The 51,999-nt window shown below is 60.0% G+C and carries 43 protein-coding genes and 2 pseudogenes; 20 read left to right on the forward strand and 25 right to left on the reverse strand.

All coding sequences use genetic code 11. From position 1 onward, the window contains the following. Nucleotides 1-62: 62 nt before the first annotated feature. From AC5ZG1_RS37225 to AC5ZG1_RS37240, 4 genes are all read right to left on the reverse strand, one after another. The gene (locus AC5ZG1_RS37225) at nt 63-551 is read right to left on the reverse strand and encodes a hypothetical protein (protein WP_455998977.1); all 489 of its coding nucleotides are present in this window, start codon (nt 549-551) and stop codon (nt 63-65) included. Between the two features lie 368 nt (nt 552-919). Further along, the gene (locus tag AC5ZG1_RS37230; protein WP_496135866.1) at nt 920-2,623 is read right to left on the reverse strand and encodes an amidohydrolase; all 1,704 of its coding nucleotides are present in this window, start codon (nt 2,621-2,623) and stop codon (nt 920-922) included. Between the two features lie 553 nt (nt 2,624-3,176). Next, entirely contained in the window at nt 3,177-3,983 is an 807-nt protein-coding gene (locus AC5ZG1_RS37235; RefSeq protein ID WP_496135867.1) for a hypothetical protein, read from the reverse strand. Nucleotides 3,984-4,020: 37 nt separating this feature from the next. Next, nucleotides 4,021-5,481: a flavin-containing monooxygenase gene (locus tag AC5ZG1_RS37240; protein WP_496135868.1), complete on the reverse strand. Its 1,461-nt coding sequence runs from the start codon at nt 5,479-5,481 to the stop codon at nt 4,021-4,023. 366 nt (nt 5,482-5,847) lie between these two features. On the opposite strand from AC5ZG1_RS37240, the gene AC5ZG1_RS37245 reads away from it, so the two are divergent. Further along, on the forward strand, nt 5,848-6,258 hold the full coding sequence (locus AC5ZG1_RS37245) for an AAA family ATPase (protein WP_496135869.1): 411 nt from the start codon (nt 5,848-5,850) through the stop codon (nt 6,256-6,258). A 173-nt stretch (nt 6,259-6,431) separates the two neighbouring features. Here the strand turns inward: AC5ZG1_RS37245 and AC5ZG1_RS37250 are convergent, their stop codons facing one another. The 8 genes from AC5ZG1_RS37250 to AC5ZG1_RS37285 all read right to left on the reverse strand — a co-directional run bounded on the left by AC5ZG1_RS37250 (nt 6,432) and on the right by AC5ZG1_RS37285 (nt 15,332). Further along, nucleotides 6,432-6,635, reverse strand: coding sequence for a hypothetical protein (locus AC5ZG1_RS37250; protein ID WP_496135870.1), 204 nt, complete (start codon nt 6,633-6,635; stop codon nt 6,432-6,434). Between the two features lie 52 nt (nt 6,636-6,687). Continuing rightward, nucleotides 6,688-6,864: a hypothetical protein gene (locus AC5ZG1_RS37255; protein WP_496135871.1), complete on the reverse strand. Its 177-nt coding sequence runs from the start codon at nt 6,862-6,864 to the stop codon at nt 6,688-6,690. Between the two features lie 517 nt (nt 6,865-7,381). After that, entirely contained in the window at nt 7,382-7,681 is a 300-nt protein-coding gene (locus tag AC5ZG1_RS37260) for a hypothetical protein (protein ID WP_496135872.1), read from the reverse strand. An 11-nt stretch (nt 7,682-7,692) separates the two neighbouring features. After that, nucleotides 7,693-8,169: a winged helix-turn-helix domain-containing protein gene (locus AC5ZG1_RS37265; RefSeq protein ID WP_496135873.1), complete on the reverse strand. Its 477-nt coding sequence runs from the start codon at nt 8,167-8,169 to the stop codon at nt 7,693-7,695. Nucleotides 8,170-8,182: 13 nt separating this feature from the next. After that, nucleotides 8,183-9,004 (reverse strand): alpha/beta fold hydrolase, encoded by an 822-nt coding sequence (locus tag AC5ZG1_RS37270; protein WP_496135874.1) that lies wholly within the window; start codon nt 9,002-9,004, stop codon nt 8,183-8,185. 1,086 nt (nt 9,005-10,090) lie between these two features. After that, complete coding sequence (locus AC5ZG1_RS37275; RefSeq protein ID WP_496135875.1) at nt 10,091-13,621, reverse strand: ATP-binding protein; 3,531 nt, start codon at nt 13,619-13,621, stop codon at nt 10,091-10,093. 413 nt (nt 13,622-14,034) lie between these two features. Beyond that, nucleotides 14,035-14,997 (reverse strand): integrase core domain-containing protein, encoded by a 963-nt coding sequence (locus AC5ZG1_RS37280; protein ID WP_496135876.1) that lies wholly within the window; start codon nt 14,995-14,997, stop codon nt 14,035-14,037. Nucleotides 14,998-15,152: 155 nt separating this feature from the next. Continuing rightward, entirely contained in the window at nt 15,153-15,332 is a 180-nt protein-coding gene (locus AC5ZG1_RS37285) for a hypothetical protein (RefSeq protein WP_464349967.1), read from the reverse strand. Between the two features lie 43 nt (nt 15,333-15,375). On the opposite strand from AC5ZG1_RS37285, the pseudogene AC5ZG1_RS37290 reads away from it, so the two are divergent. Further along, nucleotides 15,376-15,510 (forward strand): annotated as a pseudogene (locus AC5ZG1_RS37290) (PRC-barrel domain-containing protein); the annotation flags it as partial. A 226-nt stretch (nt 15,511-15,736) separates the two neighbouring features. Here AC5ZG1_RS37290 and AC5ZG1_RS37295 read toward each other — a convergent pair. The 3 genes from AC5ZG1_RS37295 to AC5ZG1_RS37305 form a co-directional block, all read right to left on the reverse strand. After that, the gene (locus tag AC5ZG1_RS37295; protein ID WP_456646031.1) at nt 15,737-15,925 is read right to left on the reverse strand and encodes a DUF3606 domain-containing protein; all 189 of its coding nucleotides are present in this window, start codon (nt 15,923-15,925) and stop codon (nt 15,737-15,739) included. Nucleotides 15,926-16,101: 176 nt separating this feature from the next. After that, nucleotides 16,102-16,455, reverse strand: coding sequence for an endoribonuclease MazF (gene mazF, locus AC5ZG1_RS37300; protein WP_456646032.1), 354 nt, complete (start codon nt 16,453-16,455; stop codon nt 16,102-16,104). Continuing rightward, nucleotides 16,436-16,690, reverse strand: a complete 255-nt coding sequence (locus AC5ZG1_RS37305; RefSeq protein WP_456646033.1) for an AbrB/MazE/SpoVT family DNA-binding domain-containing protein — start codon at nt 16,688-16,690, stop codon at nt 16,436-16,438. The genes mazF and AC5ZG1_RS37305 overlap by 20 nt, the downstream gene beginning before the upstream one ends. A gap of 520 nt (nt 16,691-17,210) precedes the next feature. Between AC5ZG1_RS37305 and AC5ZG1_RS37310 the strand changes: the two genes are divergently transcribed. Next, nucleotides 17,211-17,393, forward strand: coding sequence for a hypothetical protein (locus tag AC5ZG1_RS37310; protein WP_496135889.1), 183 nt, complete (start codon nt 17,211-17,213; stop codon nt 17,391-17,393). Nucleotides 17,394-17,791: 398 nt separating this feature from the next. Here the strand turns inward: AC5ZG1_RS37310 and AC5ZG1_RS37315 are convergent, their stop codons facing one another. The 3 genes from AC5ZG1_RS37315 to AC5ZG1_RS37325 form a co-directional block, all read right to left on the reverse strand. Next, the gene (locus AC5ZG1_RS37315) at nt 17,792-18,373 is read right to left on the reverse strand and encodes a hypothetical protein (protein WP_496135877.1); all 582 of its coding nucleotides are present in this window, start codon (nt 18,371-18,373) and stop codon (nt 17,792-17,794) included. A gap of 165 nt (nt 18,374-18,538) precedes the next feature. Next, the gene (locus tag AC5ZG1_RS37320; RefSeq protein ID WP_456646036.1) at nt 18,539-18,931 is read right to left on the reverse strand and encodes a response regulator transcription factor; all 393 of its coding nucleotides are present in this window, start codon (nt 18,929-18,931) and stop codon (nt 18,539-18,541) included. 125 nt (nt 18,932-19,056) lie between these two features. Further along, nucleotides 19,057-19,671, reverse strand: a complete 615-nt coding sequence (locus tag AC5ZG1_RS37325) for a response regulator transcription factor (RefSeq protein WP_456646037.1) — start codon at nt 19,669-19,671, stop codon at nt 19,057-19,059. A gap of 561 nt (nt 19,672-20,232) precedes the next feature. On the opposite strand from AC5ZG1_RS37325, the gene AC5ZG1_RS37330 reads away from it, so the two are divergent. Continuing rightward, nucleotides 20,233-22,383 carry a PAS domain S-box protein gene (locus AC5ZG1_RS37330; RefSeq protein ID WP_496135878.1) on the forward strand — a complete coding sequence of 717 codons (2,151 nt, stop codon included), beginning with the start codon at nt 20,233-20,235 and terminating at the stop codon, nt 22,381-22,383. 51 nt (nt 22,384-22,434) lie between these two features. On the opposite strand, the gene AC5ZG1_RS37335 is transcribed toward AC5ZG1_RS37330, so the two are convergent. The 4 genes from AC5ZG1_RS37335 to AC5ZG1_RS37350 form a co-directional block, all read right to left on the reverse strand. Continuing rightward, nucleotides 22,435-23,493, reverse strand: coding sequence for a helix-turn-helix domain-containing protein (locus AC5ZG1_RS37335; protein WP_496135879.1), 1,059 nt, complete (start codon nt 23,491-23,493; stop codon nt 22,435-22,437). Between the two features lie 338 nt (nt 23,494-23,831). Next, nucleotides 23,832-25,340, reverse strand: coding sequence for a PAS domain-containing sensor histidine kinase (locus tag AC5ZG1_RS37340; protein WP_456646040.1), 1,509 nt, complete (start codon nt 25,338-25,340; stop codon nt 23,832-23,834). A 41-nt stretch (nt 25,341-25,381) separates the two neighbouring features. Continuing rightward, nucleotides 25,382-27,571, reverse strand: a complete 2,190-nt coding sequence (locus AC5ZG1_RS37345; RefSeq protein ID WP_496135880.1) for a xanthine dehydrogenase family protein molybdopterin-binding subunit — start codon at nt 27,569-27,571, stop codon at nt 25,382-25,384. A 9-nt stretch (nt 27,572-27,580) separates the two neighbouring features. After that, nucleotides 27,581-28,039, reverse strand: a complete 459-nt coding sequence (locus tag AC5ZG1_RS37350; protein ID WP_456646042.1) for a (2Fe-2S)-binding protein — start codon at nt 28,037-28,039, stop codon at nt 27,581-27,583. Nucleotides 28,040-28,411: 372 nt separating this feature from the next. On the opposite strand from AC5ZG1_RS37350, the gene AC5ZG1_RS37355 reads away from it, so the two are divergent. From AC5ZG1_RS37355 to AC5ZG1_RS37365, 3 genes are all read left to right on the forward strand, one after another. Beyond that, nucleotides 28,412-29,881 (forward strand): multicopper oxidase family protein, encoded by a 1,470-nt coding sequence (locus AC5ZG1_RS37355; protein WP_496135881.1) that lies wholly within the window; start codon nt 28,412-28,414, stop codon nt 29,879-29,881. A gap of 170 nt (nt 29,882-30,051) precedes the next feature. Next, nucleotides 30,052-30,447, forward strand: a complete 396-nt coding sequence (locus tag AC5ZG1_RS37360; RefSeq protein WP_456646044.1) for a c-type cytochrome — start codon at nt 30,052-30,054, stop codon at nt 30,445-30,447. 9 nt (nt 30,448-30,456) lie between these two features. Then, the gene (locus AC5ZG1_RS37365) at nt 30,457-30,945 is read left to right on the forward strand and encodes a GlcG/HbpS family heme-binding protein (RefSeq protein ID WP_496135882.1); all 489 of its coding nucleotides are present in this window, start codon (nt 30,457-30,459) and stop codon (nt 30,943-30,945) included. Between the two features lie 153 nt (nt 30,946-31,098). Here AC5ZG1_RS37365 and AC5ZG1_RS37370 read toward each other — a convergent pair whose 3' ends face one another. Beyond that, entirely contained in the window at nt 31,099-32,685 is a 1,587-nt protein-coding gene (locus tag AC5ZG1_RS37370; RefSeq protein WP_496135883.1) for a cytochrome-c peroxidase, read from the reverse strand. A gap of 219 nt (nt 32,686-32,904) precedes the next feature. On the opposite strand from AC5ZG1_RS37370, the gene AC5ZG1_RS37375 reads away from it, so the two are divergent. From AC5ZG1_RS37375 to AC5ZG1_RS37410, 8 genes and pseudogenes are all read left to right on the forward strand, one after another. Then, a complete protein-coding gene (locus tag AC5ZG1_RS37375; protein ID WP_496135884.1) occupies nt 32,905-33,357 on the forward strand; it encodes a (2Fe-2S)-binding protein in 453 nt (150 codons plus the stop codon). Then, nucleotides 33,357-35,612 carry a xanthine dehydrogenase family protein molybdopterin-binding subunit gene (locus AC5ZG1_RS37380; RefSeq protein WP_456646048.1) on the forward strand — a complete coding sequence of 752 codons (2,256 nt, stop codon included), beginning with the start codon at nt 33,357-33,359 and terminating at the stop codon, nt 35,610-35,612. Before AC5ZG1_RS37375 ends, AC5ZG1_RS37380 begins: the two co-directional genes overlap by 1 nt. A gap of 54 nt (nt 35,613-35,666) precedes the next feature. Beyond that, nucleotides 35,667-36,728, forward strand: coding sequence for an aldo/keto reductase (locus AC5ZG1_RS37385; RefSeq protein ID WP_456646049.1), 1,062 nt, complete (start codon nt 35,667-35,669; stop codon nt 36,726-36,728). A 57-nt stretch (nt 36,729-36,785) separates the two neighbouring features. After that, nucleotides 36,786-38,287, forward strand: a pseudogene (gene poxB, locus AC5ZG1_RS37390) (ubiquinone-dependent pyruvate dehydrogenase); the annotation flags it as partial. 283 nt (nt 38,288-38,570) lie between these two features. Beyond that, nucleotides 38,571-39,128 carry an NADPH-dependent FMN reductase gene (locus AC5ZG1_RS37395; RefSeq protein ID WP_456646050.1) on the forward strand — a complete coding sequence of 186 codons (558 nt, stop codon included), beginning with the start codon at nt 38,571-38,573 and terminating at the stop codon, nt 39,126-39,128. 30 nt (nt 39,129-39,158) lie between these two features. Continuing rightward, a complete protein-coding gene (locus AC5ZG1_RS37400) occupies nt 39,159-40,037 on the forward strand; it encodes an NAD(P)-dependent oxidoreductase (protein WP_496135885.1) in 879 nt (292 codons plus the stop codon). Nucleotides 40,038-40,332: 295 nt separating this feature from the next. Then, nucleotides 40,333-40,797 carry a DUF2231 domain-containing protein gene (locus tag AC5ZG1_RS37405; RefSeq protein WP_496135886.1) on the forward strand — a complete coding sequence of 155 codons (465 nt, stop codon included), beginning with the start codon at nt 40,333-40,335 and terminating at the stop codon, nt 40,795-40,797. Next, nucleotides 40,797-42,149, forward strand: a complete 1,353-nt coding sequence (locus AC5ZG1_RS37410) for a PQQ-dependent sugar dehydrogenase (protein WP_496135890.1) — start codon at nt 40,797-40,799, stop codon at nt 42,147-42,149. Before AC5ZG1_RS37405 ends, AC5ZG1_RS37410 begins: the two co-directional genes overlap by 1 nt. A 178-nt stretch (nt 42,150-42,327) precedes the next feature. Here AC5ZG1_RS37410 and AC5ZG1_RS37415 read toward each other — a convergent pair whose 3' ends face one another. Together AC5ZG1_RS37415 and AC5ZG1_RS37420 are read right to left on the reverse strand one after the other, a co-directional pair. Then, entirely contained in the window at nt 42,328-42,708 is a 381-nt protein-coding gene (locus AC5ZG1_RS37415; RefSeq protein WP_496135887.1) for a hypothetical protein, read from the reverse strand. 717 nt (nt 42,709-43,425) lie between these two features. After that, entirely contained in the window at nt 43,426-43,614 is a 189-nt protein-coding gene (locus AC5ZG1_RS37420; RefSeq protein ID WP_456646054.1) for a hypothetical protein, read from the reverse strand. Nucleotides 43,615-43,938: 324 nt separating this feature from the next. On the opposite strand from AC5ZG1_RS37420, the gene AC5ZG1_RS37425 reads away from it, so the two are divergent. From AC5ZG1_RS37425 to AC5ZG1_RS37445, 5 genes are all read left to right on the forward strand, one after another. After that, nucleotides 43,939-45,117, forward strand: coding sequence for an efflux RND transporter periplasmic adaptor subunit (locus AC5ZG1_RS37425; RefSeq protein ID WP_456646055.1), 1,179 nt, complete (start codon nt 43,939-43,941; stop codon nt 45,115-45,117). Further along, nucleotides 45,114-48,224, forward strand: coding sequence for an efflux RND transporter permease subunit (locus AC5ZG1_RS37430; protein ID WP_456646056.1), 3,111 nt, complete (start codon nt 45,114-45,116; stop codon nt 48,222-48,224). Before AC5ZG1_RS37425 ends, AC5ZG1_RS37430 begins: the two co-directional genes overlap by 4 nt. Before the next feature lie 72 nt (nt 48,225-48,296). Beyond that, complete coding sequence (rpoH, locus tag AC5ZG1_RS37435) at nt 48,297-49,217, forward strand: RNA polymerase sigma factor RpoH (RefSeq protein WP_496135891.1); 921 nt, start codon at nt 48,297-48,299, stop codon at nt 49,215-49,217. Between the two features lie 807 nt (nt 49,218-50,024). Then, nucleotides 50,025-51,503, forward strand: coding sequence for a catalase (locus AC5ZG1_RS37440; RefSeq protein ID WP_456646057.1), 1,479 nt, complete (start codon nt 50,025-50,027; stop codon nt 51,501-51,503). A 122-nt stretch (nt 51,504-51,625) separates the two neighbouring features. Next, on the forward strand, nt 51,626-51,999 hold a 374-nt coding region (locus AC5ZG1_RS37445), incomplete at its 3' end, for an aquaporin (RefSeq protein WP_496135888.1).

The following is a 51,999-nucleotide window of genomic DNA, read 5'->3' on the forward strand; positions in this document are numbered from 1 at the left end:
AGACCGCGGCTAAATTGGCTGCCGAGATGCGGGCTGGCGCGCCCTCGATGTTCTTCCGGCGTCTATGAGCCGGAGCGCGTCGCCGCGGCCCGCGAGGGCGACGCCCTGCAATGGCCGGGCAACCAACTCGCCCTTATTCGCGCCGGTGCCGAAGCCGACCATTGAAACCGGTGTTGAGCGCCACCCGCGCCGAGCAGCGCCACCCGGCGCCCCTTCATCGAGCGGCCGAGATTACGTGTGATATCGTTGGTAAGGCCGACGCCGTCGAAGTTTTCTCCAGTCACCCGATCCACCTCGAACTTCATCGCGTTTACCGCACCAGCGAGCCGGGCGCGCTCCTTAAGATCGGTGCAATACGCGAACGCATCCAGCTTGAACGGCGCGGTGATGTTGAGGCCTAAGCCGCCTTCGCGCCGAAACTTGTCCACCACTTCGTTGAAGTCGCCGATAGGAGCCTCAATCGCGACGTAATCGATATTCTGCCCGGTCTCTTTGGCGAAGCTGAAATGGATCAGCGGCGATTTGGTGTGGTCGATCGGATTGCCGACCACGGCATATTTGTCAGACATAAGTCGCTCCCTCACCTCTTTTTTTCGATGTTCGGGCTTTTCGATTGAGATGCGCCCTGCCTAAATCTTCTCCAATGCTACCCCTTCAAGCACCACTTCGCTTCCGGGTCAAAAGCGCCGCTTGGAAGCGCGACCAGTCACTTCCGGTCTACCCCGATAAGCAGACCATTTCAGAACCCACGCGGACGTCGCATTAGGGCCACAAAGCAGACCTCGTGCGGGCAAGCAAGACGATGTCAATGGTCAGCCCGAGCGCATTGACGGTCTTGAGATTGATGGTCAACGCGAACGCCGTCGCTTGATCGACCGGGAGTGTGCCCGCATCCGCTCGATGTCTTGCCGTTACCGGCTCAGCGCTCAAAGACGACCTTGCCGCCGATAAGCGTCATGTCGGCCTTGATGTCCTTGATCTGTGCTTCCGGTACGGCCATGTAGTTGGCGGAAAGCACCACGAGGTCGGCAAGTTTTCCGGGCTCGATCGTCCCCTTCCGCGCTTCTTCGAAGGTGTAGTGCGAGGCCGCACTGGTGTAGAGGCGCAGGGCCTGTTCGCGACTAATGGCTTCCGAAGCGCCGTAGACGCTTCCATTCGGATCCTTCCTGGTCACCATGATGTACATGTTGAGGAAAGGGTTGATCGGATTGACGGGGAAGTCCGTTCCGGCGCCGAGACTGTCGATACCCATTTTCGCAATCAACGTCCTGGTTGGGATGGCGCGGTCAGCGGTCGCGCGCCCCAGAAACCGCTCGACGGTCGCGGCCTTGTCCCACATGAAGACATTCTGGAAATCGATGCGGACCCCGAGCCTGTGTGCACGCTCCATCTGCTCTGGCCTGATCAGACTGGCATGGATGAGGACGAAACGACGATCCCGAATGGATTTTTCCTTGTCGGCTGACTCAAGCGCGTCGAGCACCTGGTCGATACCGAGATCGCCGACGACGTGCACACCGACACGCCAGCCGTAGCGATTGCAGATCGAGACGAGTTGCTTCAGCCGTTCAGGTGTCTGCTGCGCGATGCCGTGGTAGTTGTCATGTGAATCGGGATAGACGTCGCGCATTAGCGCTGTCTTCAGCGTCATACCACCATCGTAGAAGATCTTGATCCCGGCGAATTTAAGCCAATCGTCGCCAAAGCCTGAAGAAGCCCCGTTACCTGATATGATCGCTTCCCACGCGGTCAGATCGGCAGGCGGCTCTGGCCGGAACATCACGCCAACGCGCAAAGTCGCTTGTCCGGACGCGGCGATCTTCTGCAGCGTGCGGACATCGCGGGCTTCCGTTGCGCCTTCCACCGCGCTCGTGATTCCGAAGCTGTTCAGCACGCCTTCGGCAATTGTGAACTGCCGCATTTCATCGTCTTCCGTCCACGGCGGCACGGCTTTCTCGACCCGATCGATCGCCGTCTCTACTAGGACGCCGGTCAATTCACCGGCAGCGTCGCGTTCGAAGGATCCGCCGCTCGGATCCAGGGCGGTCTTGTCCACGCCTACCTTTTGCAGAGCCATGGTGTTCGCCATCGAGAAATGCCCGACGGTGCGCAGGTAGACCGGATTGTTTGGAGCGACGCTATCGATCTCCTGCTTGGTCAGATAGCGCTTCTCGGCGAGTTGCGACGGCGGATGCCATGGGCCACCCACGATCCACTCGCCCGGCTTCTTCCTGGCCGCGAATGCCCCGATCGCCTCGAGCGCTTCCGCCACCGTCTTCGCTCGGCTCATGTTGACGACATAGTCGGCAAGACCAGCCGCCTTGAAGTGAGCGTGCGTATCGATTAATCCGGGAATTACAGTCTTGCCGGACACATCGAGCACGCGGGTCCGAGCGCTGGCAAGCGACTTAATCGATGCGCTGCTTCCGGTCGCGAGAATCTTTCCGTTACTGACGGCGACCGCCTCAGTCACGGTCGATCGTTCGTCCAGCGTCAGGACCTTTCCGTTGACGAGGACGAGGTCAGGCGCGTTGAAGTCTCCCTGCTGGGCCGCCGCAGGTGCAGCGCCAGCGAACCACATGCCCGCCCCAAAAACCGCAAGCGCCGTGAACTTGCAGATCATCGCAATCCCCCCATAATTATTGTTCAATAGGCGAACATTTGTTCTCTTTTGGAAGAGTAACTCCGATCTCGAAGCGGTTCAACGCTTCTTGGACAAGGTCCGCAAGCTGACTTATTTGGACGACGCGCTATCCCAGTTCGGCTAACGGCCGGACCATACATTGAGTCAAGAGCGCCGCTTGGAAGCGCGACCAGTCACTTCCGGTCTACCCCGATAAGCAGACCATTTCAGAATCCACGCGGACTTCGCATTAGGGCCAATAGGCGACATTGCGCGTGCGCTCCTCCGGACGTTCAGGTGCGAAGGTCAAAGTGAACCCGACTTTTCTTGTTGGCGAACACTACGGCCGCCGGTCGACGTCGCACTTGGCGCACGGGCGGGTGAGTAGCATTTACGACCAATCACGCCTCAGACTCTACATTCACCAAATGAACGTCTGAACTAAGAGGCAGAGCGGACCCACTCTGCCCCTCTTCCTGACGGGAGCTTCGGGCGCAACGTCGACGTTCTGGTCTCGCTGATCAACGTCGGCTTTAAATGACGTTAGCTATGGCTACAAACCTCGAAACACCTCGTCAGGCAGGCGTCCCAAGTTTTCGAACTCGACCAATCGATTATCTACAAAGGTGAAGCCGGTGAACGATCCCTTTGCGCGCGTCTCGAAGATGACTCGCGACGCAGACTGGCCGTTAAAGACATAATCAACATGCAGCTTCGTTTCGCCATAAAGCGCCTGGACATCGGCAATCGCCATGCCCGCCCGTGGCTCCTCGGCCCAATCACGTGGCTGAGGCATCGCAGGTAAGCGAACCTGAAAGATGTCTTGCGGAATGCGTCGTCCGAGCGTCTTGGCGATAACCCGGTCGGCGGCGAAGAATACGCTCACTTCCGGTTCGCCAAGAGTATCGTACGCCCATTGATCCAGCTTGATGCCAAAAAAGGTGTAATGGCAGATGCGGCTAGGTTCGCCGAGTGAGCGTCGGACGGAGCCGCTCGCCATGCCCGGCCATGCCTTGCGGCTGATCGCGGGAAGGTCGTCCTTTTCGACTCGAAAGACGTCCAGCTTGACGTGTGAGACTTTCCCGTCCGAAAGCGTGACCGTGCTGGAAATCGCTCCGAAGAACTCAAGCTTTCGGTTGTTGATCCCGCCGGCATCGTAACCTGCAACTCGGGCTGGTTCGCCCATGATGCGGATCACGTCCTGCTCCGTCATGCCAAGATGAAGTTGACCGGCGGGGACGGTCATGAACTCGACATGCGGTGGTTCTGGCGCGCCGGATTGGGCGGCCGCAGCCACCAGAGCTATTGAAATATCGAAAAACACGGCCATCGCGGCTGTAATGAAAAGCTTCAATTGCATCATGCACTCCGTTGGCAAATGAGGGGTGGGAAAATCACTATCTCGACGAACTCGTCACTTCGCTCGGCTCGGCCTCTGCTTCGACCGCGTAAGGGCCGGTAGAAGAAGCGGCGATGGAGGCGGCATGCACCGCAAAGCCTCCGATCACGAATGCGAAGACCGATGACCAGAACGCGCTGATCAGCCGACGTCTTGTTCTTTTCAGCGTTGGAAGCGAATTCACGCAGGGCGGCGCGCATTGCGCCAACGCCGTTGCGTCTGTGGTCGTATTCACTCTGGTCGCGATCTGCTCGGCGATGTAGGCGGCGTCCTCGCCCACACCGTAGATCAGGCCCGACTTCGCGGTGTGAAGCCACGGAAGGCCGACAAAGAACAATCCCGGATAGGCCGTGACACCACGCGTCTGACGAGGATACCCGTCGCCGTCGGTGACCGGCAGTTTGATCATCGAGAAGTCGAAGCCATAACCTGTCGCCCAGATCACGTTGGTAATGCCGGCAACCCTCAGATCGAGTTCGGATAGCAACGGCTGCTCGAATCCGTCGCGCAGAACCGGCAGTTCTTCTTCCGGCACCACCATTCCCGTCCTGGCGACGTAGTCATCCACGGCGGTCACAAAATCCGCTTCGGCCCGGTCGGCTGAGGCCAGATTGTCGTGCAGGTCCGGCGCGAGCTTGATGACGCCATCGTCGACGCTGCGGAGGCGGCCGAGCAGCACGACGCCATCACGTGCAAATTGATGCAGATTGAGCGTATGGCCGCCCTTGGTCACCGATATGTGCGGCTTGCCGCCGAATTTGGCCTCTTGCGACGGCAGTTCGCTTACCTTGCGATCGTAGTGGCCGAGCCGAGCGAACCACCAGTTTGCATCTTTCCCGCGGTAACGCCGCGGCGTCCGGCCGGCGCGGCCGACCGCGAGGTAGACCTTCCGCCCCGATTCATAGAGCTCTTCGGCGATCTGGGCACCCGATTGTGCGCTTCCAACCACCAGCACAGCGCCGGATATGAGCTGGTCTGGATTGCGGTAGGCGTCGGAATGAAGCTGCCTGATGCGGGATGGAAAATCGCGGCTTGGAGCGGGGATCTTCGGCGTTTGATAGAGGCCCATGGCCACGATGACATTGCGCGCCCGGATCGGCTCGCGATCCTGGACCCGAACGAGATATTCACCGCTTTCTCGGTCGCGTTCGATCCGCTTGACGCGCATGCCATAGTGCACGGGCAGGCGTCGCGCGAACTCTTCAAAATACGCCACGACTTCATTGCGGGACATGAATCCATCGGGATCGTCTTCCGCGTATTGCACGCCGGGCAAACGCGACTGCCAGCGCGGTGTATTCAGCGTAAACGAATCCCAGCGATGGCTGCGCCATGCGTTGCCCGGCCGATCGGCCTGTTCGAGGACGACATGGTCCTGGGATCGTCTGTTCAGATAGTAGCTGACGGCTAGACCCGCCTGTCCTCCGCCCACGACGACGGTGTTCACTGCTGTGGTCATCAACTTTCTCCTGGTCTCGCGGGAACGGCTTGCCCGCTGAATTGCTCTTCGCGACGCGGAGGTGTTGTCGACAACCGGCTGCAATAAGACGGCGGCCGTGCTGACGTTCAGCATGAACTCGTAGGCTGCGCGCTGCTTCGTCCCCACGGGCCAGCGCTTTTCATAAGCGACCATTTCGGCGTCGGTCCAGGCGCGCGGATTTCTTTCGATTTGCTGCGCTTGATCCCGTCGGACGGATCAAGTGCGAGCCCCTTCAGATCGTCGTTCGTGGCGGATTAGGATGCGAAACCTCTTCAGCGTGTCGAGTTTCGCGCCGGGCTTAGTCGCCAGCGGCATCCGTTCTTTCGTCAGCCCAGCTACCGCACGATGTCCGGCTCGCGCGTGGGAGCCGACGACCTCCGCCCCGAGCCAAGCCGTGGGCGCATTTATGCAACCGTTCATGTCGTCCAATCGGCGAAAGCCCATTTGGCTTGTATCAGGGCTGTAAAACAGGATTCCTCGTTCTCCGATGCCGACGATGAGCTACATCGGCATGGAGCGCTGGTGACGGGCACTCCGAGTGAAGGGGAGAAGACAGCAATTGCCCTTTGCTATTTCCTATCGACGCTCGAAGCGGACGATCGAAAGGTCAAGGACCTTATCGTCGTTATCGACGACCCAGTATCGAGTCTCGATACAAAGGCAAAACGCTTTGCGATCGCCACAGTGGCTTGGACCGAGACCGTCTCAACGCGCTGGAGCGGCTCTCGCAGGTCGAGTCGCATTCTGACAATCTAGACGATTTGATCGCGCAATCGTCCCTGACGGTGGAGGAGAGTCGGGATGCAAATGCAGCGCTGATTCACCTCATGGAAGTCGTGGATGCCGCCCACCTTACCGACCTCCGAAAATACTGCAAACCCTAGGCGCCGTAGTACCGCAAGGGAGACGAGGCCGCGCATGTACCCGGCCTAGCCCAACAAACCATCGAACTTTGCCACCGCCCGGTTATTGCCAAGCTGGACCATGCGCAATGCGAGCGCGCGCAACTGGCCGAGCCGTGGGACGCCGGTGCACAGGCAACTGGCGCATTTCTGAGTTCTCCCAGTTCGATCAAAGCGGCACATACGTTTGATCTGTTCGGCCGGGCTGATCTTGCGCAGCTTGGCCAGCATTTCGATCTGCTCGGCTCGTGCTCATCGAAGGTGACGACGATCTTGCGGCCCATCATGGCCTCCCTCGAAACTCCGGTGGATAGGTGACGCCTTGGCCGGACTTCAATTCAAAATTGGTGAAGTCGCCGCCGTCGGTGATGATGACGCGCTTCACGATTCCGGTCTTCGCCGCGACGCCGGTGTAAGTGCCGCGCCGCGTGAACACCCGAAGACAGGCATAGACAGACATGGATGCGAGCGGACCGCGATCGCCTGATCGCCGACATGAAATTTTCCAGCCTTGTGTCTGGCGGGCGCGTGCCGACAGCCTTGCGCGCAAAAGTCCACGCCCGAGGAAACAGCCCTCGGTTGATCACAAGCCGATCCGTTCGCGGATGCGGTTGACCTGCCTCGCGTACCATCGGCCACCGTGGAGCGTTGTCGCGATTAGTCACGACGAACAAAGTCGCGTCGATTTTTTGTCGTCGAACTCATTCGGTCTTAACGACCTACGTCTAATCATCGATCATGCGAGACAATGTATACAAATTTCGATCAAATGGGGCGAGCCGAAACGGCGTGAGCGTTTCGGGCGCGTTGAATCCCACCAGGCGAACGTGGCCGAAGCTTTACTTCAGCGCAAACTGAATTTTTCAACACAATCCATCTGAAAGTGGACGTGAGGGGGCTTTAGCGAACCGGGTCGCCTACGGACTAAAAGGCGACATCCGGCCACTCGGAGCTATCAGCTCAAGGAATCAGAAGCTTCATCCGCTGGCACCTTCATTCATAAGCGCTCGAAGTCGAACGACAAGCTCAGCTGCTCGCTGACTGTCGGTAGCGATCTTGTCGAGCGCCTGCCGGACTCCTTCGAGATCCCGCGGTTCAGCGCGCAGCCAGTTTAACCCGGCCTGCGCATTCAAGACCACCGCCGTGATCGCATCGATGATCGCGGGGGCTTGCGCATTATAGCTGCGCGCGAATTCCGCCAAGGTCTGCGACGGCACTTGGTTTCTCAAACCGCTTTCACTTTTCTCCGGCCAGACAAACCGTTGATCCAGTGGCATGACAGATCTCCTCAACCATAAAAGTGAGGAGACGCCGCGCGATTAACCGGCGCAACGAAGCAGTAGCCTCGCCCGTGGACGTTGGTCACATAGCGCTCACCCCCCTGACCATCACCTAGGGCACGCCGCAGCTGAGAGATATTGAACCGGAGGCTGCCCTGCTCGACCGTTAGACCGGGCCAGACTTTGGCCATGAGCTCCCCCTTGCTCACGACTTCGCCAGCGCGACTGAGCAAAACACAAAGAAGATCAAAAGCACGACTACCAAGGGGCATTGGTGAGCCATCACGTTCCACTAGGCGAGCGTGCGGAATAATGCGGAAGGGCCCGAAGGAAAATGCTCGCGGGACGACTTCTGCTTGAAGTAGTGGGCGTCGTCCGTTGCCGCTCGCCGCGAGCATATTGATCGAGGGGTTGCTGATCGAAACGCTCCCAGCGGCCGAGCTAGACCGATCGATCGAAAGCTGGTGGATCGGGCACTCGCGCATGGTGACCTCCCTATCACGCTTTGATGAAGGTAAGTAAGCAATCGTTTATCTGCTGCTTGTGCGTCGTGCACATACCGTGCGGCGCGGCGGGGATTAACTCGAGCGTCGCCTTCTTGATAATCTTAGCCGATAGCATCGCCGAACCACCGACCGGCACAATCTGATCGTCGTCTCCGTGGAGGATCAGAGTGGGCACATCGATCTTCTTCAGATCTTCAGTCATGTCAGTCTCGGAAAACGCCTTGATTCCAAAATAGCTTGCCGGCATCCCCGTCATCATCGCCTGCAACCAAAACGACTCCCGCACGCCTTCCGAAATCTTTGCACCCGGATGGTTGTAGCTATAGAATGGGATGCTGAGATCCCTCCATAGCTGAGACCGGTCAGCGCGAACGCGGGCACGAAGCTGATCAAATACTTCGATTGGTGTACCACCGGGATTGTTCGCGGATTTCAACACAACGGGTGGTACTGCGCCAACCAGCGCGGCTTTGGCAACGCGCTTCGTCCCATAGCGTCCGATGTAGCGTGCGATCTCGCCCCCGCCCGCGGAATGCCCAACGAGGATGGCGTCCGTCAGGTCGAGCTGCGTCAGCAGTTCTGCCAGATCGTCGGCATAATGATCCATATCGTTGCCGTTCCAGGGTTGACTGGAACGTCCATGGCCGCGGCGATCGTGCGCGATGCAGCGGAAACCCCGTTGCGCAAGGAAAAGCATCTGGTCTTCGAAAGCGTCTGAACTGAGCGGCCAACCATGACTAAACACGATGGCTCGACCGGTGCCCCAATCCTTGTAGTAAATCTCGGCGCCATCTCGGGTAGTGAATCTGCACATTTACTGTGCCCTTTCCTAACCGCTTCTTCCGCTCGCTTTCATTTTTGCCGCGAGCCAAGACCGGCTTGGTGGAGTCAGGTTAGAGACCGGAATGTTGGCGGCTTGACTAAAGATCGCACGGGCACGGCGATCCCCGCTTTAAGGTCGCCTTATCATTTTCTTAACATGGGCTTCATTCCCGCGTCTCGCAGCATAGAATGTTTGAGTCACGCCCAAGGTTGCCGAGCGGTCGACTTTTGTCGCCGACTGGCGCGCCACAAATCGAGATCGCGTTTGACGTTGGTAAGGCGGCACCTGATCGATATGTGCAACAAATCTCGAATCTGCAGCTGCGCCACGGCTGGCCACTGCCGAGTGGGCCATGCAGCTGCCCATCAGGTCATTTACGCTACTCGCAATCAGCTCTAGCAGCCGCGCGGGCCAATGCTTTGGCCGCATCAACCCGCGACGCTTTCTCAGCTCGCTGCTGGTAATCGTCGGCAAGAGCCTCAAGCTGAGCCGCAATGGTTCGGTCGGTCATGCTTTGGGCGGTGCGGAGCAAAGTCCGTGCTGTCTCTAAATATTCCTTGCCTCGTTGCGAGATCCGGAACGTCATAATGCCCTCGCGCGGTTCTCTGCTAGTTGGTCGAAGGCGATTTGGAGCCAACCCATCCAGTTGCAGTCACTTTCGCGGCGAGCTCTGAAGCGATAGACACATTTCTTGGAACAAAGGGGGGTTCGCCACGAGTAGTACCGGACAAGACCAAACTTGCCATCGCAGACGGCGCATCGCGTGGCTCTGCTATGTCTACGACTTTCGGAGCAGTTGGGCATTGCGGTCTCCTCTTGGTTTTATCGAAGCTGTTCGTCGATCATCCTTTTTTCACTCTTGCACTTTGGTCAGCCCGAGAGCCCAAGACCGTGGCTAAGTGAGGTGGCGCGCGCGATCCTGTAATTCCGGGTAGGGCCGCAATGGTGGCGACCGGACTAAAGATCGCACGGTGACGGCGATCTCGCTTTAAGGTCGGCTTATCATTCTCTTAAGATGGGCTTTATTCGCGCTTCGCGGCACGTCGGCCGGCCACCCAGCAGACTAGACTGCTCGAGTCATTCCCCGAGCTCGCCGAGCAAAGCCTTGGCGTCGTTCAGATCGGCTGTATCGAAACCTTCGCTGAACCACTCGTAGACTGGCAAGAGAAGGGTACGAGCCGCGCGAGTCCTATCCCGATTGCGAAGAAGCCTCGCCATGCTGGTCGCGGCACGCAGTTCCAGAGATTTCGCCTGCTGCATGCGCGCAACCGTTAACGCCCGGTTAAAGTAGGTCGCCGCCTTTTCCGGATCACTATGTGGCGATCGCAGCGCTGTTTTGCCGGCCAACCGATTGGTCTCGGCCTCAAACCAGGTTTCCTTGCTCGTTCCGATTATAGCCATTGCTTCGTCAGTGCAGCGCCAAGCCTCTTCAAACCGGCCAAGTTCCGCGTACGCGCTGGCCAAATACGACAAGTAAGAAGGCATCCAAATTGTTGCCCCGGTCGATCGAAATGCACTTACTGCAGAGCCAATGATGTCGATCGCGTCCGAGGCATTGCCTGTCGCCGCTGATACGCAACCGCCGAGTACGGTTGCCGTCGTTTTCCAGAATAAGGCTCCCTTCTCTTCAGCGAGCGCGACAGCTTCACCTAGTTGCGCGCTCGCTGGGGCATAGTTTCCGCAGAGCAGGTGGCTAAAACTTGTGAGGCTCAGTGCATAGATCAATGTGGCAGCGTGCCCCATCGCGCGCGCGTCGGAAAGCGCTTCGTTTGCGTCTGCGATCGCGGCGTCGGGATAGCCAAGCAGCCATAACGCTATCGCTCGATAGGATAAAGCTGCTACTCGACTGTCTTGACCAAAACGTGTGGCAAGCGGGGGATGCGCAACGGGATCATAGACTGCAATCGCGCGATCGAGATGTGCACGGCCTTGCCCCAAGTCTCCAGTGCACAGCAGGCAAACACCGGTCGTGCGATGCGCGATCGTGAGTGACGCCGTTTGCCCCTGCTTCTCGGCCAGCGCAAGCAACTGCGCGACAGCTTCGCGCAGAGCGTCGCCGTTAAACGTTACGAAGCTCGGGACCATGGCGGCATACATGATCGAAAAGAGTACCAGAGGATCTTGGGCAGGTTCGCCGTGCGCCTCAGCTTGTCCGATGAGCAAGTGAGCCCGCTCCACGGCTGCCTTGGTTTCCGCCGAAGCAAATCCATTGACATGGACAAGGGCATTTATTAGCGCGACTTGTAGCCTGATTTCCTCCCGCCGCAACATCGGTGTAGCAGGCAAGACCGTAATCTGGGTGAGCGCACGCCTGAGTTGGCCCGCAGCTTCAATGAGAGCCGATCGCTCTAGCGAGCGCTGCCCCGCCTTGCCCCATTGGCGGACGGCCTTTTCGATAAGCCCCGCCTCCGCGTAGTGACGAGCCAGCACCTCTGGCCGGTTTTCGGCAATTTCCGCGAATTGGCTCTCGAAGGCTTCGGCGATGCGAGCATGAAGCGCCCGCCGCGGCTCGCGCAACAGCGTTCCATAGGCCACATCCCGCACCAGCGCATGCTTGAAAAAATAGGTCGCGTGTGGCGGAACTCCCTGGCGAAACAACAATCCGGCTTGAATAAGGCGATCAAGTGAGCCACTCAGCACGGCCTCTGGTTCCTGGAGCACCGCGGCCAACAAAGCATGTGAAAACTCGCGCCCGATTGCTGCGCCAGTTTGCGCTGTCAGCATCGCCGGACCTAGCCGGTCGAGCCGCGCCATCAGGGACGCATGCAAGCTTGCGGGAACCGCCAGCCCCGGCGTAGGGACCGTAGCAATTGTTTGCTCTCGCGCTTTCTCATCGTCCGCCTCGAGCACAGCCTTCGTCATCTCCTCAACGAAGAGTGGGATGCCATCGGTACGCTCAATGATTTCCTCCCGATTGCCTGCCGTCAGCAACTTGTTACCAACAACACGGTCTATCATGGCCTCGACGTCATGCGGCGCCAACCGATTGATCGTGATAAGTGTCACGTGCGGCCGTCCAATCCAAGGCGCATCAAACTCCGGTCGAAATGTCACAACTAGCAGGACACGAAGCTTCGCGATGTGGTCGACTGTCCGACTAATCGCCTCCAGGCTAGTGGGATCGGTCCAATGTGCATCTTCGAAGATCATCAGCACCGGATTATGCCGTGTCAGGGCCTCTGCCTGCGAAATGAGCGCTCTGAAGGTTTCTTCGCGGCGTTGTGGCGCGGCCATTTCCAGCGTGGGATAGCGGCCATCATTTGGCAATGACAACATCTCGGCGAAAAGTGCCGCATCATGGGCTGGAGTCAGGCTATGAGCGAGCAGGGTATCAAGCTTGTCGAGTTTTGTTTGCGTTGTGTCTTCGTGGGTAAACCCGGCGGCGCGCTCGATCTGGCTGATGATCGGATAAAGCGCGCTATCGGAGTGTTGCGGCGAGCTGAAGTAGCGCAGGCGCGTGTGCGGCTCGGCAACGACACGCTCCAGCAGCTCAGCCGTGAGCCGCGATTTGCCGATACCGGCCTCGCCGGAGATCAGCACGACCTGGCCCGCGCCGGCCTTTGCCTTGGCCCAGCGGCGCTGCAAAAGGTCCATTTCCTCGTCCCTGCCCACCAAGGGCGTCAAGCCTGTCGCACGCAGCGCTTCGAACCGGTTCTCCACGGGATTTGCTCGAATGGCAAGCCAGGCTAGCAGCGGTTGGGTGACGCCCTTCAGGCGTCTTGATTCCAGGTGCTGCAACTCAAAGAGATTGCCGAGAAGCCTTCGCGTGCTGTCGGCGATGATCACACTGTCGGGCTCCGCGATACTTTGCAGGCGCGCCGCCAGATTCGACGTCTCGCCGACAACGTTGTACTCTTGAGCCCCTCCCGAGCCCTCCAGGCTGCTGACCACAACGACGCCGGTTGCAATCCCAACCCGGGCCTGCAAGGGAAGCGATGATGCCAGCGCTTTGACTTCTGCGGTTAGTTCCAACCCGCACCGCACTGCTCGCTCGGCGTCATCCTCGTGCGCGACAGGAAAACCAAAACAGACTAGGACCGGGTTCGCGAGAGAGCGGGCTGCGACGAATCCGTGGTGCCGTCGGCTCGTCGCAACGACGCAGCGATGGTAGGCCTGCATGATGTCGCGCAGATCCTCGGGATCCATTCGGGCGATGTCGGCCCCGTGCAATAGCTCGCATGATGCGACTGTGAGCTGACGACGCGCGTCGTCGATAACTGGTCGTTCCTGGCGAGCCACAACGGGCTGTTTGAGGCCGTTCTCAGTAGCGGGAACAGCATTCGTGTCGGGAGAGTCGCGCGCTTCTCGCACCACGCCCACGAAGCGAATCCCCTTGCGGGGCAGAGTGCGGATCAGTCGCTGCTCTTCCCCGTTGTCGCCAAGCGCGGTGCGCGCCGCATTGATCCGGGTTGTCAGCGCCGACTCCGACACGATGCGGCCGCCCCAAATGGCATCAAGCATATCGTCCTTCGTGACGACGCGCTCGCGGTTGCTGATGAGGTATTCCAGAAGATCAAAGACCTGGGGCTGGACGGCGACTACGGCACTTCCCCGGCGCAATTCGCGGCGATCTGTATCCAAAACATAGTCTTCAAAAGAGAAAAGCATGTCCTTCTCGCCGGCTACTGTTTGGCTTGTTGGAAGGCGGATCGCGCCTCAGAGACCAACTATCGTCGCCGCGTCATACTCCAGGCTCACTAGCAACTTCGAGCTAAGGGTAGCACAACAATGGCCTTTCATGGATACCTCTAAACGAAGCCCCGAACGGCCGCTGTTGCGACGGTTCGACCGAGGATCGATGCCTTCCGCTCTTCCCAATTAAAGACGTTTTCAGAGCCGGTCGGCACGTCTCAAATGGGGCCAGAACCAGACGTTCAGAATGCGATCTGGAGATGGTCGAAAGCGACAACCAGATTGACGCATTTGAGCGATAGCGGTGCAGAGCGACGAGACTTTCTGGCACGACCGGTGGTCAGCGAAAACACTTCACACGGCGGAGTAATCGCAGCAAAGTCCTGTCCTTATCGCAAATCAATCCGGGCATATTGGTGGTGCAACCCACCCAAAATCGGGCGACAGATAATGCGTCCGCCTGTCTCGGCGGCGCGTGATATCGGCGCGTCCTTGTTCAATGACAGATGGGGTCGCGTGCCATTGTAGTAGCTCATGTACGAGAGCAGCACGTGGCGCAGATGGCGTTCGCCAAACACCACGATATGATCCATGCATTCCCTGCGGATCGAGCCGATCAGCCGTTCTGCATAAGCGTTTTGCCAGGGTGAACGAGGAGACGTCGGGCGATCTCGGATACCGATGGATCTAACCCGGCGTGTGAATATCTCGGCGTAGGCACCATCGCGGTCCCTGATCAGGTAACGAGGGATTTGCTCCCAGCCACACGCCTCCGTCAGTTGATTGGCGATCCATTCGGCAGTTGGATGCGCGGTTACCCCGCACCACAGGATCTGCCGCCGGCCATGGCCCATGATCAGCAAACCGTAGAGCAGTCGGAATGAGATTGTCGGCACGACGAAGAGGTCCATTGCGACAATGCCATCCGCATGGTTGCGAAGAAACGTCTTCCATCCCTGCGAGGGAGGGCCCCTCCTCCGCGCCATATACTTGGCGACGCTGGTCTGACCGATCTCGATGCCGAGCTTGAGAAGCTCACCATGGATTCTCGGCGCTCCCCACAGCGGGTTGACGATGCTCATCTCGCGGATCAGCCGGCGAATTTCCAACGGTGCAGTTGGTCGACCGCCGCGGTGCTGCGATTTCCAGCGCCAATACGCTCTGAAACCGGCACGGTGCCAACGGATGACGGTATCCGGCTTCACTATCGTCAGCGCCTTGATGGTATTTGGCACCAAACGATACAGCCCAACAAAAATCAGGCGATCCATGGCACTGAAGGCCACTCTCTTCGGCGCATGCCGTCGCTGGATGTTAAGTTGATGACGAAGGATCAGGATCTCGGCTTCCAACGAGACCCGCGACCGGAACAATATGACCAGCACGGACCAGACCAGGCTGTAAGCTTCTCTCATGAGACAGAAGCATTGCGCGATTCGGCCTCACATACCAGCCGGATTAGGTTTCCGACAGGGACAGCCGCCCGTCGTCCATCGACGACGGAAGATCAGGCCCACTTATCTTCTTCGCGGCGGGCTTCGTCCTCATTGAGGCGCTCGGCCACGTCATCAGCGACAGGTGAATCTTCCGTCGTCGCGATCGGCGTGCCGTCCTGCTTCTTGATCGTTTTGCCTTCGGCATGCACTGGAAAATCATCGGGCTTTAGTGGCTTCCTTGACGTCGACATCGCGTCTCCCTCCTGTGTGCCGACACAATAGCACGCGCTCTAAGGCGGCTACGTTACTGGGATCACCGAAGACCAGCTTCGCGGGGCTCCAAAGTATCGTGATGAGAATGCGTGGAACTGGAGTGATCCGGCCGCCGGACGCATGGTGAACGAATATTATGGCGTTCCTGTCGTTTGAGAGGCGGGACCGGCCGACCTATGCGAGTTGGCCGGTCACCTCTCCGGCTCCTCGCGTTTGTTCTCGCCGTCCTCATCTTTTCGGACGACATCTTGGTCCTTGTCGTTCGTCCTGGGGCGCGGAGGCGACTTGGGCATGCCCGCCTGGCCACCGTGTTTGCCTCCTCGGTCTTGGATCCCCTCCAAGTCATTTTCCTTGGGCAAGAGTCCATCTCCTCCTGGCGGCGCTAACGCGCGAGCCGCCGCTCTACTTTCCGTCGGCCGTTGCCGACCTTCTTCACCGCTTTCTTGACTGCGGACGACGATCGGCCCGTCTTCTTCGACTCGTAGCTAACCTCATGCCGCTGGCCGCCGGCGACTCGCGCGCGGTCCTGCTTGCGACCGCGTGATGTCTCCTTCTTCGCTTTCTTTGCCATAGGTTCCTCTATCGACCTTCCCGCAACGCAGCTCGACTCAAGAAAGTTCGGCTATCCCGGATTATCGTGTTGAATCGCAGTCAAGGGTATCGAGCTGGTATGTGTAGATTCTATGGCTGCTTCTTCCGCCAAGAGGAAGCGTCCAAAGCCGTCCCCGTCGGAGATGAAGAAGCAGTTCAGTCGATTCCGAGCAACGCAGCCAAGCGCTCGCGCACTTCGGTGAGCACGACGTCAGGTGCTCGTCCGGCATGCTGGATCGGTCGTTTCTCCCACGAGATGCTGCGGGGCTGGTCAGCCAGCACGACGCCGCGGAAGCTGGCGCCGTCGGGCAGCTTGGCCTCGAAAGGATAGTCGCGTACGCGGCTGGTGATTGGGCAGATCACGCAAAGGCCGGCTGCAGCATTGTAGTTGTGCGGTGATAATACGATTGCTGGCCGTCGACCACTTTGTTCGTGGCCGGCCGTGGGGTCAAGATCGATCCAGATGAAATCGCCGGCCTCCGGACAGTAGTTACCAGACTTCGTTGCCAACGGATTGCCCCCAATCAACCTCTTCATGACGGTTGTCCGGCGTTATGCCGGCAACCAGCTTGTCGAGTGTGTAGCGACGCTTGCGCCGGGCCGACCGCGCGATCTCAATCACAAGTCTACCGTCGCTTACGGTCATTTCGGCGGCCTTGCCGTCGCTGGCGCCGATTTCATCAGCGAATGCTTTTGGCACGCGCAGCGCCAGGCTGTTGCCCCACTTCTGAAAGGCCACCTTCATGTTCGGACTCCGGCATTGATGATACAATGTAGATACAGGCCAGGAGTAGGTCAAGCGGTGTGTGCGCCCGGACGAGGGAACAAGGCCGGAAAACGATAGTGGCCCCCAACACGATAATCCGAAACTCGATTGATTTCGACGAGCCCATTTCAACACGATAATCCGGAAAGCCGAAAGTTCCGCTTGCTTGCCATGGGCCGGAACGAATCGGTTCGGCCGGATTCGAGTCTCCGGCGACCTTGAGATGAAGGTGATATGTGTGCTGTTGCGTTGCGTTCGGACGGGTACGGTGTTGCCCGCGTTAGCGGGGTAAGGAAGGCGCCCAAGTTCGGCTTCGCGAAGCCGCGCGATCCGACCTTACGCGAACGGCCACCCGACGGGGCGGGGTTGGGTTTACGAAATCAAGGCGGACGGCTACCGCGGGCAACTGCATCTCGACGGTCGCGAGATCAGCTTGTAATCCCGGACACGCTACAATTGGACGGAGCAATTCTCCTGCATCGCGGCGGCGGCGCGAAAGCTGAAGGCGAAGACCGCGGTCATCGATGGAGAGGCTGTCGTCTACGGCAGTCAAGGCCTTCCCGATTTCCAACAACTGTGTCGGGAGCTTGGGCCGCAGAAGAGCAATCGGATTCGCTTTCATGCGTTCGATCTTCTGTATCTCGACGGGTACGACCTGCGGAACGCCACCTATTCCGATTGATCGGGCCATCGGGCACCCAAGCGGCGATGATGCCGCGTGTGGTGAGACTTCTTTGGAAGATCAATGTCTATTTCGACAAATGTTCCTTTCAAGCTGCATTGAATCGGCAATTGCTTTTTGCTGTCGGAACGACGGGTCTCGGCAGCGAACGTGGCAAGTCGACGCTCAAAAGCGAACAGAAAGCGGTCGGGGTTCAAGTTGGGGAACGCTACGCCCTTCCCCACCGCCGACCGAGATGCGTTAAACTCGAAGGCGAGCCTTTTCGGGTCGCCTGCGCTGATATCGCAAACACGGCGAGCTTGCGGAGGCTTTTTGCAGCGGCCGTCCCCCAGTTCTCGAGCCGAAGGCTGAGTCCAGGTCAAGCAGGTGGCGAAGCCGCCGCCGTTGATTCGTCACGGCTAGCCGCAGAGCAGAACGCGCCTGTGACGCCTGTACACGTAATGGCAGTCGCTGTCGGAGTAAGTCCCCTCTTGCGGAGGGGGCGACCATTCTATACCGACATGCCGAAGGTAATCGAGACAAACGACGACCGCGCGACCGCTCTCATCGAGCGTCGTGCACACATCGATGCGCAAACATGCGACCAGGGCTTGTTCGACCGTCGTTATCGAGCGACTAGAGAGTGCAGCCAATCGTCCGTCTGCGACCGATAACTGGCCCGTCAGAAATTCGCATTCCGCCCGGTTCAGCTCCAGCGCAAAGACAAGCTCATGCCGGCGTCCCCAGATATCATCCGGCAACAGCGCCGAACCGGCATTGAGATAGGTGAGCGCCGAGGCATAGGCGGTCAACGCCTTGGCGCGCTTTCCCGCGATCAGGTTGAGCTCAGCGAGCTGCTCCCGCTCCTCGCGCTGTACGATCAGCGCGGCCCCGCGGTTAAGCTGGTTGACGATTTCGAAGATCGCCTCCTCCCGGCCCTCTGGGGGAATTTCGAGAATGCTGGGAGATGGATGCTCCACGGCAGGCTGGATCACCAGCACAGCGCGCTGCTTGCAACCGTCACCCAGCCGCCATCCTCGGTAGAACACACGCTCGCCGTCCCGCCAAAGGAATTCCAGACTGCTACCGCCATCAGGGCCCAATCCAAAGTTTCGGGTCAATTGGTCCAATGGGCGGGTCTCCGGAGGTGCCGCTGGGCGCAGCGCTTAAGCGTCATCCGAGTTGTCTTCGTGCGTCCTTAGCGCACGCTCCACGCATTCGAGCAGCCGCGGCTCATCGAATGGCTTGCTCAAGAAGTCGACGGCTCCGGCCCCCATCACGCGTTCTCGAATCCGATCCTCCGGGAACGCCGTGATGAAGATCATCGGCGTGGTATAGCCGTTGGCAATCAAGTACTCCTGCAGCTCGATACCGTTCATGCCGGGCATCTCCACGTCGGCAATCAGGCACGACGTTTCGCGCAATCGAGGCGACGACAGGAATTCCTGAGCCGAGGCAAACGCATGTACAAAGAATCCCAGTGATCTCAACAACCTTGCGGTCGCGGTACGCACCGAAGCATCATCGTCAACGACCGAGATTATCGGGCCATCAGCCACGCGACCTACCTTTGTTCGAGGGGAAGGCGACTGAGGTCGCACCCCCGATAAATGGTGCCGCCTGAACACATGATACGGCTGATTTGCGTGATGAGAACTATACTCAGGTATCGAAGGGCCGTATCTCAGTGCTGTAGCGTCGGCGGCTTCACGCCAAGGGCTTCAGCCATCCTGACCAGATCGGCTACTGTCCTCGCTTCCATCTTCTTCATGAGATGGCTGCGATGCACTTTCACGGTGATTTCGCTGAGATTGATCTGAGCTGCGATCTGCTTGCTCATCAATCCGCGCGCGACCAGAGCCATGATTTCGCGTTCGCGAGCGGTAAGGGATTCGAAGTGCGCCCTCATGTCAGCGATCGCATGTTCATGTTCGCGCCGCTTCTTGTCGCGCTCGATCGCGGCCGCGACAGCATCCAGGAGGTCCTGGTCACGAAACGGCTTGGTGAGAAAATCAACGGCACCGGCCTTCATCGCCCGCACCGACATCGGGATATCGCCATGCCCCGTAATAAACACGATTGGAATTCGAACGTCCGCTTGCTCCAATGCTGCTTGGAAGTCGAGACCACTCAATCCGGGCAGCCGGATGTCAAGCACCAGGCAGCCTGGAACTTCCGGGCGCTCGCTCTGCAAGAACTCGCGCGCCGATGCGAATACTTCGACCCGCAATTGTACCGAGTAAAAAAGCCTCGCAAGAGCTTCGCGCATCGACGCGTCGTCGTCCACTACGAAGACCATCGGCTGGTCCGCGCTTCCAACCGGCTTTGCCGATGAAGTGTGCTGCCCTACCATGCCGCCTCACACTGTTGATCGGCTGATCCCTTGAAGTAATTGAAGGAGACGGGCGCCGATATGCGAGTCGACGGGATCAACGCCTGCGACGCCCAGCAAGAGCAGGCGCAAAGTAAATTCGGGGCCGCCCGGATCCTCCCTGAAGGCCACGGCGCTCCGCACCACAGGCGCGCTACCGATCGATCGGACCGGGCGACCTGACCGTTGGTAGTCCTACCATACTGGACGATATCCGATCTATTCACGACCACCCGCTGTGATATGCAACCGGTTCCGAATTGGAGGTAAGTCACAGACACCTCGAGGGAAGCGGCCAAAATCTGACCGCAACATTCTAACGAAATCCCCCCGCACAGGCAAACCCTCGGTCCTCTTCTGCCTCACAATGGGCGTTGCACCATCGGAGGCGCCGGGCTCTTCCCGCGCCCTCAAACGAGAGTTATGCTTGCATAATATGGCGCAGCGGAGTGACTCCTGTCGAGAGGTGTTGGTTCGAGCGAAGGGTTGATGGCAATGACGCGCAGTCCAGCCCGCGAGGCAGTGCTGCTCTTGCTCGGCCTTAGCGCCCTGGCATTGCTGACGGCACTGTGCTTTTGGCTGGAATTCCGTCTCGTCTCAGCGTCTTTCGCCTGTCTAATTCTGATCGTTCTGCTGTCCCTTGCCGGCGGCTTCATTTCCCTGATTGCGTTGTCCTTCATCGCCGTTGTGTGCCTGAATTTTTTCTTTGCCCCTCCAATTTTCCATTTCCGTGTCGACTATCCAGAGGACATCATCGCGCTAGCCGCGTTCTTGATCACCTCGTTGGTGATCACCGGCTTGGTGGCACGGATGCGCGCCGGACGGGATGAGCTGGCCCACGTACTCAACGGGCTTCCGGCCTTGGTCTGGAACATGTCGTCGGACGGCTCGGTTACTTTCGCCAATCGGAGGTTCCACGACTACACCGGCTTCCCGACGGAGGAACTAGACTTCTTGGGCTGGATGAAGGCACTGCATCCAGCAGATCGCGAAGTCGAGGAGTGGCGCGCTATGCTTGCGAACGGAACGCCGTTTGCGAGGGAAGCACGCATTCGAAACGTTACCGGCGAATATCGTTGGTTCATAGTTCGCATGGTGCCGCTGCCAAATGAGCAGGGAAAGATCACGAAGTGGTGCGCAACCGCAGCCGACATCGAGGAACGAAAGCAAGCACTGGAGGCATTGCGCGAGAGCGAGGAGCGATGGCGAGCGGTGTTCGAGCACAACCCCACCATGTATTTCATGCTGGATGCCGCCGGTACCGTGTTGTCCGTGAATCCTCATGGCGCCGGCCAGTTGGGCTACTCGGTGGGCGAACTGGTAGGCCGTTCCGTGCTGGACGTCTTTTATGAAGCCGATCGGCCAGCTGTTCAGCGCAATACTGCGCTTTGTCTTGAACGGATTAGCCAGTCGACAAGCTGGGAAGCGCGAAAGCGGCGCAAGGACGGAACGACGCTATGGGTTCGCGAGACCGCTAGAGGAATGTTGATCAAGCAGCAGCCGGTACTCCTGGTCGTCTGCGAAGACATTATGGACCGCAAGCGTGCCGAATATCTGACTGAACATGTCTTCGAGACAATTCCAGATATCGCATCCATCATCGGTCGAGACTACCGCTATCACCGCGTCAATCCGGCACACGAGAGGTTTTGGGGCACGCCATCTGAGAAGATCATCGGGATGCATCCGGCGGATATCGTCGGAAGAGAGACGTTTGAGCGGTTGATCAAGCCAAATCTGGATCGCTGCTTCGCCGGCGAGGAGATCAGCTTCAGCGAATGGTTCGACGGTCCAAGTGGCCGCCGATACTGGGCTGTGACCCATTCACCGCTGCAGCTGGAACCGGAACAGGTAGACAGCGCGCTGGTGCTGGCGCGTGACCTCACGGATCAAATGCTGGCCTCCGAAAGGCTACACGATGCCCAAGCCGAACTAGCGCACGCAAATCGCGTCGCGACCGTTGGTCAACTAACCGCCTCCATTGCGCATGAGGTCAATCAGCCCGTCGGGGCGCTGGTCACGAACGCCCATGCCGCCTTGCGCCTGCTCAGCGCAACGCCCCCTGATCTGGAGCTGTCCTCCCAGGCACTCAATGATATTATCAAGGATGGGCGGCGGGTCAGCGAAGTGATCAACCGGATCCGGGCATTGGTCAAAAAAGCGCCAACGCAGATTGACGAGTTGAATATTAACGAGGTGATGACGGAGACAATTGCCCTGACGCGCGGCGAGATCATGAAGAATAGGATATCTTTGGAGACAGACCTCGCAGATGATTTGCCACTAGTTCGCGGAGATCGCGTTCAGCTGCAGCAAGTCATTATTAACTTGGTGATGAATGCTATCGAAGCAATGAGCGACGTCGACGAAGAGACGCGAATCTTGCAGATCGGCTCCAGAGAGCGAGACGGCGCCATCTTGCTCACAGTCCGCGACTCAGGTCCGGCGTTCTGCCCAGAGACTCTGGCCCGGTTCTTTGAGGCATTCTATTCCACCAAAGCCAGCGGCATGGGCATCGGACTGTCGATCTGCCGTTCAATTATAGAGACGCACGGCGGACGCATTTGGGCCACCGCAAATGCGGGCCGGGGCGCCACGCTTCACGTCGTCCTGCCCACGTCGAAAGAGGCTGCGCCTTGAGGTGGACCTGCGGCCCTGTGATCAGAGCGCCTTCGCTCACGTTTGCAGGACTTACCCTAGGCTCCGGCGGTACTGCGAGGGGGTGTTTCCTGTCATTTGCCGAAACGCTGCCGAAAATGAGCTCGTCTCGCTGAATCCCAGCGCGAGCCCAATGTCGGTCACTGACCGTCCCGGATCTCCAAGCAGCGCCTTGGCGCGTTCGATCCGCCGATTGATGTGGTACCGGTGTGGCGGCATGCCGAATGATTGCTTGAATGCGCGGCAGAAATAGTACGAGCTCAGACGAGCGAGCCCCGCCAGCGCGGCGAGCGAGATAGGCTCGGCCAGGTGTTCCTCGATATAGCGGGTGACGGCGCGCTGTTGCCAGACAGCCAGCCCGCCCCTCGCCAATGGTTCGCGGCGCGGATGATGGCCGTGGCTTTGCATCAACTCATGCGCGACAATCACCGCAAGCGCTTCACAATAGCGCTCGTTTTCGCAGCCCCGATCGATTGCTGCTGTGAGCTTGGCGGCGGCATCCCACAGCCCGCGATGTTCGAAGAACAGACGGGGCGCAAGTTGAGCAGCCGGTAAATCCGCATCGATGGCGTAGATCGGCAGCCTCGCGGGATCTAAATAGAAGCAGGTCATACGACTGGGGACGCGAGGCTGCTGCCAGTCTTGATATTCGTGACCGGCGGGTACGAACGTGAGCTTGCGCTTGAGCGTTCGCAGCTTCGAAGGCGGCAGATTCCGAACGACCGTCTCGCCGTAGTCACGAACGCCCTCCCCGTGGACAAGCAGCAGATGGCACGGTGCACGGAATCGGAACTCGACCCTGTCATGTGCGACGCACCGGACGATCTCGACGGCGATCCCATCCCAGGCGATCGTCTGACGACTGACGGCATGAGCAGGAAATATCTCGAGGGCGTGGTGACCAGCTTTGTGCGTTCCGCGATCACATAACTGCTCGCAGCCGCCGCCGCGCGGCAGACGCTTGTTCTCGAAGCGGGAGTCATCGACGCGCAGCAGTCTGGTCTCTTCCCAATGCGGGTGGTCGTGCGAACCGCAGGGTTCGGAGAAGTTAGCGAGCCGTGCAGCATTGATATCGAACGAGTGGGTCAGCATCGTTGCTCCCCTTTGTGGCCCCTGCTCCACAGCAAGTAGGTCATCCGACCGCGACCGCTCAATCGTAGCGAGGTTCATGCGACTAAGTCGCTCGTTTCCGCCACACATACTCGGCAGTGGCTGCTCTCATACCTCGGTTGCCTGCGCTATACCTCGGTATGCGGCAAGGGAGACTGGGACCTCAGCGAGGAACGAATGGGCCTCCAGAACAGTGATGAATTCTGGTGAGCCGCGCTGGATGACATTCGCAGCAAATAGCATCCAGTGCGATCATGCCGCCCGAAGCAGGTGATCTGCCGCAAGCCGGCACGGATGACGGTTGCCGGTGCAAATGCGCGTCATCCTCGACGCTCGCATCCAGGCACGTCGAACTGAAAAATCGCGCCGCGAGGCGTATTCGCCGTCACCCAAATACGCCCCCCATGAGCCTCGATGATCGAGCGGCAGATCGCAAGTCCCATGCCGATACCGTCGGTTTTCGTCGTGTAGAAGGCTTCAAATACGCGTTCGATCGATTCCGCGTCCACGCCCGGGCCCTCATCACTTACTGCAACTCTCACTTGGCCCGATTGCCCCGCTTTGGTGGTGATCAACAACTCGCGCGACGCATTGCTTTCCACACTCATCGCCTCGACCGCATTGACGATCAGATTAAGCAGCACTTGTTGGAAGTCGGTCCTCTCTCCGTCAATGGGACACAACCCTTTCGCTAGATCGGTCTTGAGTAAAATGCCGTTCCTGACGATTTCGCTCCTTGTCAGCGCAATGACTTCGAGAATCACTTCGTTGATGTCCAAATGATCCTTCCGCGAGGGCATCTTCCTGACGAGCGCGCGGATCCTGGCAATGATATCACCGGCGCGTATGCCGTCTTTCACGATTTCCTCGAGCGTGTGCCGCACTTCGTTCAGATCCGCCGGCTGCGTGCGCAGGAATCGCAATGCAGCGCGACCGTTGGCGACCACGGCGGTGATCGGCTGATTGACCTCATGGGCGATCGAAGCCGCGAGCTGTCCCATGGTCGTAATGCGATTGGCGTGGCCGAGCATCTTTTGCGCGTTCAGACGCGCCTCTTCCGCCAGCTTGCGTTCGGTCACATCAATGGTGCAACCCACGATCTCAACGAGGTCTCCCGATGGGCCCAACACAGGATGTGCTGTGCCATGAACGTATTTGACCGTGCCGTCCGGATGAACCGTGCGGAAGTCTACCTCGTAGTCCACACCGTTGCGGACCATCCTGCCCATCACGTCGATCGCCCTTTCCCGGTCGTCGGGATGGATACGCTGCACCCACTCGTTCGGATCGGGGACACTCGCGGCGGAATCAAAGCCAAACAGACGGTGGTATTCCTGTGATGAATGGATGATACGCCGGCTGGCGACGTCATACGCCCAACTACCGGTATGACTCATCCTCTGCGCGTCCGCCAGGAAAGCCTCGCTCCGGCGCAGGGCTTGTTCGGCGCGCTTGCGATCCTCGATGTTAGTTGCTGTTCCGTACCATCGGACGATATGTCCGGCATCATCGTGCAACGGCGCAGCGTGAACAAGGAACCAGCAATATTGGCCATCGGTCGCCCTTCGCAGGCGCGCTTCACTCTCGAACGCTTGCCCGGTCGCCAGCGATGCACGCCACTTTTCGGCATGTTCGCCAATGTCTTCGGGATGAAAGACTGCCTGCCAACCCCAGCCGGCTGCCTGCTGTGCAGGCATACCTGTGTATTCCAGCCACCGTTGATTGACGAAAACATTGGATCCATCGGGCAGCGCCCCCCAAGCAACGGTGGGAATTGCGTCGATGATGAGCCGAAGCCGGCTCTCGCTGCTCCGCAGTTCTTGCTCCACAGCCCTGCACCTCGCGCCTCGGCAGCGTCCGTGTCAGCTAATCATGCCCTTCTTAACTCCGCCAGCACCTTGTCTGGCGTAAACGGCACCGAACGCAGCCGCACTCCCGTTGCCTCGAAAACGGCACCGGCGATCGCCGAGGGCACGACAGCGCAGGCCGGCTCCCCGCCGCCCCAAGGGACCTCTTCAGGTCGATCAATCAACTCGATCACGACATCGGGGATTTCCGGAAAGGTCAGGATTGGATAGCTCGCCCAATCGAGGCTCGTGACCATCGACCGATCGAATGTTACCTGCTCCTTCAAGGTGCGGCTCACCGTCTGAACGATGCAACCTTCGATCTGATTTCGCAGCCCGTCAGGGTTGATGATTTGTCCGCAATCATGCGCGACATAGAAGCGCTTGACCGCAAGTTGACCGGTTTTGCGATTGATCTCCACCTCGGCAACCACGCCGACATAGGTGCGGACCAGTTCGTATTTAACATAGGCAAGTCCGTGCCCAGTCACGATGTCCGCATTACGAGCGCCTTTCGGGCGCTCGCGCCATTTGCTCAATTTAGCGAGCCGTTCGAGAAGCTCCTTGCCGCGCGCGTCGGTGAGATGCCTCAGACGAATGTCGAGCGGATCTGTGTCTGTTGCGGCGGCGATCTCGTCGAGAAAGGACTCGTTCGCAAACGTGTTCTGCAAGCGTCCGGGTGAGCGAATCCACGCCGGCCGAAGCGGCGTCGATGCCAATCGGTGCGCGGTCGTCGTCACGTTCGGAAACACGTAAGGGACCGCTAGATCATTGAGCACCCCGCCAGGGCTGAGCTTGCCGAGACTGTTCAGTCCCGCGAGTTCGGAGCCGACGAGTGTCACAAGGCCGGCCGTTCCATCCGGCACGTAGAGCTCGGATTCCCAAGCCGCCACGTTTCCAAGCTTGTCGATACCGGCCCGCATGTCGAGCAGCGTAGGCGGCCCCTTCGGATCCCAGCCGTGCTCATCCGCACGCATCCATTGCACGCGCACCGGCTTGCCTATCGCGCGCGACAACAGAGCAGCGTCGGCCGCAGCATCCTCGTGTCCATTGCGGCCATAGCAGCCCGCCCCTTCGACATAAATGCAGCGCACGTCAGCCTCGGAGATCGCGAGCGTGGCCGCGAGCTGCTTGCGCAGATCGTGCGTTGCTTGCGATGCGGTCCAGCAGGTCAGTTCGCCGTCCGCGACTTTTGCCACAGCGCAGGAGGGACCGATCGAGCCGTGGGCATGAATTGCGAACTCGTAGGTTGCGGAGAGCTTGTGCACCGTGTCATCGAGCGCAGTGCGAGAGTCGCCAGTCCGGCTGGTGACATCGTCACGCACGACCGGGGTGCTGCGCACGTGCCGCCATATTCTGCTTTGCTCCGGCAACCCCTCCCACTTGGACCAAGTCACCGCCAATTGCTGGGCGGCCTTGATTGCTCCCCACTCCGTTTTGGCAACGACGCCGAGAAAGTTGTTGATGCGGACCACCTTCACGAGGCCAGGAATGTCAGCCACCGACGCTTCGTCATAGGAGACGAGCGTGGCGCCGAAGCCCGACGGGCGTATCACCCGGCCGTGCAACATGTCCGGTAGTTTGAAGTCCTGCATGAAGGTGAAGCGGCCGGTCACCTTGTCAGGAATGTCCAGCCGAGGCACAGCCTTACCGACAATCGTGTAAGCATGGGGGGACTTTTCCTGCACGTCTTTGGCGATCTCGAGTGCCAATGTTGTGCCGTCGACGACCTCGCCGATCGGCAGCCGCCTGCCATCCCTGCCCGTTATGACGCCCTCGTGAAGCGACAGCGTGGAAATTTCTTGCTGCAGACGCGTGGCCGCCCGGCGAAGGATCGCCCGGCGCGCAGTCGCGGCGGCCCGGCGCAACTGCATCCCGCCATTCTGAATCGAGAGACTTCCCGACGTCACTCCCTGGTCAGGGGTCAACGCGGTGTCGCCCTCGACAAGCGAGACCTGGCTCATCGGGACGTCAAGCTCCTCGGCGACGATCTGGGTCAACGCCGTCCGCACCCCGGTGCCAAGATCGACCTTGCCGGAATAGACAGTGATGCGGCCGTCCCGCGTGATCGCCAGAAAGCCATCGACCCGATCCGGCGAGACGGTTTTCGGTCCAGAAACCTGCCTGGCTGCGCTCGAAGACAAAGGCAGACCAAAGCTGACAACGAGTGCGCCGGCTGCCAGCAGCAACGCGCGTCTATCGATATGATTCATTGGCTCGTCTCAGGTGCCAGCGGCGCGCAGGACCGCGCGCACGATGCGCAGGTGCGTGCCGCAACGGCATAGATTGTTCGCTAATTCGGCCTTGACCTCTCCTTCATTCGGCTTCGGATTGCGTGCCAGAAGCGCGGCGGATTGCATGATCATGCCGTTGATGCAGTAACCGCACTGCAGAGCCTGCTCCTGGACAAAGGCCTCCTGAAGCGGATGTGGCCTTGCGCTCGTGCCGAGACCCTCGAGCGTGACGATGCTGCCTTTGACTGCGGATAGTGGGGTGATGCACGAGCGGATCGCCGCTCCATCAACATGCACAGTGCAGGCGCCGCACTGGCCGAGACCACAGCCGAAACGCGGACCATGCAAGCCAAGCTCATTTCGCAGGACGTAGAGCAGCGGCGTGTCGGGATCATCGACCGCCACCGAGACGGTCTCACCGTTCACGTTAAGGGCCGTTGTCGCCACAGTCTCTTCTCCTTGCTTGTCCCGATCGGGCTTTGGTGATGCGGCCGGCCACCGTATCGCGGAGGCCAGCCGCGCCCAAGCCGGTTGCGACACGGGGACGCGAGGAGACAACCGACCGACCCAAGACCTATCGATCCTTTGGACAAACGACTTTAGGATTCTTGCCTTGGTCGGCTCAGTCTTGCGCAATTTTCCGATGCGGTGACATTTTTGATCGTGGGGCTTGCTCGCAGAGCCGCGCTCGCGCTCGATATCTTGGCAACAACCCGCAAAGCACGGCAATCACCCACAATCATCCAATGAATTGGTGACTATTCTCCCATCGAGATCGACCAGGACAAGCTGCAATTGAAGGGCGTGGACAAGCGCATTATGACCGAAAGTGAAAAGACAACGCTCCTGACCCGCCGCCGGATACTTGCGTCCGCCGTTGGGATAGCCGGCACGATACCCTTCCCGCCCGTAACGCGGGCTACCGAACGTCGCGCCGCTGACCTTCGCCTGACTGCCGGCACCAGAACCCTCTCCGTCAACGGCAAACCGGCACAAGTCTTCGGCCTAATCGGGGCGAACGGAAAACCGGGCATAACGCTTTCGCCCGGCGAGCGCTTTCAGGTCGATCTGGTGAATCGGGCCGGCACAGCCACCATCATCCACTGGCACGGTCAGTTGCCGCCCTGGAAGCAGGACGGCTTTCCCTGGCCGCAAACGCCGCCTATCCCCGCGGGTGACACGCGCTCCTATGACTATGCGCCGATCGCCGGCACGTTCTGGATGCACTCGCATCAGGGCATGCAGGAACAGAGCCTGATGGCCGCGCCACTAATCGTGCACAGCGCGGAGGATATGCGCGCCGACCGGCAAGAAGTGATACTGATGCTGCACGATTTCAGCTTCCGCCCGCCGGACGAGTTGCTCGCCGGCCTGACGAAATCCAGCGACAGTCAGAGCGCGATGGCGAAGAGTGGCATGGGCAGCATGAACATGAGTACAGGCATGGGTGCCATGAACATGGGCTCCGGCATGGCGATGGACCTGAACGGCATCGACTACGACGCCTTCCTTGCCAACGACCGCACGTTGGTCGATCCTGAGGTCATCCGCACCGAACCAGGCGGGCGGGTCCTGCTGCGGTTGATCAATGGCGCGTGCTCGACGGAGTTCTGGATCGATCTGGGTGGGCTCACCGGCACCGTGATCGCCGCCGATGGCCATCCGGTTCGACCGGTGCGTGGCACCCTTCTGCCGCTTGCGATTGCTCAGCGGCTCGACGTAATCATTGATCTTCCCGGCAAGGGCGCCTATCCAATCCTCGCACAGGTCGAGGGCAAGCGAGCACGCACCGGAATCATTCTCGCAGCGTCCGGCGCGCCAGTGTCACGCCTCGCCGCGGAGGCCAGCGAAAATGCGCCGCCGGTCGATCTGTCGCTTGAACATCGCCTGGAAGCGATCACGCCTTTAGCGCCGCGCGCGCCGGACGTAACGGACCACGTAACCCTCGCTGGCGGCATGTCGCCATATGCTTGGTCGCTAAACGGCCAATTCTGGCCTGAGATAAAGCCGCTGATGGTTGCCCCGGGGCAGCGTGTGGCGATCGAGATGGTAAATGCCTCGACGATGGCGCACCCCATGCACCTCCATGGCCACGCCTTTCAGGTGACAGCCCTGAACGGCGCGCCGCTCGCAGGCGCCGTGCGGGATACTGTCCTGGTGCCGCCGTTGGGCAGCGTCACCGTTGCCTTTGACGCCAACAATCCCGGCCGCTGGGCGTTTCACTGCCACAATCTGTACCACATGATGACGGGCATGATGACCGAAGTTCGCTACCCCGGAATCGTCTGAGCATTTTGTTTCTCCCTCAGGCGCTTTGAAAGCGGCGTCGAAAGTCCTGTCGTCTGCTTCTGCGGTGCCCTGCAGACCGCAAGAATTCCGCCATCCAGGCAAGCGATGACAAGTCAGATGGAGACGAACGACCTAGATTGTTGCTGTGCCAATCACAAGGTATTCACAGCATGCGAAAAACAACTAACGAAGCTATCCGAGTACTCGCTATCGCCGTACTCGCTATCGCCGCGGCATTCGGCGCAATGTTTCCTGCCGCGGCGGCGGGGGACCCGACCGCAGGAAAGCAGGTATTCGCGCGCTGCGGGGGATGCCATTCGACGATACCAGGCGAGAACAAGATCGGCCCGTCGCTGGCCGGCGTATTCGGCCGCAAGAGCGGGTCCGAGCCCGGTTACAACTATTCGCCCGCTCTCAAGGCGGCGAACATCACATGGGACGAACATACCCTCGATCATTACCTGGCCAATCCCGCCGCCGATGTCCATGGCACCAAGATGTTCATCAATGTCCCGGCTGCTGCAGACCGTCAGAATGTTATCTCATACCTCGAGACCCTGAAGTGAGCAGCAATGATGAAAGCTGAGATCAGCATCGGGATATTGGCGACCGTCTTCTGTGTGTCCGCTCACGGGCAGACGGTCACAGTAAAGCAGCTCGATCACGCCGGAGCCCAGACCGTCCGGCAGGCAGCGAAAGCGACGGCGCAGCAGCAGAACGCGCCCTCTGCTATCGCAGTTGTTGACCCCGCCGGCGATCTGCTCGCATTCCAGCGAATGGACGGGGTCCGCCCGGCAAGTATAGATCTCGCCATCGGGAAGGCGCGAACGGCTGCGCGGTTGCAAAGGCCGACCGTGGAGATCGAGGACAACATCAACCATGGCCGGACGGCATTCGTTACCGCGGGTGTCATGGCCCTCCGCGGCGGCACGCCGATACGCGTGAATGGCGAAGTCGTGGGTGCGGTCGGTGTTGCCGGCTTGAGCAAGGAGACCGACACTGAGATCGCGAGCACCGCTGCATCGGTTCTCAGCCCCGCGTCTGCGGCCCCTCCGCACAATTGAGAGAGTTGCCGTTTGCGCGGACAACGACGCGACGGAGCGTTCGGTGTGCGCTTCTAAGCGAGAGCCTCTTGAGCTGGAAGCATCGGGAAGTTCACTCTGAAACCAGATTGCAAGCCTTCGCGGCTTATCACGAATGAGGGCACGCTCACATGACTACCGCTGCATGTACCCGTCACTGAGCGTCTGCATGAAGCTAACGAGTGCATCCTCCTCCTCATCGGAAAGGCCGAGCCGTCCGACGAACTTGGTGTTCATGTTGCGGATCGACTCCGGCGCAGGCCAGCAGGTGGTCCCCTCGCCGGGGTCGTTGCGACCGCAGCGCGGCAGCACGTCACGCGTGTTGTAGAAGTGCACGATCGACTTGAGACTGGTGAAATAGCCATTGTGTCCGTAAACCTTGACGAAACTCGGGTAAGGCCTCTTGTCGACGTTGCGCAGCGTCGGAACCTGAAAGCGGCCGACAGTCTCGGGCGCGACCGGAGCCCACCGCGCATCGACGGATGAAGGCTGACTGAGCAGATGATCCGCGGTGAGAAAACCTGCGACGCCGGGGTCGACATAGGTTGAGCCTGCCGGGTTGGCGACATAGCCGCGTGCGTCGGGTCCTCGCTCGACGTAGTAGGGAAGCCGTGGGTTTGCGGGCGTGCCGATATTGCTCGCGGTGAAATCGATGAACAGCGGATCTTCGCCCGGGCCGCCATCGCGGTGACAGTTGTTGCATTGCCCCTTGCCGCGGAACAGCTCATAACCCGCCTGCTCCTGAGGCGTAAACTGCGCTTTGCCCGCCAGCACCGCATCGAACTTGGAAGTAAGAGCCGTTACCTCGGCGGACGCCTCGTAGCCGGCGATGGACTGCGCCATCTGGTCGAACGTGGCCGCGGCGCGGCCGCGATCTATCGGCGTAAGATGGACTGGTATCGGGTCGTTCGCGGGCGGCGGCCCCGGTTGATTGCACACCTGCTCAACGTCCGCAGGCCACTGGATAGCAAAGGCCTGCGGACCCCAGACCGCTTCGAACAAGCCGCAATAGGGCCGCTGCACCGCGCGATATACCGCACAGACAATATCGGGCAGGCCCATTTCGACGGGATTGGTCGGCGGCCCCTCCGCCTGCTCGGCGGCTGGATTGCCTAACCGACGGCCGGTTGCGCGCATATCCCAGAAATTGCCGCCGACGAGATCGCCCTGCCCGGGATTATAATGCAAAACAGGGGAAAGCGGTGCGTACGCATGCGACTGCGGCTTGCGGTTGCTAAAGCGGGTGCGCACCGAACCAGGATATGAGCCGGTCGTGCGGTTGAGCTCGGACACCGGCCCAGTGAAGCCGGTTTCGGGCATGTGGCAGAACGCACACGCCTCGTTGCGATGGACAGACAGCTCCTTGTCATAGAGCATCGATTTGCCGAGCAGCTCGATCTGCTGCACCTGGTTATTTGGCGGCGAAGCCAGCCGCTCGAGGGTTTCTGCCTCGATCCGGTCGATCTCGGCCTCGACCTCCGCAATTTCCTTCAGAGCGGCGGGGGAAAGCGTTGTGCTCGCCCCTTGCGCCCACACGGCGGCACCGGCGGTCACGAGCATCACAACCGCCGCGCCAATCCGGACGTTCATCCGGCGTGATCCTGCAAATTGAAGCGTCATCCCGGAAATGTTCTCTCGACGCCTCACCGCATCGCTTGTTGGGGATTGCTCTAACCCACCTGATCTTGCCTGAAAAGAGCCTGCGCAACAAAGCGCGATCACGAGCCGGGCCTTTCTCGAACGGTCACTCTGAGTTCGGATCGCAGCAATTGCGCCCCGGAAACGGCAAGCGCACTCAAGCCGGTTCTACCTGCCGCGGTTAGTTCTTGAAGACGGCCTGTCAACTTGACCGGGAGATCGTGAGATGCCGTTCCGCCGCGAAAGCAGCGGATGAGCGCCTGGTCAATTGCACGCGGTCGACGGCAACAACAGAGAGTTCGCATGCAGCAAATCAAGATCAACGGTGCCTTGCATACTGTCGATGCCGATCCGCAAATGCCTTTGCTGTGGGTGATCCGAGACATTATCGGCTTAACCGGCACCAAGTTCGGCTGCGGTATCGGCGCTTGCGGCGCCTGCACGGTGCATCTGGACGATCAGGCCGTGCGGTCTTGCGTCACGCCATTATCGGCAGCCACCGGGCATGAGATCCTCACCATCGAAGGACTGAGCTCCGATGGCACGCACGCAGTCCAGCGCGCGTGGCGGGCCAACAATGTGCCCCAGTGCGGCTACTGCCAGCCGGGCCAAATCATGCAGGCCGCTGCTCTCCTCAAAGAGACGCCAAAGCCGACGGATCAGCAGATCACCGATGCGATGTCAAGCAATATTTGCCGCTGTGGCACCTACGTGCGGATCCGCGCCGCGATCAAATCGGCTGCGGAGGCGATCTGATGACAAGGGTCGTAAACCTCAGCCGGCGCGAAGTGGTCGCGGGCGGCGCCAATGGTCTCGTTCTCGGCTTCATGATCGGATTCGGCAAATGTCCGGCTTTCGCCGCCCCCGCTCATGCGAGCGAAGCTTTTGAACCCAACGTCTACTTGATGATCGATCCAACCGGTCTGGTAACGATAGTCGCGCATCGGTCGGAAATGGGCACGGGAATCAAGACGGGATTGCCGATGGTGCTCGCCGAAGAGCTTGGCGCCGACTGGAGCCGCGTCAGGGTCGTGCAGGCCCAGGGCGATCCGAAATATGGCGATCAGAATACCGATGGCTCCCGCAGCACGCGGCAATTCTACCAGCCCATGCGTGAAGCAGGCGCCTCGGCTCGCCAGATGCTCGAGGCGGCCGCTGCGCATGTCTGGCACGTCAACGCAAACGACTGCCAGGCACGCAATCACACGATCGTGCACGTTCCCACAGGACGGCAGCTGTCGTTCGGAGATGCCGCCAGGGTGGCCGCAACAATGGAGATCGCGCCAGCCGATCACATGGAATTGCGCTTCAAGCCAGCGAACGAATGGCGTTACGTCGGCAAACCCGTTCCGATTGTCGACCTCGACGCCATCACGCGCGGCAAGGCGACCTATGGCATCGACGTCACCCTTCCCGGGATGAAGTACGCGTCCGTGGAGCGCTGTCCGGTCTACGGCGGCAAAGCGCTGCACTTCGACGCCACGGACGCGCTGAAAGTGCCGGGCGTTGAGCAGGTCGTGGAGATTCCGGTCACCCCTATTCCGTCCGGCTTCTATCCACTTGGCGGCATTGCCGTCATTGCCAACAATACCTGGTCGGCGCAGCAGGGCCGCGAAAAGCTGAAGATCATCTGGGATTTCGGCTCCAATGCCGATCACGATTCCACGGCCTATCGGGAAGAGCTCGCGGCGACGGCGAAGCAACCCGGACGAGTCGTGCGCAACCAGGGCGACGTCGACGCGGCGCTCAGCGCCGCCGAACGCCGCATCTCGGCGGATTATTTTGTGCCCTATTACGCCCATGCGCCGATGGAAGTGCCGAACGCGCTCGCCCAGTTTGCCGACGGCAAGTGTGAGATCTGGACGCCCACGCAATTCCCGCAATCCGCGCGTACGACCGTCGCCCAAGTCCTCGGCGTACCGGTCGAAGACGTCACGGTCAACGTGACGCTGTTGGGAGGTGCATTCGGCCGCAAATCAAAATCCGACTACGTTGCCGAGGCTGCACTGCTGTCGCGCCGCATAGGTGCGCCCGTCAAAGTCACGTGGACCCGCGAAGACGACATCCAGCATGATTACTATCACGCAATCTCTGCCCAGCATCTCGAAGCCGGGCTTGACGCCGAGGGCCGTCCGTCCGCCTGGCTGCACCGCACCGTCTTTCCGGCAATCGAATCGACGTTTCAGCCTGATGTCACATACGGCAGCGCCGGCGAGCTGCAGCAGGGCGTTACCGACATGCCCTACGCGATCGCCAATGTCCGCTGCGAAAACGGGCCGGCGGCCAATCACGTCAGGATTGGCTGGTATCGGTCCGTCTACAACATTCCGCACGCTTTCGCCGTGTGCTCGTTGGCTGATGAGCTTGCCCATGAGGCCGGCAAAGATCCACTCGATTATCTGCGCGAATTGTTGGGGGAGCCGCGTAAGCTCGACTTCGCCGCCATGCATGTCGACTATCCCAACTACGGGGCATCACTCGACATATATCCGGTCGATACGGCCCGCTTACGGGGCGTCCTCGACCTGGTCGCGCGCAACAGTGGATGGGGCGGCCAGCTGCCACCGCGCCACGGACGCGGCGTCGCCGTCCACCGCAGCTTCCTGAGCTATGCAGCAGCGGTTGTGCAGGTCGCTGTCGGCAGCGACGGCCAGCTCACCATTCCCAGGGTGGATATCGGACTCGACTGCGGCCTTATCGTCAATCCGGACCGCGTGCGCGCCCAGCTCGAAGGCGCCGTGATCATGGGCATCAGCAATGCGCTCTACAGCAACATCACGATCAAGCGGGGGCGCATTGAGCAGAATAATTTCAGCGATTACCTGGTCGCTCGCACCGACATCGCGCCCGAAACCCACGTCCATATCGTCGACAGCAGTGCGCCTCCCGGCGGGGTTGGCGAGCCCGGCGTGCCGCCGATCGCGCCGGCAATCTGCAATGCGATTTTTGCTGCAACGGGAAAGCGGATCCGCGCGCTGCCGATCGACCCTGCGCAACTGAAGGCCGCCTGACGACAATACAGCTGTTTCGGTAAACGAATGGACCTCCAGCAAAGGAGCGAGCTTATGGCTGGTGAAGCCAACACCCGTGAACTTAAGACTCGCGCAAGCAAGCCTGTCCCAAAGGGCATGGAGCGCGCCGAAATTCAGGGAACGTCGCTCCAGGTATCACGCGTCGCGCTCGGGACGTGGGCCATCGGAGGCTGGATGTGGGGTGGCACCGATGAAGCGGAATCGATCAAGACAATTCAAGGCGCGATCGGGCACAGCGTCAACGTCATCGATACCGCACCGGCCTATGGGTTCGGGCGCTCCGAGGAAATTGTCGGCAAGGCGCTCGCAGGCAGTGGCCTGCGCTCCCAGGTGTTGATCGCCACGAAGGTCGGGCTGGAATGGGAGGGCGGACGCGTATTCCGCAATGCCAGCCGCGCACGCATCCTGCGCGAATTGAAGGAGTCGCTGCGCAGGCTCCGAACCGACTACATCGACATCTACCAAGTCCACTGGCCCGACCCGTTGGTCACCATCGAGGAGACCGCCGAGACCATGCGCGAGCTGTTCGAACAGGGCACAATCCGCGCAATCGGCGTCAGCAACTTTTCCGTGCAGGAAATGGAGCGGTTCCGGCGGATTGCGCCACTGCATGTGCTGCAGCCGCCCTTCAATTTGTTTGAGCGCGGCATCGAGACCGACATCCTGCCCTATTGCCGCGAAAACAACATTGCGACCTTTGGTTATGGTGCGCTGTGCCGAGGTCTCCTATCTGGCCGGATGCGGCCGGACAGCAAGTTTGGCGGGGATGACCTCCGACGAACCGATCCGAAATTCCGGCAGCCGCGCTTCGCACAATATCTCGCCGCCGTCGAGCGGCTCGATCTGTTCGCGCAGCGCCGCTTCGGCAAACGGGTGATCCATTTGGCGATCCGGTGGATGCTTGACCAAGGCATCACGACGGCGCTCTGGGGCGCGCGCAACCCATCACAACTTCTCCCCGTCGACGAGGTAAGCGGCTGGCAGCTGGATGCATCAGCCAGGGCCGACATCAATCGCATCCTGCGCGAAACGATCACCGATCCGATCGGCCCGGAGTTCATGGCGCCGCCGGCACGCAGTGTTGCCACGCGCTAGGCCGCCAAGGATCGCGGCGACGCGGGAAAGGCATTGGCTTCTTTGAAAGGAAACAGCATGAGCGGAACAGTGGCGGACCAGTTCGTAAGTGTCCTCATCGCAGCTGGCGCCAAGCGCATCTACGGCATCGTCGGCGACAGCCTGAACGGATTGACGGACGCGGTTCGCCGCAACGGCAAGATCGAATGGATACATGTCCGTCATGAGGAGGTTGCGGCCTTCGCAGCCGGAGCGGACGCCCACCTCACTGGTGAGCTTGTGGTCTGCGCGGGCAGTTGCGGACCCGGTAACCTGCATCTCATCAACGGGCTGTTTGACTGTCATCGCTCCAGAGTGCCGGTACTGGCCATCGCCGCGCAAATCCCGTCGAGTGAGATCGGCTCGGGATATTTCCAGGAAACTCATCCGGAGCGGCTGTTCAAGGAATGCAGTCACTATTGCGAGTTCGTTTCCGGTGCAGGCCAGATGCAGCGCGCGCTGGAACTCGCCATCCGTCAGGCCGTGACAAACCGCGGCGTTTCCGTGATCGTCATCCCTGGCGATGTCGCGCTGCAGCCGGCAGCAACGGGATCGGATCCGCAGCCCGCGAACCTCCTGCCGGCCCGACCCGCTGTGCCGACAGCAAACGAGGCCTTGGATCGATTGGCCGCACTGCTCAACGGCAATGGGCGCGTGACGATGCTCTGCGGGTCGGGGTGTCAAGGCGCGCACGATCAGGTCGTAGCGCTCGCCGAGCGCCTCAAGGCGCCTGTCGTTCACGCGCTGAGAGGCGAGGAATACGTCGAGTGGGATAATCCCTACGACGTCGGCATGACCGGCCTCATCGGCTTTTCATCGGGTTATTACGCAATGCTCGATTGCGACGTCCTGCTCATGCTCGGGACTGATTTCCCCTACCGGCAGTTCTATCCGCGCGGTTCATCGGTGCGAATCGCCCAGGTCGATCTGAGGGCGGAGGCCATCGGGCGCCGCGCGCCGGTCGATCTCGCGGTGATCGGCGATGTGCGCGCGACGATCGATGCGCTACTGCCACGCCTGGAGGTGAAGCGAGATGGTGGAAAGCGCGCAAAGGCCTCGATGAGCTTGCCCGTCCGAGCGGCAAGAGGCTGATTCACCCCCAGCAGGTCGCCAAGGCCATCAGCGACCTCGCCGCCGATGACGCGGTCTTCACCTGCGATGTGGGTCTCCCGACGGTGTGGGCGGCCCGCTATCTGGCGATGAACGGCAAGCGGCGGCTGATCGGCTCATTCTGGCACGGCTCGATCGCCAACGCCATGCCGCAAGTGATTGGGGCGCAAGCCGCTTTTCCCGAACGACAGGTGATCTCGCTATCCGGCGATGGCGGATTCACCATGCTGATGGGCGACTTGCTTATGCTTGCGCAGCACCGGCTTCCGGCGAAGGTCGTGGTGTTCAACAATGGCTCGCTCGGCTTCATCGAGCTCGAGCAAAAGTCCACAGGCTTCATCAATTTTGGGACCGAGCTCAACAATCCGAACTTCGCGGCGATGGCTGGTAACGAAGCGACATTGGCTCTCATGCTCTCGGTTCCGGTGGAACAGCGCCGGATGCCAGACGTGGAGCCCGCTGTTGCAGGCGACAGTCGATGGCCTGTTGAAGCGAGGAAGGGCAATATCCACCTCGATACCGCAACAACGACAAAGCCGCATTTCCCAGGAACTGCTAGATCACAGCCGCCTGGTGACCCCTCCTCCCGAACGACCAGGCTTGCTGCGGCCGTTCATTCGTCCCTAAATGGACGGCCGCTTCCTTCTTTGTCGGCGGACGCGCGGTCGGTGTGCTGCCGGGCGGTTGGCCTACTGCTTCCTTGGAGCACCCAAAATGCATGACCTTGTCATACCAACGCGCCTTGTTGGCCTACCTGGCAGCTTGCGTAAAGCTTCCTATTCACGTGCGACCTTGTCGAGCCTGCGCGACAATCTTCCGCGGTCGGTGGGTCTTGAAATCTGCGACCTGCGGCTTCCGCTTTACAGCGAGGATGAGGATCGAGCTGACGGACCGGAACAGATACGGCTGTTTCGAAATGCCATCGATTCCAGCGATGGTGTCGTCATCGTGACGCCGGAATACAATCATGGTATTCCCGGCGTATTGAAAAACGCCCTGGACTGGGCCTCGCGCCCGTTTGGAAGGTCCGTGCTGATCGACAAGCCGGTGCTGGTCATAACGGTCTCCCCTGCCTTTACTGGCGGCGTGCGAGCCCATGCGCAGGTCAACGAGACGCTTCTCTCGATCCCTGCCCGCATCCTGACCGGACCCCAAGTCGTTCTCGGCGGCATTGCCAGCAAGATGAAAGACGGCATCGTCGATCCATCCTTCCTGAGCTTCACGCTGGAAGCTCTCAACCGGTTGGTCGCAATGTCACGACAACGAGCGTAATGCGCACGCCAGAGTGCTGGAGTTTGCAGAATGAAAATCGGCTTTATAGGTCTCGGCCAAATGGGCCATGGGATGGCTTCCTCGCTCCTGCGGGCCGGCCACGACGTGACAGTCTACAACCGGACGCCATCGAAGGGCGCCGAATTAGTGAAAAAGGGCGCTGTCGCTGCGTCGCGCATATCTGACGCGTGTCACGGAGATGCGGTCATAACTATGCTGGCCAATGATGCGGCGGTTGAGAGCGTCGTTTGTGGCGCTGACGGGCTGCTCGCGAGCCTTCCAGCGGGCCGGATACATGTCTCCTCGAGCACGATCAGCGTGGCGCTATCAGAGCGCCTCGCGGCTGATCACGCGAATGCCGGTCATCGGTTCGTTGCAGCTCCGGTGTTTGGGCGCCCCGATGTCGCCGCGGCCGGAGATCTTTCCGTAGTCATCGGTGGCGACAAGGGCACGATTCAGGAACTCGCATCTGTCTTCGATGCGATCGGGAACAAGACATTCGTGATTTCCGACAAACCCAAGGCTGCCAATCTCGTCAAGCTCAGTGGCAACTTTCTCATTGCGTCCGTCATCGAGTCATTGGGCGAGGCTGTCGCGCTTGTCGCCAAGGATGGCGTCGACCGCGGCGCCTATATCGACATACTGACGTCCACCCTCTTCAACGCTCCCGTCTACAAGACTTACGGCAAATTGATTGTCGAGGCAAAGTTCGAACCCGCCGGCTTCGCCGCGCCGCTTGGTTACAAGGATATCCGGCTTGTGCTGGCGGCTGCCGATGATTTGCAGGTGCCAATGCCAGTTGCGAGTCTTCTTCGCGATCGGTTCCTGACTTTGCTGGCGCATGGCGGCGACAAGCTCGATTGGTCTGCGGTCGGACAATTGGCCAGCCGAGATTCCGGCACCTCGTGATCTATCGAGCAAGGCGCTTTCGGCGCTTGCCTCGCGTGACGATGTTGCGTGCGAGGCGCTGGGATGACGAGCAACGATTGCGACACATCGACGGCAAAAATGGCGCACAAACAGCAATCGGCGCCGAGCCGGGCTTTGCTCCCTGTCTATTATCCACAACAAGCGAAGGCTTTCCTGCGAGACCGCGTCTGGCTTGAGGCACGACGGTGAAGCCGCAGCCACACGCGTCGCACGAGAACTCCAGCTATCGCTGGAGCCCAGGTACCACTTCCCGGCAAGCCACGAGGGTCAAGAAATGCAGCACGTCACGATAACGGAACCGAGCTTCGGGCCTGCATCCGGCCAAGTTGCCAAGTCCGGCAGTCGTCCGATTCATCGAATACTGACGCCCTTTCCCGTCGCCTATTTTACGGGCGCGCTTGGTACCGATCTGGCCTATTGGCGGACTACGGACGTGATGTGGGGAGATTTTTCGGCGTGGCTGATAACTGCTGGCCTGATCATGGCGGCCCTGGCGGCGATCGCTGCCCTGATAGACCTTGCAACCGGCAGGCAAAAGACCGCTTGGGCTCGCGTGACTGGCTACGTCGTCGCGGTCCTCATTGCGCTGGTCAACGTCCTCGTTCACAGCCGCGACGCTTATACGGCGGTCGTGCCGACGGGCCTGACGCTCTCTGCGCTCGTCGTCATCATTCTGTTGGCCATGGCCCCGACCGGTTGGGTCCTGACGTCTCCTAGGCAGGCTGGAGCAAACAAATGATGCCCAAAACTATCAGTTCCGCGAACCTGTCGCGTGTCGCTGCCGTCTTTGTCGCCGTTGTCGGCGTAGGACTTGCTAGTTGCGACGACAACGGCGGCAACCCAAGCGACCAGATCGGCGCGCATCCAGTGTTGCCTGCCCTGCAGCAGTATTTACTGCCGCCGATTCGGATTGCGAAACCAGTTGGGTGGCAAAAAGATCAAAAGCCGACCGTGCCCGAGAATTTACAGGTTCAGGCATTGGCCACCGGCTTAGAGCATCCGCGATCTCTTTATGTCCTCCCGAACGGCGACGTGCTGGTGGTTGAGAGCAACGGTCCGAAGGCGCCGATTTACCGCCCCAAGGACATCGTTACTGCCTGGGCAAAGTGGTTCGCCGGCGCCGCAGCAAAAGACGCAAACCGGATCACGCTGCTGCGCGACACCAATGGCGACGGCATTCCCGACGTGCGGACCGTCTTTCTGGACCATCTGAACTCGCCTTTCGGCATCGCGCTCGTTGGTAACGACCTCTACGTCGCCAATACCGATGCCATCGTTCACTATCCCTACCAGGACGGACAGACCAGCATCACTAGCGCAGGAACCAAACTGACCGATCTTCCCGGCGGCCCGATCGATCATCACTGGACAAAGACCCTGTTAGCAAGCCCGGATGGCTCGAAGCTTTATGTTGGGGTCGGATCAAACAGCAACATTACCGAAAACGGTATCGGAGCCGAATATGAACGGGCCGCGATCTGGGAGGTCGACCGTGCATCTGGCGCCCATCGCATTTTCGCCAGCGGAACACGTAATCCGACCGGGCTTCAATGGGAGCCCGAAACTGGCAGGCTCTGGGCCATCGTCAATGAGCGAGACGAGATCGGGCCCGACCTGGTCCCGGACTATCTCACCTCGGTCCAGGATGGAGGCTTCTATGGTTGGCCGTACAGCTATTACGGTCAGCATCTGGACCCGCGCGTCCAGCCGCAGCGCCCCGATCTGGTGGTTAGAGCCATTGTGCCGGACTACTCGCTAAGCTCTCACGTGGCCCCCCTGGGAGTAGCAATGTACGCAGGCGGCGATCTTCCCGCCGATTATCGAAGCGGTGCGTTCGTCGGCGAACACGGAAGCTGGGATCGAACTCCACTCAACGGCTATAAGGTGGTTTTCGTGCCGTTTAGAGGTGGAAAGCCCAGCGGCCCGGCGCAGGATGTCGTCACAGGTTTCCTTGATGAAGACAATCGCGCCCGCGGACGGCCGGTTGGTCTGGCGCTCGATCGCGCCGGCAGATTGCTGATCGCCGACGACGTCGGAAACACCGTTTGGCGCGTATCGTCAGCTCACCCCGGCTCGAAGCCCGCCACTTAGCGGCCGACACTCCACGCTGCGGCGCCAGCTCACCGAAATCATTTCAAAGATCCGGCACGCGCCGGGTCTTCGTCGCTGCCTCTTTCGCGATACCTTCATCACGCTTCTGTCCTGCTCAAGCGCGCGTCTCATTCAGTCCAATGAACGCAAGTATACTAGAGCGCCCAGTTACGCATGCTCATCTCTGTTGTGAAGTCGGTGTGTGGCCGTCCCCGGCCGTGCCAGCCTCAGACAATCCTGTGGCGGATAACCAAGCCCACTTTGAAAGGAGAATGTCATGAAAGGACGAGTGATGATGATTTTGACAACTGCGCTGCTCGCCGGCAGCCTTGTCGCGGCTGGTGCGCAGGCGCGCGGTGGCGGCGGATTTGGCGGAGGCGGAGGCCATATGGGCGGCGGCTTCGGCGGCGGAGCGCATATCGGTGGTTTTGGTGGAGGTCACGTGGGTGGCTTCGGCGGAAGTCACATCGGTGGTCTTCGAGCAGGCCACATTGACGGTTTTGGCGGGGATCACATTGGAAGTCACGTCGGTCGCGTCGGCGCAGGTCACATCGCGCATGTGGGCCACGAACACCTTGGACGACGCGGTTATGGTCACGGCTTTTACGACTACGGCTTTGATTGCCAGTACTATCGGCCATACACGCGGCCATACTACTGCAACTACGACTACTACTGATCGGGTTATCCACCCGACATCGCAGCAGACCCGCGATGACAAAGTCATTGCGGTCTGACTGCGTTTTCTGCACCCAGATTACCGACTCGCGGCGGTTCGACCCAGAGGACGCACGCGTATTCCACACCTGCGGCTACCATCGATACCGAAGTACATTCGAAGATACCAAATTGCGATGACGGGAGACCCAGGTGCAATAACGGGGTTGAGCGATCTCCGATAGCCTTGGCCAAAATGACTGGTCGAAAAACTTAGTGGCATGGGTGCTCGCCGCAACGACGCGGTTGAGAAACGGAGAATGCCGATGAGATCCTCGCTGATTACCGCTGTGCTTCCGACACTCTTCATCTGCAACGTTGCCATGGCGCAGGGAATACCTACACCGACGCCTAGCATGGGTGCGACGTCGCCACTTAGCTTGGGGTCTGGTTCGACAGTTGCCCCGACCGGCATTCCTCTTGGCGCCACCGAACTGGTGTCCCCCGGAATCAGTCCGGCTCCCAGCGGCGTGACGGGCACAATTGCAGTGCCAGGTGGTGCCACGTCATGTTCGACCGTCGGGACGTCGCCATCAACGATGTACGGATCGACCTCCACTTACGATGGCGGCGGAATGGCTGTTGGCGGTGCAACGCCGGCGACCTCGGCAACATCTGGAATGTCCGCGCCGTCGGGAATGCCGGCGAGTTCAGGAGGTTCGATGACTTCGGGAACACTGGACACGTCGGGCATGTCGGGAATGTGCGGCTCCGGCTCCGGCAGCATCGCCGCATCGTCAACTCCCACATCGACCTCGCCCACAGCGTCGGGTGGCGTCCCTCGAACCGGAATTCCGTTGGGATCCACCGAGATCGGCAATCTTGGGGTCAGTCCCACAATGGTGGTACCGACGCCCGGTGTATCGTCCTATCTGAACACCATGGGATCGAGTTCGCCGGTCCCAACGTTACCCACAGTTTCATCTCCGTCCCAGCTTTCCTCTACGACGACCGCCACTGGAACCACCGCTACCGGGACGCCCGGGGTGTGTTCGTCCGGGACGACGACCGCTGGGACGTTTAGGCCCGCCGGCTGCTGAGAAACAGTTTCAACCTGTGAAGGCGGGAGGCGATGAGAAAGAAAATCATCATTCCTGTCGCGCTGCTTGCTGCCGCAATTGTGGCCGGGGGTCTGTACTTCACGCGCACCAAATCGTTGGACAAGGCTACTGCCGCGCCCGCTCCGCCTGCGGTGCCGGTCGTCGCCGGGGTCGTCGCCCAACATGACGTACCGATCTATCTTAGCGGTGTCGGCACGGTGATTGCGTATAACACCGATGTCGTGCGCGCCCAGATCCAGGGGCAGATCATCAGTATCAACTTCACGGAGGGCCAGACCGTACATGCCGGCGACCTGCTCGCGCAGATTGATCCACGTCCATACGAAGCAATGGTCGAGCAGTACACCGGAACTCTCGAACGCGATCAGGCCCAGCTCACCAACGCCCAGGCCAACCTCACCCGCTACACCAAACTGGGCAAGAACGGCTGGGCCACTCCGCAGTTGATCGAAACCCAAAAGGCGCAGGTCGGGCAGCTGCAAGCCGCCATCAAGACCGATCAGGCATTGATTGATGCGGCGAAGGTACAACTTGGCTACACCCGCCTGACCTCGCCGATCGATGGCGTGGTCGGCATTCGCCAGATCGATGTCGGCAACATCATCAGCCCGTCCAGTACGAACGGCCTTGTCGTCGTCACGCAAATCAACCCGATTTCGCTGATCTTCACGCTGCCAGAGACTGTTCTGGCGCAGATCCAGCAGCAACAGCAAAGGACCAATGCCCCACTCCCGGTCCTTGCCTACAGCCAGGATAATACAACTCTGCTCGATCAAGGCGTGCTCGGCCTGGTCAACAACGAGATCCTGCAAACGACGGGTTCGATTCAGCTCAAGGCAAATTTTCCAAACCAATCGCACCGGCTCTGGCCCGGCGAACTCGTCAATGCACGGCTGCTTGTCGATACAAGGCATAATGGCTTGACGGTCGCTGCCTCGGCCGTTCAACAGGGTCCGAATGGAGCCTATGTCTACGTCATCAATTCCGATAGTACGGTCCAGACCCGACCGGTCAAGATCGCGCAGATCAATGGCGGGCAGGCACTTATCGATTCCGGTCTTACAGCCAACGAGCAGGTCGTGGTCGACGGGCAATACAAGTTGCAGCCCGGCACGCGTGTCACGCTGCTGACCGGTCAGGCGGCCCAGGAAGCCACTGCTCAGAGCGCGCAGCAGGCTCCCATTCCATGAACATATCGGCGGCGTTTATCCATCGTCCGATCGCGACCGGCCTGCTGATGATCGGATTGTTGGTCGCCGGTCTGGTCAGCTATCCGCTGTTGCCGGTGGCGGCCCTGCCCAACGTCAACTATCCGACTCTTCAGGTCACGGCGCAGCTGCCGGGCGCTGACCCGCAGACCATGGCGTCCTCGGTGGCGACGCCGCTCGAATTGCAGTTCGGCGAAATCCCGGGCCTCACGCAGATGACCTCGGCGAGCGCGCTGGGCTACACACAGATCACCCTTCAGTTCGATTTGAACCGCCAGATCGACGGGACGGTCAGCGATACGCTATCCGCAATCAACGCTGCGTCCCCATACCTGCCGGTAGGCATGCCGTATCCGCCGACCATCCGGAAGGTCAATCCGGCTGACACACCGATCCTGGTGCTCGGCCTGACCTCGGACACCTTGCCGCTAACCACCGTCGATGCCTACGCAGAAAATATCCTGCTGCAAAAGATTTCGCAGATATCCGGAGTCGGTCTTGTTGGTATCGGCGGTCAGCAGAAGCCCGCGGTCCGCGTGCAACTCGACCCGCAGGCCCTGGCAGCACGCGGTATCAATCTCGAGGACGTACGGACGGCGCTGGGCCAAGCGAATGTCGATCTACCGAAAGGCACGCTCAACAGCCCACGCCAGACCTACACGCTCAGCACCAACGATCAATTGCTGACGGCCGACGACTACGCCAATCTCGTGATTGCCTATCGCAACGGAGCGCCGGTGCGCATACGCGATGTCGGCCGCGCCATAAGTGCGCCGGAAAATGACTTGATCGCGGGCTGGTTCAACCAAAGGCGCGCCATCATCATGGCGATCCAGCGCCAGCCGGGCGCCAACGTCATCGATACGGTAGATCGAATCAAGGCGATGATGCCGACGCTTCAGGCATCGATTCCGCCCGCCGTCCAGGTCAATATCATCAGCGACCGCACGGAGACAATCCGTGCCTCGGTCAGCGACGTTCAGTTCACCTTGGTGCTGACCGTCGCACTGGTCGTGATGGTGATCTTTATATTCCTGCGTAACTTCTGGGCCACCGTTATTCCGGCCGTGACCGTGCCACTATCGCTTGTTGGTACCTTCGCGGTGCTCTACGAGCTCGGCTACAGCCTTGACAATCTCTCCCTGATGGCGCTGTCGATCGCAGTCGGCTTCGTGGTGGACGACGCCGTTGTCGTAATCGAGAACATCGTACGCCACATGGAGGAAGGTCTCTCGCCGTTCGAGGCGGCGCTGAAAGGAGCTGGCGAGATCGGCTTCACCATCGTTTCGATCACGCTGTCGCTGATCGCCGTCTTCATTCCGCTGTTCCTGATGAGCGGCTATGTCGGTCTGCTGTTCCGTGAGTTCGCTGCCGCGGTGAGCGTGGCACTCGTGCTGTCACTGCTGATCTCGTTGACGCTTACACCGATGATGTGTGCATACCTGCTGAAGCCGGAAACCCACGAGCATGGGCGGCTGTACCGGCTTTCCGAGCGCAGCTTCGATGGCCTGCTCAGGCTGTACGAGGGCGGCCTCAAGATCGTGCTGCGCCACCGTTTCATCACGCTCATGACGCTTATCGGCACTATCGCGCTGACTGGTTACCTCTACGTGCGAATTCCTAAGGGCTTCTTTCCCGAACAGGACACCGCTTTGATCATCGGCCTCTCAGAGGCAGCGCAGGATATTTCCTTTCAGGCCATGGCTGAGCGCCAGCAGGCACTGCTCAACGCGCTGATGCGGGATCCTGCCGTTGCCTCGATCGGCTCGGCGATCGGTGCCGGCGGCGGCAACACCACCGTCAACAACGGCCGGGTTTACATCGCGCTGAAGCCGAAGAGTGAGCGTGGCAACATCGACCAGGTGATGGCGCGGCTGCGGACCAACCTCGCCAAGATCCCTGGCATCACGCTTTACATGCAAGCTGCCCAGGACATCACCATTGGCGGGCGCGTGTCCAAGACAATGTATCAATACACACTGAACGACGCCGATCCTGGAGAGCTCAATCATTGGGCGGGGCTGTTTCTGAACAAGATTAAGGCTGTGCCTGGGATCACGGACGTTGCGACCGATCAGCTCAATTCAGGACCTCTCCTCGACATCACGATCAAGCGCGAAGTGGCCTCCACCTACGGCATCCTGCCCTACACGATCGACAACACCCTTGACGACGCGTTCGGTCAGCGCATCGTCTCGACCATGTACACCACTCTGAACCAGTACCATGTGGTGATGGAGGTCGACCCGCAATTTCAGTACTCACCCGAGGCGCTCAACGGCATCTATGTCAAATCGTCGAGCGGGCAGCAGGTGCCGTTGACCACACTGATTGACTCGGTGGTGAAGGTCGCACCGCTCGTGGTCAACCACCAGGGCCAGTTCCCGTCGGTGACGATCTCGTTCAACCTCCTGCCGGGCACCGCGATAGGTCAGGCGGTGAGCGCGATCCAGCAAATCGAGAAAGACCTCGGCAAGCCTCTCTCGCTTCAGACCAGCTTCCAAGGCAACGCCCAAGCATTCGGCGCGGCGCTGTCCAGCACGCCGATCCTCATCCTCGCCGCACTGTTCGTGATCTACATTATCCTCGGCGTGCTCTACGAGAGTGTGATTCACCCGATCACGATCATATCGACCCTGCCGTCGGCCGGGCTTGGTGCGCTTCTGCTTCTCATGGCGGCCCACTACGATCTCAGCGTGATCGCGATTGTCGGAATCATCCTGCTCATCGGCATCGTCAAGAAAAACGGAATCATGCTGATCGATTTCGCTCAGCACGTCGAACACGAACAAGGTCTGACCGCCGAGGAGTCCATTTATCAAGCCTGCATCATGCGCTTCCGGCCGATCCTAATGACGACGATGGCAGCGATGCTTGGCGGCGTCCCGATGATGCTGGGCAGCGGGGTCGGATCGGAGCTTCGCCAGCCGCTGGGCTACGCGATCGTGGGCGGCCTCGCGCTGTCGCAGCTTCTCACGCTCTACACCACGCCGGTTGTCTACATCTATCTCGACCGGCTGCAGACCTGGCTCTTTCGGGGAAAAAAGCCAGCGGCCGCGAGCCAGGCTGATCCAGCGCCTGCTGAATGAACGATGACGATGAGAATCACTGATCGTACGACGTCGACATCAAGCGGAGCAACTGAGGTGGGCGCGCAGGAAATTCCTTGCAATCGGTCCGCACCAACCACTCGCCGTACGAACGCGCCTCCTGCGGAGAACCCCGGATCAGGCTATTTGGCCGCTATTCGACGCTTCTCGCTCTTGGAGAGAGAGCAGGAGTACCGGCTCGCCAAACGCTGGCGAGAGCGCGGCGATCGCAAGGCTGCGGACCAGATCGTCACCAGCCACCTGCGCCTGGCGGCCAAAATCGCGATGAACTACCGCGGTTATGGCCTGCCGATCTCGGATTTGATAGCGGAAGCCAATGTCGGCCTAATGCAGGCCCTCAACCGTTTCGAACCCGAGATGGGCTTCCGCTTCGCGACCTATGCGATGTGGTGGATAAAGGCCTCAATACAGGACTACATCCTGCGATCCTGGTCGCTGGTGAAAATGGGCACTACGACGAACCAGAAGAAGCTGTTCTTCAAACTGCGTTCAGCCAAGGCCAAGATCGCGGCACTCGACAACGCCGATTTGCGCCCCGAACAGGTCACGGAAATTGCGACCACCCTCGGAGTGAACGATCAGGACGTCGTTGACATGAATTGGCGCCTGACCGGAGATACCTCGCTAAACGCGCCCGTACGTGAGGGAGAAACGTCCAGCGAATGGCAGGATCATCTCGTTGACGAGAGCCCCTCGCCGGAAGCCATCGTCCTCGACCATGACGAAATGGATTACCGGCACGAAGCGCTTGTCCGCGCCATTGGCGTTCTCGGCGATCGAGAGCGGCGCATCTTTCTGGCGCGGCATCTCATCGATGAACCACGCACATTGGACGAACTGGCGATCGAGTTCAACGTTTCACGTGAGCGCATTCGCCAGATCGAGGTGCGGGCGTACGATAAGGTACGGATTGCGGCGAGACGGTCCGCCAAAGAACGACGTGAGCGCCTCCTGACGAAACCACATCTGTGATCTCGCCAAGCGCTAAGGCGCGATGACTTATGCGGACGAGGCGCTCGTGGCTGCTCTTGTCGAGACCTCGGTAGGTGCATGGGCCAGACTCAGGCGTGGGCCGAGCGCTGGCCAGCTGCGGCGGAATAACTGCGGGTTTCTCGAGTTGCCGATCAAGCGCGACGCGGCGAGGAGCACGGCTAGAAGCACGGGTCCGGCGGCAGAGAGGTTGCCGCCGGGACCGCGTGACGGCGATCCAGACACCGAGCAGTGTATTACTAAGCACCTTAGTTGTAGCCGCTGGTACCGGGAGAGTCGCCACCGAACTGAGAAGAGCCAGTTCCGCTCAATGTGGTCGGACCGGCTGCAGTGCCGTTCGGGTTGCCATAGTTCGAGGGCCGATGCATCCGGCTCATGCCGGTTAGGACTCTCGAGTGGTGACGCAATGGTTTTGCGAACGCGAATGTACCGGACAGTGCGAACGCGGCGGCTAATGCGATTGTAGCAAGTTTCATTGTCTCGTCCTTTATGTCGTCAGCCCAAAGAACAAATGGACGCCTCTGCTGGTGGCGCCAGGGGTCGGCAGCTAAACAAGCTCTGCGGCTCCTAGATTAGGGCAAGACCACCTTAAGCTTGGCAATCGAACCAAAGTTGCCGCGAAAGGGATGAGTACATTCAATTCGACCAGTTCTGCGCATGCATTTCGTCACGAGCCGACGTTGCAAAGCAATCTGTGGTGCCGCCGCAGAGTGCTGCGTTTCTGGGTTCTCGATGCCTCAGGAGCCATACGCGGCCACACGCCCATCACTCTCCCACCGGAGCAATCCAATGAACGACATATCCAAACGCCCGCCGCTGTCCCACGCGTCAGGTATGCCTGTCACGGACAATCTCAACATTCAGACCGCCGGGCCGCGCGGTCCTGCGCTGTTGCAAGATATCTGGCTGATCGAGAAACTGGCGCATTTCGACCGCGAGGTGATCCCGGAGCGCCGGATGCATGCCAAGGGTTGGGGGGCACACGGCACTTTCACCGTTACGCACGACATCACCCACTACACCAAGGCGAAGATCTTCTCGGAGATCGGCAAGAAGACGCCGATGTTCGTTCGGTTCTCGACCGTGGCCGGGGAGCGCGGCGCCGCCGACGCCGAGCGCGACATCCGCGGCACCGCCATCAAGTTCTACACCGAAGAAGGCAACTGGGACATCGTCGGCAACAACACGCCGGTGTTCTTCTTCCGCGATCCGCTACGCTTTTCGGACCTGAACCACGCGATCAAGCGCGACCCGCGCACCGGCATGCGCTCGGCCGACAACAACTGGGATTTCTGGTCCATGCTGCCGGAGGCGCTGCATCAGGTCACCATCACCATGTCCGAGCGCGGCATTCCGAAGAGCTTCCGGCACATGCACCTCTACGGCAGCCATGCTTTCTCGATGATCAATGCCGCCAATGAGCGCATCTGGGTGAAGTTCCACTTCCGTACGCAGCAGGGCATCCAGAACATCACCGACCAGGAAGCTGCGGCTATCGTCGCAAATGATCGCGAGAGTCACGGCCGGGACCTCTTCGAGAGCATCGAGCGCGGTGACTTCCCGCGCTGGACGCTTTTCATCCAGGTGATGACGGACGCACAGGCCAAGGCCTTCCGTTTCAATCCGTTCGACTTGACGAAGGTGTGGCCGCAGGGTGACTACCCGCTGATCGAGGTCGGCGTGATGGAACTCAACCGCTATCCAGACAACTTCTTCGCCGAGGTGGAGCAGGCCGCCTTTTCGCCGGCTAATTTGGTGCCAGGTATCAGTTACTCGCCGGACAAGATGCTCCAGGGGCGGCTATTTTCCTATGGCGATACGCAGCGCTACCGGCTCGGGATCAACTTCAACCAGATCCCGGTGAACGCGCCGAAATGCCCGTTCCACAGCTATCATCGCGACGGCCAGATGCGAACCGACGGCAATCTCGGCGCCACGCCGAGCTATTGGCCCAACAGCAAGGGCGCCTGGATGGACCGCAATGAAGCACTGATCGAACCGCCGCTGCCGATCGAGGGCGATGCGACCTATTGGGACCATCGCGTCGAGGACGATCACTATGAGCAGCCCGGCAATCTGTTCCGCAAGATGAGCCCCGCGCAGCAAAAGGTGCTGTTCGAGAACACCGCCCGCGCCATGGGTGATGCCCGACTTGAGGTCAAACAACGCCACATCGCGAACTGCACCAAAGCCGATCCGGCGTACGGCGCAGGCGTCGCGCAGGCGCTGGGCATAAAATCCAAATCGCCGACGGCCGCTGCGGAGTAAACCTGATCGCTCTAGCCGACCGGCGGCGCTCCCGCGGGTGCCGCCGGTCACTCCCCACGAACCTATCGTTCCTCGGCGCGACCTGATCACGCCGAGTGGTCAGCTCATCTTTGGAGTCAATGATGTCCAACCGGATTGCATCCAAGCTCCTCGCGGAGTTCATCGGCACATTTGCATTCGTATTCATCGGCGCCGGTGCTGCGGCCGTGGTCGGCGATGGCGTTGGCCTGCCCGGTATCGCCGCCATCGCCTTTGCCCATGGATTTACTATCATGGCTTTCGTCTTCGCCTATGGCTCCATCTCGGGCGGGCATATGAACCCCGCCGTCACCATCGGCGTGCTCGCCGCCGGCGAAATGCGCGTCGATGAAGCGATTGGCTATATTGTGAGCCAGCTCATTGGAGGTATCGCAGGCGCGCTAGGCTGTGTGGACTCTTGGGATTCTCAAATCAGACGGAACGTGATTCAAGGCTTTCTTTTAGGAGGAAGCCTTGG

The sequence above is a fragment of the Bradyrhizobium sp. Leo78 genome (assembly GCF_059512425.1).

Excerpts from the sequence above, each read along its gene's own strand:
- AC5ZG1_RS37230 (WP_496135866.1), bottom strand. The coding sequence starts at position 2,623 with ATGATCTGCAAGTTCACGGCGCTTGCGGTTTTTGGGGCGGGCATGTGG.
- AC5ZG1_RS37235 (WP_496135867.1), bottom strand. The coding sequence starts at position 3,983 with ATGCAATTGAAGCTTTTCATTACAGCCGCGATGGCCGTGTTTTTCGAT.
- AC5ZG1_RS37240 (WP_496135868.1), bottom strand. The coding sequence starts at position 5,481 with ATGACCACAGCAGTGAACACCGTCGTCGTGGGCGGAGGACAGGCGGGT.
- AC5ZG1_RS37245 (WP_496135869.1), top strand. The coding sequence starts at position 5,848 with ATGTCCGGCTCGCGCGTGGGAGCCGACGACCTCCGCCCCGAGCCAAGC.
- AC5ZG1_RS37250 (WP_496135870.1), bottom strand. The coding sequence starts at position 6,635 with ATGCTGGCCAAGCTGCGCAAGATCAGCCCGGCCGAACAGATCAAACGT.
- AC5ZG1_RS37255 (WP_496135871.1), bottom strand. The coding sequence starts at position 6,864 with ATGTCTGTCTATGCCTGTCTTCGGGTGTTCACGCGGCGCGGCACTTAC.
- AC5ZG1_RS37260 (WP_496135872.1), bottom strand. The coding sequence starts at position 7,681 with ATGCCACTGGATCAACGGTTTGTCTGGCCGGAGAAAAGTGAAAGCGGT.
- AC5ZG1_RS37265 (WP_496135873.1), bottom strand. The coding sequence starts at position 8,169 with ATGCGCGAGTGCCCGATCCACCAGCTTTCGATCGATCGGTCTAGCTCG.
- AC5ZG1_RS37270 (WP_496135874.1), bottom strand. The coding sequence starts at position 9,004 with ATGTGCAGATTCACTACCCGAGATGGCGCCGAGATTTACTACAAGGAT.
- AC5ZG1_RS37275 (WP_496135875.1), bottom strand. The coding sequence starts at position 13,621 with ATGCTTTTCTCTTTTGAAGACTATGTTTTGGATACAGATCGCCGCGAA.
- AC5ZG1_RS37285 (WP_464349967.1), bottom strand. The coding sequence starts at position 15,332 with ATGTCGACGTCAAGGAAGCCACTAAAGCCCGATGATTTTCCAGTGCAT.
- AC5ZG1_RS37295 (WP_456646031.1), bottom strand. The coding sequence starts at position 15,925 with ATGGCAAAGAAAGCGAAGAAGGAGACATCACGCGGTCGCAAGCAGGAC.
- AC5ZG1_RS37305 (WP_456646033.1), bottom strand. The coding sequence starts at position 16,690 with ATGAAGGTGGCCTTTCAGAAGTGGGGCAACAGCCTGGCGCTGCGCGTG.
- AC5ZG1_RS37325 (WP_456646037.1), bottom strand. The coding sequence starts at position 19,671 with ATGGTCTTCGTAGTGGACGACGACGCGTCGATGCGCGAAGCTCTTGCG.
- AC5ZG1_RS37330 (WP_496135878.1), top strand. The coding sequence starts at position 20,233 with ATGGCAATGACGCGCAGTCCAGCCCGCGAGGCAGTGCTGCTCTTGCTC.
- AC5ZG1_RS37335 (WP_496135879.1), bottom strand. The coding sequence starts at position 23,493 with ATGCTGACCCACTCGTTCGATATCAATGCTGCACGGCTCGCTAACTTC.
- AC5ZG1_RS37345 (WP_496135880.1), bottom strand. The coding sequence starts at position 27,571 with ATGAATCATATCGATAGACGCGCGTTGCTGCTGGCAGCCGGCGCACTC.
- AC5ZG1_RS37355 (WP_496135881.1), top strand. The coding sequence starts at position 28,412 with ATGACCGAAAGTGAAAAGACAACGCTCCTGACCCGCCGCCGGATACTT.
- AC5ZG1_RS37360 (WP_456646044.1), top strand. The coding sequence starts at position 30,052 with ATGCGAAAAACAACTAACGAAGCTATCCGAGTACTCGCTATCGCCGTA.
- AC5ZG1_RS37365 (WP_496135882.1), top strand. The coding sequence starts at position 30,457 with ATGAAAGCTGAGATCAGCATCGGGATATTGGCGACCGTCTTCTGTGTG.
- AC5ZG1_RS37375 (WP_496135884.1), top strand. The coding sequence starts at position 32,905 with ATGCAGCAAATCAAGATCAACGGTGCCTTGCATACTGTCGATGCCGAT.
- AC5ZG1_RS37380 (WP_456646048.1), top strand. The coding sequence starts at position 33,357 with ATGACAAGGGTCGTAAACCTCAGCCGGCGCGAAGTGGTCGCGGGCGGC.
- AC5ZG1_RS37385 (WP_456646049.1), top strand. The coding sequence starts at position 35,667 with ATGGCTGGTGAAGCCAACACCCGTGAACTTAAGACTCGCGCAAGCAAG.
- AC5ZG1_RS37395 (WP_456646050.1), top strand. The coding sequence starts at position 38,571 with ATGCATGACCTTGTCATACCAACGCGCCTTGTTGGCCTACCTGGCAGC.
- AC5ZG1_RS37400 (WP_496135885.1), top strand. The coding sequence starts at position 39,159 with ATGAAAATCGGCTTTATAGGTCTCGGCCAAATGGGCCATGGGATGGCT.
- AC5ZG1_RS37405 (WP_496135886.1), top strand. The coding sequence starts at position 40,333 with ATGCAGCACGTCACGATAACGGAACCGAGCTTCGGGCCTGCATCCGGC.
- AC5ZG1_RS37410 (WP_496135890.1), top strand. The coding sequence starts at position 40,797 with ATGCCCAAAACTATCAGTTCCGCGAACCTGTCGCGTGTCGCTGCCGTC.
- AC5ZG1_RS37415 (WP_496135887.1), bottom strand. The coding sequence starts at position 42,708 with ATGCGCGATGTGACCTGCGCCGACGCGACCGACGTGACTTCCAATGTG.
- AC5ZG1_RS37425 (WP_456646055.1), top strand. The coding sequence starts at position 43,939 with ATGAGAAAGAAAATCATCATTCCTGTCGCGCTGCTTGCTGCCGCAATT.
- AC5ZG1_RS37430 (WP_456646056.1), top strand. The coding sequence starts at position 45,114 with ATGAACATATCGGCGGCGTTTATCCATCGTCCGATCGCGACCGGCCTG.
- AC5ZG1_RS37440 (WP_456646057.1), top strand. The coding sequence starts at position 50,025 with ATGAACGACATATCCAAACGCCCGCCGCTGTCCCACGCGTCAGGTATG.